54 protein-coding genes (2 of these 54 cut by a window edge) are annotated in these 55,749 nt (G+C 68.7%); 27 read left to right on the forward strand and 27 right to left on the reverse strand.

Features of this window, described 5'->3' with window-relative positions; all coding sequences use genetic code 11:
- Positions 1-198, forward strand: the 3' portion of a protein-coding gene (locus BCEP18194_RS19585; RefSeq protein ID WP_011352991.1) for an SDR family NAD(P)-dependent oxidoreductase. Its footprint begins 561 nt before the window's first position; the window shows 198 of its 759 coding nt (coding positions 562-759); the start codon falls outside the window, past its left edge; the stop codon is at positions 196-198.
- A 63-nt stretch (positions 199-261) separates the two neighbouring features.
- On the opposite strand, the gene BCEP18194_RS19590 is transcribed toward BCEP18194_RS19585, so the two are convergent.
- Both BCEP18194_RS19590 and murJ read right to left on the reverse strand, forming a co-directional pair.
- A complete protein-coding gene (locus tag BCEP18194_RS19590; protein WP_011352992.1) occupies positions 262-1,104 on the reverse strand; it encodes a SirB1 family protein in 843 nt (280 codons plus the stop codon).
- Positions 1,105-1,112: 8 nt separating this feature from the next.
- Positions 1,113-2,663, reverse strand: a complete 1,551-nt coding sequence (gene murJ, locus BCEP18194_RS19595; protein WP_011352993.1) for a murein biosynthesis integral membrane protein MurJ — start codon at positions 2,661-2,663, stop codon at positions 1,113-1,115.
- Positions 2,664-2,967: 304 nt separating this feature from the next.
- Between murJ and rpsT the strand changes: the two genes are divergently transcribed.
- Complete coding sequence (gene rpsT, locus BCEP18194_RS19600) at positions 2,968-3,240, forward strand: 30S ribosomal protein S20 (protein WP_011352994.1); 273 nt, start codon at positions 2,968-2,970, stop codon at positions 3,238-3,240.
- 153 nt (positions 3,241-3,393) lie between these two features.
- On the opposite strand, the gene BCEP18194_RS19605 is transcribed toward rpsT, so the two are convergent.
- Entirely contained in the window at positions 3,394-3,714 is a 321-nt protein-coding gene (locus BCEP18194_RS19605) for a DUF3579 domain-containing protein (RefSeq protein ID WP_011352995.1), read from the reverse strand.
- A 413-nt stretch (positions 3,715-4,127) separates the two neighbouring features.
- On the opposite strand from BCEP18194_RS19605, the gene argF reads away from it, so the two are divergent.
- Positions 4,128-5,057 carry an ornithine carbamoyltransferase gene (argF, locus tag BCEP18194_RS19610; RefSeq protein ID WP_011352996.1) on the forward strand — a complete coding sequence of 310 codons (930 nt, stop codon included), beginning with the start codon at positions 4,128-4,130 and terminating at the stop codon, positions 5,055-5,057.
- A 90-nt stretch (positions 5,058-5,147) separates the two neighbouring features.
- On the opposite strand, the gene murB is transcribed toward argF, so the two are convergent.
- Positions 5,148-6,197 (reverse strand): UDP-N-acetylmuramate dehydrogenase, encoded by a 1,050-nt coding sequence (gene murB, locus BCEP18194_RS19615; protein ID WP_011352997.1) that lies wholly within the window; start codon positions 6,195-6,197, stop codon positions 5,148-5,150.
- Positions 6,198-6,334: 137 nt separating this feature from the next.
- Between murB and BCEP18194_RS19620 the strand changes: the two genes are divergently transcribed.
- Positions 6,335-6,820, forward strand: a complete 486-nt coding sequence (locus tag BCEP18194_RS19620) for a YajQ family cyclic di-GMP-binding protein (protein WP_011352998.1) — start codon at positions 6,335-6,337, stop codon at positions 6,818-6,820.
- Positions 6,821-6,900: 80 nt separating this feature from the next.
- Here BCEP18194_RS19620 and plsY read toward each other — a convergent pair whose 3' ends face one another.
- Both plsY and ybaK read right to left on the reverse strand, forming a co-directional pair.
- On the reverse strand, positions 6,901-7,539 hold the full coding sequence (gene plsY / locus BCEP18194_RS19625) for a glycerol-3-phosphate 1-O-acyltransferase PlsY (protein ID WP_011352999.1): 639 nt from the start codon (positions 7,537-7,539) through the stop codon (positions 6,901-6,903).
- A 108-nt stretch (positions 7,540-7,647) separates the two neighbouring features.
- Positions 7,648-8,139 carry a Cys-tRNA(Pro) deacylase gene (gene ybaK / locus BCEP18194_RS19630; RefSeq protein WP_011353000.1) on the reverse strand — a complete coding sequence of 164 codons (492 nt, stop codon included), beginning with the start codon at positions 8,137-8,139 and terminating at the stop codon, positions 7,648-7,650.
- 248 nt (positions 8,140-8,387) lie between these two features.
- On the opposite strand from ybaK, the gene BCEP18194_RS19635 reads away from it, so the two are divergent.
- Positions 8,388-9,950, forward strand: a complete 1,563-nt coding sequence (locus BCEP18194_RS19635; RefSeq protein ID WP_011353001.1) for a class I adenylate-forming enzyme family protein — start codon at positions 8,388-8,390, stop codon at positions 9,948-9,950.
- Positions 9,951-9,997: 47 nt separating this feature from the next.
- On the opposite strand, the gene xerD is transcribed toward BCEP18194_RS19635, so the two are convergent.
- The 3 genes from xerD to queG all read right to left on the reverse strand — a co-directional run bounded on the left by xerD (position 9,998) and on the right by queG (position 12,715).
- Complete coding sequence (gene xerD, locus BCEP18194_RS19640) at positions 9,998-10,948, reverse strand: site-specific tyrosine recombinase XerD (RefSeq protein WP_011353002.1); 951 nt, start codon at positions 10,946-10,948, stop codon at positions 9,998-10,000.
- Entirely contained in the window at positions 10,948-11,415 is a 468-nt protein-coding gene (locus BCEP18194_RS19645; protein ID WP_034190552.1) for a methylated-DNA--[protein]-cysteine S-methyltransferase, read from the reverse strand. Before BCEP18194_RS19645 ends, xerD begins: the two co-directional genes overlap by 1 nt.
- Before the next feature lie 64 nt (positions 11,416-11,479).
- Positions 11,480-12,715, reverse strand: a complete 1,236-nt coding sequence (queG, locus tag BCEP18194_RS19650; protein WP_041492933.1) for a tRNA epoxyqueuosine(34) reductase QueG — start codon at positions 12,713-12,715, stop codon at positions 11,480-11,482.
- A 17-nt stretch (positions 12,716-12,732) separates the two neighbouring features.
- Between queG and BCEP18194_RS19655 the strand changes: the two genes are divergently transcribed.
- Positions 12,733-13,287: a bifunctional tRNA (adenosine(37)-N6)-threonylcarbamoyltransferase complex ATPase subunit type 1 TsaE/phosphotransferase gene (locus tag BCEP18194_RS19655; protein ID WP_011353005.1), complete on the forward strand. Its 555-nt coding sequence runs from the start codon at positions 12,733-12,735 to the stop codon at positions 13,285-13,287.
- Positions 13,269-14,795, forward strand: a complete 1,527-nt coding sequence (locus tag BCEP18194_RS19660) for an N-acetylmuramoyl-L-alanine amidase (protein WP_011353006.1) — start codon at positions 13,269-13,271, stop codon at positions 14,793-14,795. Before BCEP18194_RS19655 ends, BCEP18194_RS19660 begins: the two co-directional genes overlap by 19 nt.
- 54 nt (positions 14,796-14,849) lie before the next feature.
- On the opposite strand, the gene BCEP18194_RS19665 is transcribed toward BCEP18194_RS19660, so the two are convergent.
- Positions 14,850-15,728 (reverse strand): EamA family transporter, encoded by an 879-nt coding sequence (locus BCEP18194_RS19665; RefSeq protein ID WP_208860714.1) that lies wholly within the window; start codon positions 15,726-15,728, stop codon positions 14,850-14,852.
- 244 nt (positions 15,729-15,972) lie between these two features.
- On the opposite strand from BCEP18194_RS19665, the gene BCEP18194_RS19670 reads away from it, so the two are divergent.
- Together BCEP18194_RS19670 and trxA are read left to right on the forward strand one after the other, a co-directional pair.
- On the forward strand, positions 15,973-16,854 hold the full coding sequence (locus BCEP18194_RS19670) for a pirin family protein (protein WP_011353008.1): 882 nt from the start codon (positions 15,973-15,975) through the stop codon (positions 16,852-16,854).
- 52 nt (positions 16,855-16,906) lie between these two features.
- Positions 16,907-17,755, forward strand: a complete 849-nt coding sequence (trxA, locus tag BCEP18194_RS19675; protein ID WP_011353009.1) for a thioredoxin — start codon at positions 16,907-16,909, stop codon at positions 17,753-17,755.
- Positions 17,756-17,870: 115 nt separating this feature from the next.
- On the opposite strand, the gene tcdA is transcribed toward trxA, so the two are convergent.
- On the reverse strand, positions 17,871-18,728 hold the full coding sequence (gene tcdA, locus BCEP18194_RS19680) for a tRNA cyclic N6-threonylcarbamoyladenosine(37) synthase TcdA (protein ID WP_011353010.1): 858 nt from the start codon (positions 18,726-18,728) through the stop codon (positions 17,871-17,873).
- A gap of 128 nt (positions 18,729-18,856) precedes the next feature.
- On the opposite strand from tcdA, the gene pdxH reads away from it, so the two are divergent.
- The 3 genes from pdxH (at position 18,857) to BCEP18194_RS19695 (ending at position 22,162) form a co-directional block, all read left to right on the forward strand.
- Complete coding sequence (pdxH, locus tag BCEP18194_RS19685; protein ID WP_011353011.1) at positions 18,857-19,501, forward strand: pyridoxamine 5'-phosphate oxidase; 645 nt, start codon at positions 18,857-18,859, stop codon at positions 19,499-19,501.
- A gap of 121 nt (positions 19,502-19,622) precedes the next feature.
- Positions 19,623-20,843 (forward strand): SAM-dependent methyltransferase, encoded by a 1,221-nt coding sequence (locus BCEP18194_RS19690; protein ID WP_011353012.1) that lies wholly within the window; start codon positions 19,623-19,625, stop codon positions 20,841-20,843.
- A 23-nt stretch (positions 20,844-20,866) separates the two neighbouring features.
- Positions 20,867-22,162 carry a DUF72 domain-containing protein gene (locus BCEP18194_RS19695; protein ID WP_011353013.1) on the forward strand — a complete coding sequence of 432 codons (1,296 nt, stop codon included), beginning with the start codon at positions 20,867-20,869 and terminating at the stop codon, positions 22,160-22,162.
- A 39-nt stretch (positions 22,163-22,201) separates the two neighbouring features.
- Here BCEP18194_RS19695 and msrA read toward each other — a convergent pair whose 3' ends face one another.
- Entirely contained in the window at positions 22,202-22,762 is a 561-nt protein-coding gene (gene msrA, locus BCEP18194_RS19700; protein ID WP_041492935.1) for a peptide-methionine (S)-S-oxide reductase MsrA, read from the reverse strand.
- Between the two features lie 580 nt (positions 22,763-23,342).
- Here msrA and BCEP18194_RS19705 point away from each other — a divergent pair.
- From BCEP18194_RS19705 to BCEP18194_RS19715, 3 genes are all read left to right on the forward strand, one after another.
- Positions 23,343-24,749, forward strand: a complete 1,407-nt coding sequence (locus BCEP18194_RS19705; protein WP_011353015.1) for a selenium-binding protein SBP56-related protein — start codon at positions 23,343-23,345, stop codon at positions 24,747-24,749.
- A complete protein-coding gene (locus BCEP18194_RS19710; RefSeq protein WP_011353016.1) occupies positions 24,746-25,411 on the forward strand; it encodes a hypothetical protein in 666 nt (221 codons plus the stop codon). The genes BCEP18194_RS19705 and BCEP18194_RS19710 overlap by 4 nt, the downstream gene beginning before the upstream one ends.
- 286 nt (positions 25,412-25,697) lie before the next feature.
- Positions 25,698-26,207, forward strand: a complete 510-nt coding sequence (locus BCEP18194_RS19715) for a flavin reductase family protein (protein ID WP_011353017.1) — start codon at positions 25,698-25,700, stop codon at positions 26,205-26,207.
- Here BCEP18194_RS19715 and BCEP18194_RS19720 read toward each other — a convergent pair.
- Positions 26,194-26,694, reverse strand: a complete 501-nt coding sequence (locus BCEP18194_RS19720) for an Lrp/AsnC family transcriptional regulator (RefSeq protein ID WP_006477992.1) — start codon at positions 26,692-26,694, stop codon at positions 26,194-26,196. The genes BCEP18194_RS19715 and BCEP18194_RS19720 overlap by 14 nt on opposite strands.
- A 130-nt stretch (positions 26,695-26,824) precedes the next feature.
- Between BCEP18194_RS19720 and kynB the strand changes: the two genes are divergently transcribed.
- The 3 genes from kynB to kynA all read left to right on the forward strand — a co-directional run bounded on the left by kynB (position 26,825) and on the right by kynA (position 29,756).
- A complete protein-coding gene (gene kynB / locus BCEP18194_RS19725) occupies positions 26,825-27,466 on the forward strand; it encodes an arylformamidase (protein WP_011353018.1) in 642 nt (213 codons plus the stop codon).
- A 25-nt stretch (positions 27,467-27,491) separates the two neighbouring features.
- Positions 27,492-28,745, forward strand: a complete 1,254-nt coding sequence (gene kynU / locus BCEP18194_RS19730; RefSeq protein WP_011353019.1) for a kynureninase — start codon at positions 27,492-27,494, stop codon at positions 28,743-28,745.
- A 78-nt stretch (positions 28,746-28,823) separates the two neighbouring features.
- Complete coding sequence (gene kynA / locus BCEP18194_RS19735) at positions 28,824-29,756, forward strand: tryptophan 2,3-dioxygenase (protein WP_011353020.1); 933 nt, start codon at positions 28,824-28,826, stop codon at positions 29,754-29,756.
- Positions 29,757-29,786: 30 nt separating this feature from the next.
- Here the strand turns inward: kynA and BCEP18194_RS19740 are convergent, their stop codons facing one another.
- The 4 genes from BCEP18194_RS19740 to mdlC all read right to left on the reverse strand — a co-directional run bounded on the left by BCEP18194_RS19740 (position 29,787) and on the right by mdlC (position 35,516).
- On the reverse strand, positions 29,787-31,184 hold the full coding sequence (locus BCEP18194_RS19740) for an MFS transporter (protein WP_041492936.1): 1,398 nt from the start codon (positions 31,182-31,184) through the stop codon (positions 29,787-29,789).
- Between the two features lie 275 nt (positions 31,185-31,459).
- Positions 31,460-32,404 carry a ketopantoate reductase family protein gene (locus tag BCEP18194_RS19745; protein ID WP_011353022.1) on the reverse strand — a complete coding sequence of 315 codons (945 nt, stop codon included), beginning with the start codon at positions 32,402-32,404 and terminating at the stop codon, positions 31,460-31,462.
- A gap of 14 nt (positions 32,405-32,418) precedes the next feature.
- Positions 32,419-33,870: an aldehyde dehydrogenase gene (locus tag BCEP18194_RS19750; RefSeq protein ID WP_011353023.1), complete on the reverse strand. Its 1,452-nt coding sequence runs from the start codon at positions 33,868-33,870 to the stop codon at positions 32,419-32,421.
- A 38-nt stretch (positions 33,871-33,908) separates the two neighbouring features.
- Positions 33,909-35,516 carry a benzoylformate decarboxylase gene (gene mdlC, locus BCEP18194_RS19755; protein WP_011353024.1) on the reverse strand — a complete coding sequence of 536 codons (1,608 nt, stop codon included), beginning with the start codon at positions 35,514-35,516 and terminating at the stop codon, positions 33,909-33,911.
- A 97-nt stretch (positions 35,517-35,613) separates the two neighbouring features.
- Between mdlC and BCEP18194_RS19760 the strand changes: the two genes are divergently transcribed.
- From BCEP18194_RS19760 to BCEP18194_RS19775, 4 genes are all read left to right on the forward strand, one after another.
- Positions 35,614-36,525, forward strand: coding sequence for a LysR family transcriptional regulator (locus BCEP18194_RS19760; protein WP_011353025.1), 912 nt, complete (start codon positions 35,614-35,616; stop codon positions 36,523-36,525).
- Positions 36,526-36,711: 186 nt separating this feature from the next.
- Positions 36,712-38,106, forward strand: a complete 1,395-nt coding sequence (dalD, locus tag BCEP18194_RS19765) for a D-arabinitol 4-dehydrogenase (RefSeq protein WP_011353026.1) — start codon at positions 36,712-36,714, stop codon at positions 38,104-38,106.
- 83 nt (positions 38,107-38,189) lie between these two features.
- Positions 38,190-39,671, forward strand: coding sequence for a xylulokinase (gene xylB / locus BCEP18194_RS19770; protein WP_011353027.1), 1,482 nt, complete (start codon positions 38,190-38,192; stop codon positions 39,669-39,671).
- Between the two features lie 65 nt (positions 39,672-39,736).
- On the forward strand, positions 39,737-40,750 hold the full coding sequence (locus tag BCEP18194_RS19775) for a sugar-binding transcriptional regulator (RefSeq protein ID WP_011353028.1): 1,014 nt from the start codon (positions 39,737-39,739) through the stop codon (positions 40,748-40,750).
- 36 nt (positions 40,751-40,786) lie between these two features.
- On the opposite strand, the gene BCEP18194_RS19780 is transcribed toward BCEP18194_RS19775, so the two are convergent.
- Positions 40,787-41,998 carry an MFS transporter gene (locus tag BCEP18194_RS19780; RefSeq protein WP_011353029.1) on the reverse strand — a complete coding sequence of 404 codons (1,212 nt, stop codon included), beginning with the start codon at positions 41,996-41,998 and terminating at the stop codon, positions 40,787-40,789.
- Complete coding sequence (locus tag BCEP18194_RS19785) at positions 41,995-43,191, reverse strand: serine hydrolase domain-containing protein (protein ID WP_011353030.1); 1,197 nt, start codon at positions 43,189-43,191, stop codon at positions 41,995-41,997. The genes BCEP18194_RS19780 and BCEP18194_RS19785 overlap by 4 nt, the downstream gene beginning before the upstream one ends.
- A 113-nt stretch (positions 43,192-43,304) precedes the next feature.
- On the opposite strand from BCEP18194_RS19785, the gene BCEP18194_RS19790 reads away from it, so the two are divergent.
- A complete protein-coding gene (locus tag BCEP18194_RS19790; protein WP_011353031.1) occupies positions 43,305-44,189 on the forward strand; it encodes a LysR family transcriptional regulator in 885 nt (294 codons plus the stop codon).
- Positions 44,190-44,202: 13 nt separating this feature from the next.
- Here the strand turns inward: BCEP18194_RS19790 and BCEP18194_RS19795 are convergent, their stop codons facing one another.
- The 8 genes from BCEP18194_RS19795 to BCEP18194_RS19830 form a co-directional block, all read right to left on the reverse strand.
- Positions 44,203-45,312 (reverse strand): ABC transporter ATP-binding protein, encoded by a 1,110-nt coding sequence (locus BCEP18194_RS19795; protein WP_011353032.1) that lies wholly within the window; start codon positions 45,310-45,312, stop codon positions 44,203-44,205.
- Positions 45,313-45,377: 65 nt separating this feature from the next.
- On the reverse strand, positions 45,378-46,064 hold the full coding sequence (locus BCEP18194_RS19800; protein WP_011353033.1) for an HAD family hydrolase: 687 nt from the start codon (positions 46,062-46,064) through the stop codon (positions 45,378-45,380).
- The gene (locus BCEP18194_RS19805; RefSeq protein ID WP_011353034.1) at positions 46,061-46,912 is read right to left on the reverse strand and encodes a carbohydrate ABC transporter permease; all 852 of its coding nucleotides are present in this window, start codon (positions 46,910-46,912) and stop codon (positions 46,061-46,063) included. The genes BCEP18194_RS19800 and BCEP18194_RS19805 overlap by 4 nt, the downstream gene beginning before the upstream one ends.
- Complete coding sequence (locus tag BCEP18194_RS19810) at positions 46,909-47,862, reverse strand: carbohydrate ABC transporter permease (protein ID WP_011353035.1); 954 nt, start codon at positions 47,860-47,862, stop codon at positions 46,909-46,911. The genes BCEP18194_RS19805 and BCEP18194_RS19810 overlap by 4 nt, the downstream gene beginning before the upstream one ends.
- Positions 47,863-47,961: 99 nt before the next feature.
- The gene (locus BCEP18194_RS19815; RefSeq protein WP_011353036.1) at positions 47,962-49,287 is read right to left on the reverse strand and encodes an ABC transporter substrate-binding protein; all 1,326 of its coding nucleotides are present in this window, start codon (positions 49,285-49,287) and stop codon (positions 47,962-47,964) included.
- Between the two features lie 58 nt (positions 49,288-49,345).
- Complete coding sequence (locus BCEP18194_RS19820; protein ID WP_011353037.1) at positions 49,346-50,698, reverse strand: D-tagatose-bisphosphate aldolase, class II, non-catalytic subunit; 1,353 nt, start codon at positions 50,696-50,698, stop codon at positions 49,346-49,348.
- Positions 50,686-51,642: a sugar kinase gene (locus BCEP18194_RS19825; RefSeq protein ID WP_011353038.1), complete on the reverse strand. Its 957-nt coding sequence runs from the start codon at positions 51,640-51,642 to the stop codon at positions 50,686-50,688. The genes BCEP18194_RS19820 and BCEP18194_RS19825 overlap by 13 nt, the downstream gene beginning before the upstream one ends.
- Before the next feature lie 96 nt (positions 51,643-51,738).
- Positions 51,739-52,515: an L-iditol 2-dehydrogenase gene (locus tag BCEP18194_RS19830; RefSeq protein WP_011353039.1), complete on the reverse strand. Its 777-nt coding sequence runs from the start codon at positions 52,513-52,515 to the stop codon at positions 51,739-51,741.
- A 328-nt stretch (positions 52,516-52,843) separates the two neighbouring features.
- Here BCEP18194_RS19830 and BCEP18194_RS19835 point away from each other — a divergent pair, with 328 nt between their 5' ends.
- The 4 genes in view from BCEP18194_RS19835 to BCEP18194_RS19850 are tightly spaced (at most 46 nt apart) and all read left to right on the forward strand, a layout consistent with a single transcriptional unit that may run on beyond the window.
- Positions 52,844-53,305: a Fur family transcriptional regulator gene (locus BCEP18194_RS19835; protein ID WP_011353040.1), complete on the forward strand. Its 462-nt coding sequence runs from the start codon at positions 52,844-52,846 to the stop codon at positions 53,303-53,305.
- 46 nt (positions 53,306-53,351) lie between these two features.
- Positions 53,352-54,266 (forward strand): metal ABC transporter solute-binding protein, Zn/Mn family, encoded by a 915-nt coding sequence (locus BCEP18194_RS19840; protein WP_011353041.1) that lies wholly within the window; start codon positions 53,352-53,354, stop codon positions 54,264-54,266.
- Positions 54,267-54,280: 14 nt separating this feature from the next.
- A complete protein-coding gene (locus tag BCEP18194_RS19845; RefSeq protein ID WP_011353042.1) occupies positions 54,281-55,171 on the forward strand; it encodes an ABC transporter ATP-binding protein in 891 nt (296 codons plus the stop codon).
- On the forward strand, positions 55,164-55,749 hold the 5' portion of the coding sequence (locus BCEP18194_RS19850) for a metal ABC transporter permease (RefSeq protein WP_011353043.1). Its footprint extends 197 nt past the window's final position; the window shows 586 of its 783 coding nt (coding positions 1-586); the start codon lies at positions 55,164-55,166; its stop codon lies beyond the right edge, outside the window. Before BCEP18194_RS19845 ends, BCEP18194_RS19850 begins: the two co-directional genes overlap by 8 nt.

The raw sequence follows: 55,749 nt of genomic DNA on the forward strand, positions 1-55,749 counted from the left end.
CCCGGCCTGTTCGAGACGCCGATGCTGCTCGGCATGCCGCAGGACGTGCAGGACGCGCTCGGCGCGATGGTGCCGTTCCCGCCGCGACTCGGCAAGCCGGCCGAATACGCGCTGCTGGTGCGCCAGATCGTCGAGAATCCGATGCTCAACGGCGAAGTGATCCGCCTCGACGGCGCAATCCGGATGCAGCCGAAATAGGCATAAAAAACGCCCGCGATGCGGGCGTTTTTTCGTTCCGGGTTCCGGCAGCGTGGCCGCGGCTCAGTCCTCGCCGTCGCGCTGCATCCGCTGCCGCAATTCGATCACCTGCGACTCGACGACGGTGGCATCGTCAGCCTCCGGCCGCTCGCCGAGATACTGCTCGAGATCCTCGAGCGCGGGGCGCAGGTAATCGAGCCGCGCATACGCGAAACCGCGGTCGCGGACTTCGTCGAGGTGCTCGGGCAGCAGGATCACGAGCCGCTGCTGCACCGCGAGCAGCCGCTGCCAGCGTTCCGTCTGAAGATAGATCGTCTTCAGGTTGCGCAGCATCCGCGCGATGATCTCGCGGCTCGTCGCCGGCTGCAGCAGCGCGCGCAACGCGCTGTCGACCGCCCCGGCCGCACGCGCGACGTACGGCTCGAGCATCTCGACCATCTCGGCTTCGGACAGCGAATGGCCGTTGGCCGGATCGATGATCAGGTCGCCGTCCGGCAGCGTGACGCGCAGCAGGAAATGACCGGGAAACGACACGCCGCGCGCCGGTACGCCGATCTGCTCGGCGAGCTCCAGGTACAGCACCGACAGCGAGATCGGGATCCCGCGCCGCCGCTTCAGCACGGCGTTCAGGTGGCTGTTATCGGGGTCGTAGTAGTCGTTGTGATTGCACGCGAAGCCGAGCTCGCGGAAGAAGAAATCGTTCAGTGCGGCGACGCGGCCCTTCAGGTCCGCATCGTCTGTGAACCGCCGGCGCAGCCGCGCGGCGAGCATGTCGAGTTCGGCCAGCGTGCCCTGCAGGTCGAGGTCGGGATACGCGTCCTGCGCCAGCGACAGCGCCGCTTCCGTGACGGGCAGGCTGTCGTCGTCTGCCACGAGCGTGCTGAAGTAGTCGAGGACGCGGGTCATTGCGGTCGTCACTTGGCGCGCCTTCTGAAATAAGCGTATTTGAAGCCCATCACCCACAACATACCGAAATATAGTGCAGCGAACACCACGAGGCACGCGGCCATCAGCGCAATGCGATCGAGCGGCTGCGCACGCATCCCGGTCCAGTCGAAGCTGATCGACAGCCAGTGCATCAGGCCGGCGAGCACCAGCGCCGCGCCGATCAGCTGCACGAAGAAGCGCAGCCAGCCTGGCGACGGCTGGTAGATGCCGCGCTTGCGCAGCCCGATGAACAGCAGCAGCGAGTTCAGGCACGCGCCGACGCCGATGCTCAGCGTCAGGCCCGCGTGGCCGATCAGCGGCACGAACACGTAGTTCGAGATCTGCGTGACGATCAGCACGCCGATCGCGATCTTCACCGGCGTCTTGATGTCCTGCTTCGCATAGAAGCCCGGCGCGAGGATCTTGATCAGGATGATGCCGACGAGGCCGATCCCGTAGGTCGCCAGCGCGCGCGCGACCATCGTGACGGTATGCGCGTCGAACTTGCCGTAGTTGAACAGGGTCGCGGTGAGCGGCGTCGCAAAGAAGAACAGCGCGAGCGCGCTCGGTGCCGCGAGCAGGAACGTGACGCGCAGCCCCCAGTCGAGCAGCGCCGAATACTCGTGCGAATCGGCATCGACGTGCGCCTTCGACAGGCTCGGCAGCAGGATCGTGCCGAGCGCGACGCCGAGCAGCGCCGTCGGGAATTCCATCAGGCGGTCGGCGTAGTTGATCCACGACACCGCGCCCTGCCCGAGCCGCGACGCGATGTTGGTGTTGATGATCAGCGACAGTTGCGCGACCGACACCGCGAACGTCGCGGGCACCATCTTCGCGAGCACGCGCTTCACGCCCGGGTGGCGCAGCGCGCGCAGCGGGTTGAGGCCGATCAGCGGCACCATGTCGATCTTCTTCAGGCCCGGCAGCTGCACGAGGAACTGCAGCACGCCGCCGACGATGACGGCCCACGCGAGCGCGAACACCGGCACCTTCAGGTGCGGCGCGACGAACACGGCCGCGGCGATGAACGCGACGTTGAGCAGCACCGGCGCGAACGCAGGCAGCGAGAAGCTCTTGTACGTGTTCAGCACGCCGGAGGCGAGCGTCGTCAGCGAGATGAACACGATGTACGGGAACATGATCCGCGTCATCGTGACCGCGAGCGGGAACGCCTGCCCGTCGGTGTGCAGGCCGGACGCGACCGCGAACACGACCCACGACGCGCCGACGATCCCGAAGACCGACAGCACGGCAAGCGCCCACGCGAGCACGGTGGACATCGCGTCGACGAGCGCTTTCGTCGCGTCGTGCCCCTGCTGGTTCTTGAACTCGGCGAGGATCGGCACGAACGCCTGCGAGAACGCGCCTTCGGCAGACAGGCGGCGCAGCAGGTTCGGGATACGGAAGGCGACGTAGAACGCGTCGGTGTATTGACTGGCACCGAACGCACGGGCGATCAGTGTCTCGCGGGCCAGTCCGGTCACGCGCGACAGCAGCGTGAAGCCGCTGACCGTCAGCAGGGCTCGGAATAGATTCATGGGGCGCTTATTATACGGACGTTGCGTGGCCCGGCCAGCGGCCGATGCCGAAAAGCGCGCACGCCGATGGCGCCCGGTCCGGCAGATGTCACGTTGATGTTGCCACTCGCTTGATTTTGTTGCTATAATCGCCGGTTTCTGGGCTCGTACATGCACGGCAACTGCCGTTTTCATGTCCCGGCCTCGGTTAAAATCACCGTTTTTTATGCGCCCCTGGGCAATCGCTCTCAGGGGACGGATCGAAAAGCAGCGCTTGGCCGTCTAGGCTCCAAGCTCTGGAAACAGGACAGGATAAGGAACCGTCATGGCTAACTCCGCACAAGCACGCAAGCGCGCCCGCCAGGCCGCGAAGGCAAATTCGCACAACTCGGCGCTGCGCTCGAAATTCCGTACCGCGATCAAGGCTGTTCGCAAGGCTGTCGACGCCGGCGATCAAGCAAAGGCTGCCGATCTGTTCAAGGCTGCCGTGAAGACGATCGACACGATCGCTGACAAGAAGATCGTTCACAAGAACAAGGCCGCTCGCAGCAAGAGCCGCCTCGCCGCGGCCGTCAAAGGCCTGCAGGCAGCAGCGTAAATCCGGCGCGCCCGCTTCCGCGGGCGTTCCTGTTTCCTGCGATCGCAAAAAAGCCCGCCTAGGCGGGCTTTTTTGCCTGTGTCGCCGAGATCGGCAACGATGCAGGCGAACAGCCGGGGCCTGGCGCTGCGCACGCCCCCGCCCGTCCGCTTCTTACTTCTTCTCGCCGTAGTCCGGCAGTTCGCACGCCTCGGTGACGACGAGGTTGTTGTCCTTCGCGAAATTCAGCACGAAATCGAACGCCATCGGCTCGACGTCGCGCAGCCGGGAATCGAGGATCACGCATTTCAGGTCGCCGAGCATCGTCGGACGCACGTAGAGCGAATACTGGAGACGCGCGTTCCGTCCGCTCGCCCCCGGCCCGAAGCAGGCCATCACACCGGCCAGACGTTCCGACCAGTCGCTCGGGCGAAACTTTTTCCCGTCTTTCGTGATGCCCTGGATGAAGAATTCGGTCGGAGGGGTTTCAGCCATGTGGTTACCCAAGTGACGGCCCGGCGATAGCCAGGCAACGGCGCCTGGATACGCGAACACAAAGCTGAAACGGACGGCGGCACAAGCATTCCGGTATCCCGAAAACGGGACGTCGGCGCGCGCCGCCGGTGGACTGCACCGGATTTGTGCAGCGCACGGCTTGTGTCCGGCAGAGCGCGAGGAGGCTTGCCTGCCGGGCTGGAGAAAACTTTCGAATTATACCGCAGCGCGCCATCGCGCGCCGTCCCGACGCCCCTCCTCCTGTACCGCTTGCCACCCGCGGCGATCGTGCCCCGCTTCTCTCCGCGGCTCGTCAAAGCACAGAAAATCCTTTATGCTGCTTTGAGTTATCCACACCCGACGGCGGCGCCGTCCGGCCCTGCTGCCGGGTGCAACCTGCCGCATCTCGCTTCATGACCGCCAAAACCATTCGTCACTACCTGCAGTTCACGGATTTCTCGCTGGAAGACTACGAGTACGTGCTCGAACGCACGGGTATCCTGAAGCGCAAGTTCAAGAACTACGAGACCTATCACCCGCTGCATGACCGCACGCTCGCGATGATCTTCGAGAAGAGCTCGACGCGCACGCGCCTGTCGTTCGAAGCCGGGATCTTCCAGCTCGGCGGCCACGCCGTCTTCATGAGCACGCGCGACACGCAGCTCGGCCGCGGCGAACCCGTCGAGGATTCCGCGCAGGTCATCTCGCGAATGGTCGACATCATCATGATCCGTACGTTCGAGCAGGAGGTCATCAAGCGCTTCGCGGACAATTCCCGCGTGCCGGTGATCAACGGCCTGACGAACGAGTACCACCCGTGCCAGGTGCTCGCCGACATCTTCACGTACTACGAGCACCGCGGCCCGATCGCCGGCAAGACCGTCGCATGGGTCGGCGATGCGAACAACATGCTCTACACGTGGATCGAGGCGGCGCAGATCCTCGGCTTCAAGCTGCGCCTGTCCACGCCGCCCGGCTACGCGCTCGACATGAAGCTCGTGTCGCCCGACAGCGCACCGTTCTACGAAGTGTTCGAGGATCCGAACGAAGCGTGCAAGGGCGCCGACCTCGTCACCACCGACGTGTGGACGAGCATGGGCTTCGAGGCCGAGAACGAGGCCCGCATGCAGGCATTCGCCGACTGGTGCGTCGACGAGGAAATGATGGGCCACGCGAACCCGGACGCCCTCTTCATGCACTGCCTGCCCGCGCACCGCGGCGAGGAAGTGACGGCCGGCGTGATCGACGGCCCGCAGAGCGTCGTGTGGGACGAAGCGGAAAACCGCCTGCACGTGCAGAAGGCCCTGATGGAGTTCCTGCTGCTCGGCCGCCTCAAGCACTGACGCGCCGGCACCGGGCCATCCATGAAAAAAGCGCCGATCGACGATCGGCGCTTTTTGTTTGAGCGCGGGAAAAGCTGCGCTGGGCCCGCGTTACAGGCAGACCGGTTCGGCTTCGAGCTCGACGCCGAATTGCGTCTGCACGTCGGCCTGGATCGCCCGTGCCAGCGCGAGCACATCGGCGCCCGTCGCGCCGCCGCGATTGACGAGCACGAGCGCCTGGCGGTCGTGCACGGCCGCCGCACCCAGCGCGCGCCCCTTCCAGCCGCAGCGGTCGATCAGCCAGCCGGCCGCGAGCTTGACCTGCCCGTCCGGCTGCGGATATGACACGACTTCCGGTGCGCGGGCGCGCAGCGCATCGAACTGCGCCGCATCGATCACCGGATTCTTGAAGAAACTGCCCGCGTTGCCGAGGACGAGCGGATCGGGCAGCTTCGCGCGGCGGATCGCGACGACCGCGTCGAACACGTCGCGCGCCGTGGCCGCATCGGGTGCAATGCCTCGGGCGTCGAGTTCGCGCGTGACATCCGCGTAGCCGAGCCGCGGCACCCATTGCTTCGGCAGCCGGAACGTCACCGACACGATCGCAAACCGGCCGCGCCCTTCCCGCTTGAAGAAGCTGTCGCGATAGCCGAACGCGCAGCGCGCGGCGTCGAAGCGCTCGCTGCACCCCGTCGCCAGCTCGACCGCAACCAGCGAGTCAAAATACGCCTTCATCTCGAGGCCGTACGCACCGATGTTCTGGATCGGCGCCGCGCCGACCGTGCCCGGAATCAGCGCGAGGTTCTCGAGGCCCGCCATCCCGTGCTCGAGCGTCCATGCGACGAATGCGTGCCAGTTCTCGCCGCCGCCAGCCTCGACGTACCACGCGTCGTCATCCTCGCGCACGACGCGGCGGCCCGCGATCTCGTCGAGCAGCACGACGCCGTCGAAATCGCGCGTGAACACGACGTTGCTGCCGCCGCCGAGCACCAACTGCGGCAGGTGCGCGACGCGCGGGTCGCGATGGAGCGCCTCGAACTGCGACGCATGCGTGATGCGCGCGGCGAAGCGCGCGGTCGCGGCGATGCCGAACGTGTTGTGCGCGGCGAGCGGATGGTCGGGAAGCAGCGACAGGGTGGAATCGTCAAGAGGCATCGGCATTCGCGGTCACGTCCGCCCGGGTGGCACATGGCCGGCCTTGGGCAAACGGAGGGGCATCGGTAAAATGGCAAACAGTCCGCAATTATAGCGAGTGCCCGCGCGCGAGCCGGGTGCCCGCATCTCAAGGGAGGAATGCCATGCCATCGTTCGACGTCGTTTCCGAAGCGAACATGATCGAAGTAAAGAACGCCATCGAGCAGTCGAACAAGGAAATTTCGACGCGCTTCGACTTCAAGGGCTCCGACGCGCGCGTCGAGCAGAAGGAACGCGAGCTGACGCTGTTCGCCGATGACGATTTCAAGCTCGGCCAGGTCAAGGACGTGCTGATCGGCAAGCTGGCCAAGCGCAACGTCGACGTGCGCTTCCTCGACTACGGCAAGGTCGAGAAGATCGGCGGCGACAAGCTCAAGCAGATCGTCACCGTGAAGAAGGGCGTGACGGGCGACCTCGCGAAGAAGATCGTGCGCCTCGTGAAGGACAGCAAGATCAAGGTGCAGGCGAGCATCCAGGGCGACGCGGTGCGCGTGAACGGCACGAAGCGCGACGACCTGCAGAGCGTGATCGCGATGCTGCGCAAGGACGTAACCGACACGCCGCTCGACTTCAACAACTTCCGCGACTGATCGCCGGACGATCCGTCACGTCATCCTGCCGGGCCCCGCACACGCGGCGCGCCCGGCGCGCGGCCAAACGCCGCACCTCCTCAGGCTTTCCCGCCGTCCTGCGCGCCGCCGTCAGCGGCCGCCTTCTTCTTGTCGCCGATCCGGCTCTCCTGCCCCGCCAGCAGCTTCGAAATGTTGCCGCGGTGACGCCACACGAGCAGCACGCTCATCGCGAGCACGGCCCACGCGACCGGGTTGTGGCCCGTGCCGAACAGGAACACGTCGAACACCGGCGCGAACACGGCCGCCACCAGCGCCGCGAGCGACGAATAGCGGAAGAAGAACGCGACGATCAGCCAGGTCAGCGCGGTCGCAAGCCCGAGCACCGGGTGCACCGCGAGCAGCACGCCGGCCGCGGTCGCGACGCCCTTGCCGCCCTGGAAGCGGAAGAACACCGGATACAGGTGGCCGAGGAACACGGCGATCGCGACCCATGCGACCGCGACGTCGGGCAGCCCGAGGTGCCGGGCGAGCCAGACGGCGATCCAGCCCTTGAATGCGTCGCCGACCAGCGTCAGGATCGCGGCCTTCTTGTTGCCGCTGCGCAGCACGTTGGTCGCGCCGGGATTCTTCGACCCGTATGAACGCGGGTCGGCCAGGCCCATCGCGCCACTGACGACGACGGCGAACGACACCGAACCGATCAGGTAGGCAACGAGGGCGGCGAGCAGGATCTGCATGCGGAGGACTCTTCTTTCAACGTATCGGTAAAGGGACGGCTGCGCGCGGCACGCCGAAACGGCGCCCATTCTACCGAACGCGCGCGGCCTGCCACGAAGGTGAAACCCTCAGTCAACACTGGCGCACTGTACGGGCTGTGCGCCGAGCAGCGACGTGAGCACGGCCGGCGCGAGGCTGACGAGGTAGCCGCGACGGCCGCCGTTCAGGTAGATCGTCGGCAGTTCGAGGATCGTCGCCTCGACGTAGACGGGCATCGCCTTGCGCGTGCCGAACGGTGACGTGCCGCCGACGAGATAGCCCGAATGGCGGTTCGCGACCTCGGGCTTGCACGGCTCGACGCGCTTCGCGCCGATCTGCCGCGCGAGGTTCTTCGTCGATACGGTGCGATCGCCGTGCATCAGCACGATCAGCGGCTTCGCGTGCTCGTCTTCCATCACGAGCGTCTTCACGACGCTGTGCTCGTCGACGCCGAGCTGGCGCGCCGATTCACCGGTGCCGCCGTGCTCGACGTAGTCGTACGGGTGCTCGCCGAACGCGACGCCGTGGCGGCGCAGCAACTGGGTCGCGGGGGTTTCGGACACATGCCTGGATTTGCTCATGGCGGCATTTTAATGGTGAACGACCGGCGAGCGCGCAATGGCGCGCTCGCCGGTCGTGCCGGCGGTATACTCGCGGCCCGTTTTTCACCGGGCGGCCCGCTGCGTCGCCGCGGCGATTCCGGCCATCATCATTGCTTCCATCGCGAAGTGCTATTGCCCGAATGGCCGATTGTGGCGCGCGCGCCGTCATGGCACGATCGTTCGCAAACTTCAACGCGCCGCCACCCGGCCCCTTTTCTGGAGACGCCATGACCTCGCCCTCCCGCTCATTCGAGCCGCTCGACGTCGACGCACTGCTCGCCGCGCTGCCTCGCCGCATCGCCGACGTGCCCGCGCGCTGGGCCGCGCAGACACCCGCGCACCCGGCGCTGATCGAGGACGCGCGCCGCTTGTCGTACGGCGACCTGTCGCAGGCCGTCGATGCTACAGCCTCGCTGCTCACCAGCCTCGGCGTGCAAGGCGGCGACCGCGTGATGATCGTCGCCGAAAACTGCGTCGCGCAGATCGTGCTGCTGTTCGCGGTCGCGCGTCTCGACGCATGGGCGCTCGTGTCGAACGCGCGCTTGTCCGCCAGCGAACTCGATGCGATCGCCGCACACGCGCGCCCGAAGCTGATCGCGTTCACCACCGACGCATCGCCCGACGCGCGCGCGCATGCCGAGCGGCACGGCGCGACGCCTGCCGGCGTGCTGCCGGTCGACATCGGTGCGTGGTCGTATCGCGTCGACGCGAGCGCGCCGGGCGAACCGGTCGCCGCCGACGGTGCCGCGCAATGTGCGGCGCTGATCTATACGACCGGCACGACCGGCACGCCGAAAGGCGTGATGCTGTCGCATCGCAACCTGCTGTTCATCGCGGCGACGTCGAGCACGCTGCGCCGCGTGTCGCCCGACGACGTCGTCTACACGGTGCTGCCCGTGTCGCATGTGTACGGGCTCGCGTCGGTCTGCCTCGGCAGCCTGTACGCGGGCGCGACGCTGCGGCTCGTGCCGCGCTTCTCGCCGGAAGCCGTGCGCGTCGCACTCGCCGACGAAGGCGTCACGATCTTCCAGGGCGTGCCCGCGATGCACGCGAAGCTGCTCGAACACCTGCACACGCACGGCCACGCGTGGCGCGCACCGCGCCTGCGCTTCGCGTATTCGGGCGGCTCGCCGCTCGACGCGAACCTGAAGGCGCGCGTCGAGCGCCTGTACGGCGTGCCGCTGCACAACGGCTACGGGATGACCGAAAGCAGCCCGACGATCACGCAGACGCCGCTCGACGCGCCGCGCACCGACAGCTCGGTCGGTGTGCCGATTCCCGGTGTGGAGATGCGGATCGTCGCGCCGGACGGCACCGACGTGCCGCCGGGTGAAGTCGGCGAGATCCGCGTGCGCGGGCCGAACGTGATGCTCGGTTACTACCGCAATGCGGACGCGACACACGCGGCCGTGTCGCCGGACGGCTGGCTGAGCACCGGCGATCTCGCACGGCAGGAGGCGGACGGCGCCGTGACGATCGCGGGCCGCAGCAAGGAGCTGATCATCCGGTCGGGCTTCAACGTCTATCCGGTCGAAGTCGAGCAGGTGCTGAACGCGCATCCGGACGTCGTGCAGGCGGCCGTCATCGGCCGCGCGGTCGAAGGCAACGAGGAAGTGCTCGCGTTCGTCGAGCTGGTGCCCGGCGCGACGGCGGACGAAGCGGTGTTGCACGCGTGGTGTGCGGAGCGGCTCGCGCCTTACAAACGCCCCGCGCACATCCGGGCGCTCGACGCGCTGCCGGCCGCGTCGACGGGCAAGGTGCTGAAGCACAAGCTGCGCGAACTGGTCTGACCTGGGCCGGCTCGGCGCGTGACACAGCGCGCGCCACGCTGGATGCGCTAACCGCGCGGATGGTGTTGCGCGTGCAGCGTCTTCAAGCGCTCGCGTGCAACGTGCGTATAGATCTGCGTGGTCGAGATGTCGCTGTGGCCGAGCAGCAACTGCACGACGCGCAGGTCGGCGCCATGATTCAGCAGGTGCGTCGCGAACGCGTGCCGCAGCGTATGCGGCGACAGGTGCGCGCGCACTTCCGCGTGCTGCGCGTGGCGCTTGATGATGTTCCAGAACTGCTGGCGCGTCATCCCGTCGCCGCGCGCGGTCACGAACAGCGCGTCGGCCGCGCGCGCGCCGAGCAGCGCCGGCCGCGCGTCGCGCAGGTAGCGCTCGATCCAGCCGTGCGCGACTTCGCCGAACGGCACGAGCCGCTCTTTCGACCCCTTGCCCATCACGCGCACGACGCCCTCGTTGAGCCCGACCTCGACGGTCTTCAGCATCACGAGCTCGCTCACGCGCAACCCGCTCGCATACATCAGCTCGAGCATCGTGCGATCGCGCAGGCCGAGCGGCGTGCCGATGTCGGGCGCGCCGAGCAGCGCCTCGACCTGCGCCTCCGACAGCGTCGACGGAAACCGGGCGGCCTGTTTCGCGGACGTGATCCGCAGCGTCGGGTCGGCGCTCACACGATGCTCGCGCACGGCCCAGCCGTAATAGCGCCGGAACACGGACAGCCGCCGGTTCGACGACGTCGCCTTGCCGTCGCTGCGCGCGGCGATGTAGCCCGTCACCATCGCTTCGTCGACCGAATCGAGCGGCGCGTCGTGCGTCTCCGCCAGCCATTGGGAAAACAGCACCAGATCGCGCCGGTATGCGTCGAGCGTGTTGCGCGCGAGCCCGTGCTCGAGCCACAGCGCATCGCAAAACACGTCGATCGACGCACGGCTCGCGAGCAGCGCGGGTGACGCCGCGGCGGCATCGCCGTCGGCTTCGGGAGAAATCAGCGATTCACTCATCAGTACGGCACGCCTTCGTGCGCCAGCAGCCAGCGCTTCACTTTCTGGTAATAACCGTTGTCGTCGTGGTTCGCGAAGCCGCCGAGGCCGCCCGCCGCGACGACGCGATGGCATGGAATCACGAGCGGGAAGTAGTTCGCGCCGCACGCCTGGCCGACCGCGCGCGGCGCGCTGCCGATCCGCTTCGCGACCTGCCCGTAGGTCAGCACCGTGCCGGGCGGGATATCGCTGATCACGTCCCACACGCGGTGCTGGAACGCGCTGCCGACTTCGGCGAGCGGCAGGTCGAAGCGCGCCGATGCGCGCTCGAAATAACGTTCGATCTGCTTGACCGCGCGCTTCGCGAGCGGCGAATCCGGATCGACCGACTTCACCGATTCGGGCAGATAGACGATCTCGCGCACCACCGCGGCGTCCGTGCGGATGCCGACTTTGCCGAACGGCGCGTCGATGACTGCATTGAACATGGCCCTCTCCTGACCGATGGATGCGCGCGGCACCACCGCGCGCCGACGACACTTTACGCCGCCTTCACACGGCACGCAGCGCCCATTCGACATGCTCGCGCACGACCGGCGACGGATCGTCGGCCCGCGCGCGCAACGCAGCGACGATCGCCTCGCGCGCCTGCGGCGTGAGCCGGCCCGCGTCCGCGCGCAGCGCATTGCCGAGCCCGACCGCGAGATTGCGCAGCCAGCTTTCGTAGCCGATGCGTCGGATCGCACTGCCCTGCATGCGCGTATCGAACGTGTCCGCATCCCACGCAAACAGCTCGACGAGCGTCGCGCGGTCGAGGCCGTGCCGTACGTCGAAATCGGCGACGGGCGCGGCCTGCGCGAACTTGTTCCACGGGCACACGAGCTGGCAGTCGTCGCAGCCGTACACGCGATTGCCGATCATCGGCCGCAGCGGCTCGGGGATGCTGCCTTTCAGTTCGATCGTCAGGTACGAGATGCAGCGGCGCGCGTCGACGCGGTACGGCTCGACGATCGCGCCGGTCGGGCAGGCGCCGATGCAGCGCGTGCAGCTGCCGCAGTGCGCGCCGGGCGTTTCGGGCGCGGTGTCGGGGGACGTGTGCGCGTCGGTCGGCAGCGGGACGTCGACGTAGATTTCGCCGAGGAAGAACAGCGAGCCCGCATCGCGCTGCAGCAGCAGCGTGTGCTTGCCGCGCCAGCCGACGCCGGCCTTCTGCGCGAGCTCGACCTCGAGCACGGGCGCCGAATCGGTGAACACGCGGTAGCCGAACGCGCCGATCTCCTGCTCGATGCGCTCCGCGAGTGTCTGCAGGCGGTTGCGCAGCACCTTGTGATAGTCGCGGCCGCGTGCGTAGATCGACACGACGGCCGCCTGCGGATCGTCGAGCCGGGCCCGTTCGCGCGCACGCCAGTCGTGCAGCGCGAGCGTGCCTGGCTCGCTTTCAGGTGCGTCGGCGGCCAGCGTTTCGGCCGGCAGATAGGCGAGTCGCGCGGAGATCACGCGTCGCGTACCGGCCACAAGTTCGGCCGGACGCGCGCGTTTCATCCCATGTTTCGCCATATAATCCATTTCGCCGTGGTATCCGGCTTCCAGCCAGGCGGCGAGGCCTGCTTCGGCATCCGAGAGATCGGTATCGCTGATGCCGATCGCCCCGAAACCCAATTCGCGCCCCCACGCCCTGATGCGCGCGGCGAGCGCAGTCAACGCCGCATCGTCGAGCGCGCACGGTGCCGCGCCTTCGGCACAAGTCGAAGGCCTGTCGGATGCGGCGAGTTCCGGTAATCGGTTCATCGCACTATTTTACGAGAATGTCAGCCACGTCCAGCCACTCGCCTCATGCCGTCACGTTGCCCGCCCCGCTCGAGCAGCGCGTGATCGCGCTCGCCGACGAAGCGGCGACCGAGGCCTTCGGCACCCGCTTCGCGCACGCACTCGACGCGGCACGCGTCGAACTCGCCCGCGCGCATGCGTTCGACGGGCTGCAGATCCAGCTGGTCGGTGATCTCGGCGCGGGCAAGACGTCCCTGGTACGCGCGATCCTGCGCGGCCTCGGCCACGCGGGGCGCGTGCGCAGCCCGACCTATACGCTCGTCGAGCCGTACGCGCTCGAACGCGACGATGGGGAACTCGAGGTCTATCACTTCGATCTGTATCGTTTCAACGATCCGGCCGAATGGTCCGACGCAGGCTTTCGCGAATATTTCAATTCCAGCGCGATCTGCCTCGTCGAATGGCCACAACAGGCGGGCACGCTGCTCGGCGTACCCGATCTGGTTTTCTCGCTCGACGTGGATGGCGACGGCCGCGCCCTCACCGTCCGGGCGTACAGCGCTTCAGGAAAGGCATGTCTCGAAAGATGTTGATCAAACCGTTCCGCTCGATCGAATCGGCGGCCACCGCGACGCACAACTGGCGGCGCCGCCAGATCCTGTGCGCGGGCGCGTCGACGCTGGTGCTCGGTCTCGTCGCACCGCGGCTCGCGCACGCATCGTCGGTGCTTGGCGTGCGCGTGTGGCCCGCACGCGATTACACGCGCGTCACGATCGAATCCGACCAGCCGCTGCAGAATAGCCAACAGCTGCTGCAGGGTCCCGACCGTCTCGTCGTCGACCTGACCGGCCTCGACCTCGACCAGGCGCTGCGCGACCTCGTGTCGAAGATCGCGCCGAACGATCCGCAGATCCAGTCGGTGCGCGTCGGCCAGTATCAGCCGCACGTCGTACGGATGGTGTTCGACCTGAAAGGCTCGGTGAAGCCGCAGGTGTTCACGCTGCCGCCGGTCGGCACCTACAAGTACCGGCTCGTGTTCGACCTGTATCCGGCCGTCGCACCCGATCCGCTGTCCGACCTGATCGCACAGACGGAACGCAAGGAGCAGGCGCTCAACGACACGACGCGCGCGCAGCAGATGCAGCCGCCGACCGCGCTGGCCGGCCCGGGTACGCCCCTGCCGCCGCCTGCCGCGGGCGACAACAGCGACGCGTTCTTCCAGCGCTTCGCGCAGAACACGCCGGCCACGCCGCACACGCCGCCCGCCACCCCGTCGACGCCCGCGAAGCCGGCCGTCAAGCCGCCGCCCGTCATCGCGCGCCGCGACGACAGCGACGATGACGGCGACACCTACAAGTTCACGGCGCCGAAATCCGGCAAGGGCGGCACCGTGCGCCTGCTGACGGTGGCGATCGATCCGGGCCACGGCGGCGAGGATCCGGGCGCGATCGGCGGCGGTGGCACGTACGAGAAGCACATTGCGCTCGACATCGCAAAGAAGCTGCGCGCGAAGATCGACGGCGCACCGAACATGCGCGCGATGATGACGCGCGACGCCGACTTCTTCGTGCCGCTGAACGTGCGCGTGCAGAAGGCTCGCCGCGTGGGCGCCGACCTGTTCGTGTCGATCCACGCCGATGCGTTCACGACGCCGTCCGCGCGCGGCTCGTCGGTGTTCGCGCTCTCCGACCACGGCGCGACGAGCGCCGCGGCGCGCTGGATGGCGAACAAGGAAAATTCGTCCGACCTGATCGGCGGCATCAATATCAAGACGGCGGACGCGACCGTGAACCGCGCGCTGTTCGACATGTCGACGACCGCGCAGATCCGCGATTCGCTGCGCTACGGCAACTACGTGCTGAAGGAAGTGGGCGGCATCAACAAGCTGCACAAGGGCTCGGTCGAGCAGGCCGGGTTCGCGGTGCTGAAGGCGCCCGACATTCCGTCGATCCTCGTCGAGACGGCCTTCATCAGCAACCCGGAAGAAGAGAGCCGCCTGAACGACGACAGCTATCGCGATCAGATGGCCGACGCGATCTTCCGCGGCATCAAGCGCTATTTCGCCGCGAATCCGCCGCTCGCGAAGAGCCGGATGGCCTGACGGCCGCACCCGGCCACCCCGCCCCGCCGCCGGCACGCAGTGCGTGCCGGCGCGTCACGATGCCGCGAAGCGGCGCATCAGTTTCCCGCCGAACACGTTCACCGCGAGCCCGCCCATCACGAGCGCCGTGCCGATCAGTTGCGTGCGCGTCAGATGCTCGTCGAGCAGCAGCGCCGACGACGCGAGGCCGACGACCGGCACCAGCAGCGAGAACTGCGCGACCTGCGCGGCCGGATAGCGCGACAGCAGGCGGCTCCACAGCCCGTAGCCGAGCAGCGTCGCGACGAACGCGAGATAGACGACCGCGAAGATCGACGCGCCGTTCAGCCCGGCGAGCGCGGTCGCGATCCGCTGCGGCCCTTCGAACCACAGCGACAGCAGGAAGAACGGCACGGGCGGCACGAGGCTGGCCCACACGACGAGCGACACGAGGTTCGCCTTGCCGACCTTCTTCGTGACGATGTTGCCGAACGCCCACATCGCAGCCGAGCAGATCGTCAGCAGGAAACCCGCGAGCGTCATCGCGCGGCCGCCCTGCGCCGCGATCACGACGAGCCCGCCCGCGGCGATCGCGAGCCCGATCAGGTTCTGCACGCGCAGCCGTTCGCCGAGGAACAGCATCGCGAACACGAGCGTGAAGAACGCCTGCGACTGCAGCACGAGCGACGCGAGGCCGGCCGGCATGCCGACGTACATGCCGGTGAACAGGAACACGAACTGGCCAAGCTGGATCGTCGCGCCGTACAGCACCAGCAGGCGCCACGGAATCTGCGGCCGGCGCACGAAGAACACCGCGGGCACGGCCGCGAGCGTGAAGCGCAGCGCGCCGAGCAGCATCGGCGGCATCCCGTGCAGGCCGACCTTGATCACGACGAAGTTCACGCCCCACGCCAGGATCACGACCAGCGCAAGCAGCAAGTCCTTCGGGGCCATCATCGGCGTCTCCTCGATTGTCGAATTGTTGTGCAAGGTGCTCTCGGGCCCAGTCGCTCTGCGCCGGGCGCCCCGAGAGAGCTTCATTTGGGGCGAAAAACCGGGGCGGCCCGGCGTTTTCCCGAGAAGCCGGTCAGTCTACCGGGTTTCAGCGCCCGGCCCGATACCCGCGCCGCACGCATGGAATCGGCGGCGGACGGCCAGTACAATGACCGGCATCCCCCGCCGCCCCACAGGATCCGCCATGACCGCTCCGATCAAAGCCCTGCTGAAGCCGCACGTGCGCGACATCGGCAACCTGCAGGTGCGCCGCACGCTGCCCGCCCTCGCCGCACGCCTCGTCGGCCCGTTCATCTTCTTCGATCACATGGGCCCCGCCACGCTGCCGCCCGGCACGGGGCTCGACGTGCGCCCGCACCCGCATATCGGCCTCGCCACCGTCACCTACCTGTTCGACGGCGCGATCCTGCACCGCGACAACCTCGGTTCGCTGCAGGAAATCGTGCCGGGCGACGTGAACTGGATGACGGCCGGCCGCGGGATCGTCCACTCCGAACGCACGCCCGACGCGCAGCGCGAAAACGGCCACACCGTGCACGGGATCCAGACCTGGGTCGCGCTGCCGCGCGCGCACGAGACGACCGAGCCGTCGTTCGAGCACCATGCGGCCGACACGCTGCCGAAGCGCAACGAGGGCGGCGTGTCGCTGACGGTGATCGCCGGCGACGCGTTCGGGCTGCGCTCGCCGGTCACGACGTTCTCGCGCACGCTGTACGTCGCGGCCGAATTCGCGGCCGGCGGCCGCATCGAACTCGACGCGTCGCACGAGGAGCGCGCGGTCTATGTGGTCGACGGCGAGCTCGCGATCGACGGCACGCCGGTGCCGGCCGAGCAGATGGCCGTGCTCGCGCCCGACGCCGCGGTCACGCTGACGAGCGGCAGCGGCGCGCGTGCGATGCTGCTCGGCGGCGACAAGATCGACGGCGAGCGCTTCATCGAATGGAATTTCGTCGCCAGCAGCCGCGAAGCGATCGAACGCGCGAAAGAAGCCTGGACGCGCCAGGAAATGGGCAAGGTGCCGGGCGAGACCGAGTGGATTCCGCTGCCCGAGTCGAAGCCGCGTTGAAAAAGGGGCGCACCGCCCCCATCCTGACGACATTCGAACCGAAGAGAACGACATGGACACCACGCTTGCCACATTCGAGAAAGACGTCATCGAGGCGTCGCTGGACGCACCCGTGCTGGTCGACTTCTGGGCGCCGTGGTGCGGCCCCTGCAAGACGCTCGGCCCGCTGCTGGAAAAGCTCGAAGGCGACTACGAAGGCCGCTGGAAGCTCGTGAAGGTCAACGTCGACGAGAACCAGGAACTCGCCGCGCACTTCCAGACGCGCAGCATCCCGCACGTGATCGCGTTTGCCGACGGGCGCCCGGTCGACCAGTTCGTCGGCGTGCTCCCCGAAGGCCAGCTGCGCGCCTTCCTCGACCGGCTGCTGCCGGCGCCCGAGGAAGCCGAACGGCGTGCCGCGCAGTACGCGATGGCCGAGGAGCGCTACGACGACGCGCTCACGCACCTCGAGGCGGCGCTCGCGCTGAACCCCGGCTTCGACGACGCGCGCCTCGATTTGATCGAACTGCTGCTCGCGAGCAACCAGGTCGACGCCGCGCGCGCCGAGACCGAACGCCTGTCGCCGCAGACCCTGCAGAACGGCGACCCGCGCTACCAGGCGATCAAAACCCGTTTCGACGCACTCGAAGCCACGGCCGACCTGCCGCCGACCGATGCGCTCGAAGCGCGCATCGCGGCGAACCCGGCCGATCTCGACGCGCGTTTCGATCTCGCGCAGAGCCTGATCGCGCGGCGCGCGTACGAAGGCGCGGTGGAGCAGTTGCTGGAAATCGTCACGCGCGATCGCGCGTACGGCGACGATCTCGGCCGCCGCACGCTGATCTCGGTATTCGAGCTGGCCGGCGATCGCCCCGACCTCGTCGCCGGGTGGCGACGCAAGCTGAGCATGGCGCTCAACTGAACTTGATGTGTGACCGCCGGGCCGCAACGGCCCGGCTGCGGGATCGCCCCGCATGCCATACGACGGCGCGTGTCACGCGCCGCAGCATTCCTTAACGACCGCGATTCACGGCGGCTCAGCCGGCGGCTTGCGCCGCGATCGCGCGCAGCGCATGCGCGGCGGCCGCGAAGCCGAAACTCGCGGTCACGCACACGCTCGAACCGAATCCCGCACAGTTGAGCCCCGCGACGTGCGCGGCCGCGGACGGCTCGGCGCCGTCCTCGAGGTCGCACGCGGCCGCTTCCGGATAGATCAGCGGCTCGTCCGAATACACGGCGCTGACCTTGAACCGCGCTTTCGGCCCGCGCGGAAAGCCGTGCTGCTTGCGCAACTGCGCGCGCACCTTCGACAGCAGCGGATCCTGGATCGTCAGCGCGAGATCGTCGATCCGGATGCGCGTCGGGTCGAGTTGCCCGCCCGCGCCGCCGACCACGACGAGCGGCTGGCGTTTCGCGACGCACCACGCGATCAGCGCAACCTTCGTGCGCACGCTGTCGATCGCGTCGATCACATAGTCGAAACCGCCGCCGAGCAGCGCATCGAAGTTGTCGGGCTCGACGAAATCCTCGATCCGGTTCACGCGGCACGCGGGATCGATCAGCGCGATCCGCTCGGCCATCGCGTCGACCTTCGGCTTGCCGAAATTGCCGTCGAGCGCATGGATCTGCCGGTTCGTATTGCTTTCGGCGACGTTGTCGAGATCGATCAGCGTCAGCGTGCCGACTGCGTTGCGCGCGAGCGCCTCGGCCACCCACGACCCGACGCCGCCGATCCCGATCACCGCGACGTGCGCGCGCTCGAACGCGGCAGCGGCCGGCGCGCCGTACAGGCGCGCGACGCCGCCGAAACGCCGCGCTCGATCCACGTCAAGCTGGATTTCCGGGGTCGGGGTAAGATCAGAAGAACTGGGCGGGGCAGCGTCGGCGACGGACATGGCAGCAAGGAAAACGTAAGTCGTGCAGCCCTCTATTTTGCCTGAACTCCCCGCTCGCACGCGCCACTGTGCACGCACGTTTCTCGCGCGTTGGCTACAATGGTTCCAGATTGAAGCGTTTGCATAACATGACGACTCTCGCCGATCTCCGCATCAATTACTCACGGGCTTCGCTCGACGAAGCCGATGTCGCCCACGACCCCTTCGCCCAGTTCGATCGCTGGTTCAAGGAGGCGCTCGCCGCCAAGCTGCCCGAGCCGAACACGATGACGCTCGCGACCGTCGGCGACGATGGCCGGCCGTCGGCACGCATCGTGCTCATCAAGGGCGTCGACGAACGCGGGTTCGTCTTCTTCACCAATTACGAAAGCCGCAAGGGGCGCGATCTCGCCGCGCATCCGCAGGCCGCGCTGCTGTTCTACTGGATCGAGCTCGAGCGCCAGGTGCGCATCGAAGGCCGGATCGAGAAAACCAGCGCAGAAGAAAGCGACCGCTATTTCGCGTCGCGCCCGCTCGGCTCGCGCATCGGCGCATGGGCATCGGAGCAGAGCGCGGTGATCGACAGCCGCGCAACGCTCGAAGCGCAGGAACAGGCCGTCAGCGAACGCTACGGCGACAACCCGCCGCGCCCGCCGCACTGGGGCGGCTACCGCCTCGTGCCCGACTCGATCGAGTTCTGGCAGGGCCGCCCGTCGCGGCTGCACGACCGCCTGCTCTATACGCGCGACGCCGACACGTCGCCGAGCTGGTCGATTTCGCGCCTGTCGCCTTAAGCGCGGCGCCGGCACCCGCCGGTCGTGTCTCGTGTTGCATTCGGGCGCCCGCCTCGCAAGCGGCGGGCGCCGGTCAAGATACTTGGCTGTATTCGATTCAACGAACAAACGGAGAATCCAAATGTTCTGGGAAAAGAAGCTGGCACAGTGGGCGGACGAAGTACGGGCGAAAGCGAACATACCGGCGCGCCTCGTGCTGTGGAACGGCGATCAACTCGATTTCGGCACTTTCAGCGCGCCGCAGGTCACGCTGAAAGTGAACAGCGCGTCGGCGTTGCCGCTCCTGCTCGAACCGAGCCTCGACAATCTCGGCGAGGCGTACGTGAAGGGCAAGATCGACATCGAAGGCAAGCTGTCGGACATCATCAACATCGGCTACTCGCTCGCGCGCAGCACCGTGACGAGCGCGAGCAAGCTGGCGCGCGTGAAGCGCTACTTCAATCACTCGAAGAGCACCGACAAGAAGGCGATCCAGTATCACTACGACGTCTCGAACGAGTTCTACCAGCTGTGGCTCGACGAGAACATGGTGTACTCGTGTGCGTACTTCGAGAACGGTGACGAGGATCTCGCCACCGCGCAGATCAAGAAAATCGACCACATCCTGACGAAGATCCGGCTCCAGCCCGGCCAGCGCCTGCTCGACATTGGCTGCGGCTGGGGGGCGCTCGTGCTGCGCGCCGCGCAGAAATTCGGCGCGCAGTGCCTCGGCGTCACGCTGTCGCAGAACCAGTTCGACCTCGCGACCGCGCGCGTGAAGGCTGCCGGTCTGGAGGACAAAATCGAGATCCGGCTGCAGGACTATCGCGAGATCGACGGGCAGTTCGACCGCATCACGAGCGTCGGGATGTTCGAGCACGTCGGGCGCAAGAACCTGCCGCTCTATTTCTCGCGGGTCCATGACCTGCTCGCCGACGACGGCATCGCGATGAACCACGGGATCACGTCGACCGACGCGGAAAGCGGCGAGACGGCGCTCGGCGGCGGCGAGTTCATCGACCGCTACGTGTTCCCGGACGGCGAACTGCCGCACATCAGCCTCGCGCTGGAAGCCGCGCAGCGCGGCGGGCTCGAAGCGATTGACGTCGAAAGCCTGCGACGGCACTATGCGCGCACGCTCGACATCTGGACGGAAAACTTCGAGGCGAAGGCGGACGCTGCGCGACAACTCGTCGACGACGAAAAATTCCGCATCTGGCGCGTGTATCTCGCCGGCTGCGCGTATGCGTTCGAGCACGACGACGTGTCGATCTTCCAGATCGTGTGCCGCAAGGCCGGGCAGAGCGCAAAAACGCTGCCGTGGTCGCGGCGCTATATGTACGAACACGCGCTGCCGCGCTAGGCGGCGCTTCACGCTGGGCATGCATGGGTGACGGCAGGACGCGGCGCAAGGCGCCGCCGGAACGACAACAGCACGACGACGCCAACGCGCCGCACGCCGACGGGCAATTCGACCTGTTCGGCGTGCCGGCCGACGCTGCACGCGCGTCGCCCGGGAACGACGGCCCGCCTGCCGACACCGACGAACACGTGACACCGGACGCATCTGACGACGCGCAACCGGCACCGCGTACCCGCACCCACTCCCGTTCTTCAGACGAAACGCCGCCCGACGCTTCCGGCCTGCTGTGGGATGAACCGTCCCCGCCCGCCGCGCCGCCGAAGAAAGGCCGGCGCCGGCGCGGCGTGCTGCCCGCGCCGATCGCGCCGGATGTGGCCGACGCAGCGGCCGGCCTGCCGCCGAACGTCCGGCTCGGCACGTCGTCGTGGACCTTCCCCGGCTGGGACGGCATCGTCTACGACGGCGACTTCGCACAGACCAAGCTGTCGCGCGAAGGGCTCGAAGCGTATGGCGCACATCCGTTGCTGAAAAGCGTGAGCCTCGACCGGTCGTTCTACGGCCCGCTTTCGGTGGCCGACTACCTGCGCTACGCACAGCAGGTGCCCGACGATTTCCGCTTCGTGGTGAAGGCGCCCGCCTCCGTGACCGATGCGGTGATCCGCGGCCGGCGCGGCGAGCCGTCGGGGCCGAACCCGACCTTCCTCGACGCGGATCTCGCCACCCGGGAATTCGTGCAGCCGTGCCTCGACGGGCTCGGCCGGAAGGCCGGCGTACTCGTGTTCCAGTTCTCGCCGCTGCCCGATCAGTTGCTCGCCCAGCCGGCCGAACTGATCGACCGGCTCGCCGCGTTCTTCGCGGCGTTGCCGCCGCTGCCGCCGGAAGCCGACGGCACCCGCTATGCGATCGAGATTCGCGACGCGAGCCTGCTCACGCCGCGCTTCATCCGCGCGCTCGCCGCACTCGGCGTGCGCTACTGCGTCGGCCTGCACGCGCGGATGCCCGACCCGCTGCGCCAGGCCGCCGCGCTCGCGCTGCTCGACGGCGACGCGCCGGGCCCGCTGATCGTGCGCTGGAGCCTGCACGGAGGCTTCAAGTACGAACAGGCGAAAGCGAAGTACGAGCCGTTCGACAAGCTCGTCGACGAGGATCCGGCCACGCGTTCAGCGCTCGCCGAACTGGCCGCGCGCTATGCGCTGGCCGGGCAGCCGGTGATCATCACGATCAACAACAAGGCGGAAGGCTCCGCGCCGCTGTCGTGCATCGCGCTTGCGCGCGAGATCGCCGCCGCGTGCGCGCAGTGGCGCAACGAGGCGGCTTGATCCCGACTGGATACCGGCTTGCGCCGGTCGCGGTCACATTTACGCGCCGCGCAGCGACTTCAGCCGGTGCGAGAACTTCTGCCGGAATTTCGCGAGCTTCGGCCCGATCACGACCGAGCAGTAGCCCTGCCCCGGATTCCGCGCGTAATAGTTCTGGTGATAATCCTCGGCCGGCCAGTAGTTGCCGTCGAGCGGCACCACCTGCGTGACGATCGGCTGCCCGAACACCTGCTCGCGCTCCAGTTCGCGGATCACGTCGAGCGCCGTGTCGCGCTGCGCGTCCGAATGGGTGAACACGACCGACCGGTACTGCGTGCCGACGTCGTTGCCCTGCCGGTTCAACTGGGTCGGATCGTGCGTCGCGAAGAAGATCTCGAGGATCTCGCGATAGCCGATGCGCGCCGGATCGAACGTCACGTTGACGACTTCCGCGTGGCCCGTATCGCCTTCGCAAATGTCGCGATAGCCGGGGTTGCGCGTATGGCCGCCCGCGTAGCCCGACTGGACGGCCGTCACGCCGTCGACATCGAGAAACACCGCCTCCGTGCACCAGAAACACCCGCCTCCCAATGTCGCGGTTTCAAGCATCTCGTTCACCATGAAATCAGTCCCTCGTTGATGTCGGCAACCGGCACGCATGCGCCGGCGCCACCGTTCCGTCTCGCCGCTGCCCACCCGCGTGCGGGTCGCAACGGCACTTCGGCAAGTATCTCACTCGCGCGCGAACCTGACAGAGTGCACAGGTGCCGCGCGCGACCGGCCGTCCGTTTTCTCGTCTACACTTAGGCACGCGCGAGCGCGGCGGCAAACCCGCCGTCTCGCGCCAAGCACCCGATGCATGCCCGACCCTGATGCAAACATCATCTGCCGGAACATCGCTATGCATGCCTTAACAGACATCGCCCGCGTCACTCGCCCGGCCGTCGCCGCGTCGTGGGCTGCCGCTTTCCCTGCACCACCCGCTTGCCGCGCATCCGTCCCGCCCCGCGTGCGGCGATCCGGCACACCGCCTTTATCCGCTTTCACGATCTGATGCACGGCGCTGCACGCGCGCCGACGCGTGCATCCGCCTGCCGATCGCTCCCGCCGGCGTGTCGTACGCCGCGCGGCAACCCCGACCCGTACGCCCGCAACGAACGGCCGTGCGACCACGATCCGACACCATCGAGAGGGCATCACCATGAGCATGCGGCCTGACCCGACGTTTCATGCTTCGCCGGAACTTGCGATGCAGGCGCCGCCGGAAGAATTTGCCTATACGTTGTTGCTGAGCCCCGATTTTTCCAGACCCGACGCGCTTGCCGTGATCGACGTGAAGCCCGGCTCGTCGACCTACGGAAAAATCGTGCACACGGTGACGATGCCGACCACCGGCGACGAGTTTCACCACTTCGGCTGGAATGCGTGCTCGTCGTCGCTGTCGCCGCTGACCGGCCATGCGTTCCTCGAGCGCCGCTTCCTCATCATCCCGGGCCTGCGCTCGTCGCGCATCTACGTGATCGACACGAAGCCGCATCCGACGCAGGCGCGCATCCACAAGATCATCGAGCCCGACGAAATCTTCTCGAAGACCGGCTATTCGCGGCCGCATACCGTTCACTGCGGGCCCGAAGGCATCTACGTGAGCACGCTCGGCGGCGCGGGCGAGGACGGCACCGACGGCGCGCCCGGCATCTTCATCATGGATTGCGAAACCTTCGACGTGCTCGGCCGTTGGGAAATCGATCGCGGCCCGCAGGACAAGCATTACGACTTCTGGTGGAACCTGCCGCGCGACTACATGGTGTCGAGCGAATGGGCGCTGCCGCCGCAATTCGAGAACGGGATCGTGCCCGAGGACCTGCTCGCGAACAAATACGGGCACCGGCTGCATTTCTGGGACCTGCGCGCGCGCCGCAACGTGCAGACGATCGATCTCGGCGCGCAGCACCAGATGGCGCTCGAGGTGCGGCCCGCGCACGACCCGGCGCGCGAATACGGGTTCGTCGGCGTCGTGGTCGACACGACGAATCTCGAAGGCTCGATCTGGACCTGGTGGCGCGAAGGCGGCAAGTTCCATGTGAAGAAGACCGCGACGATCCCGGCCGAGCCGGCCGCGGCCGACGAACTGCCGCCGCTGCTCAAGGGATTCGGCGCGGTGCCGCCGCTCGTGACCGACATCGACCTGTCGCTCGACGACCGCTTCCTCTACGTGTCGTGCTGGGGCACCGGCGAGATGCGCCAGTACGACGTGTCGGACCCGCACCACCCGGTGCTCGCGGGGTCGGTCCGGATCGGCGGCATCGTGCGCCGCGCACCGCACTCGAACGGCCGCACGTTCGCGGGCGGCCCGCAGATGGTCGAGATCAGCCGCGACGGGAAGCGCGTGTACTGGACCAACTCGCTGTATTCGACGTGGGACGACCAGTTCTATCCGGACGGCGTGCCGGGCGCGCAGGTGCTCGCGCATGTGGGGCCGGAAGGCGGACTGAAGCTCGCCGACGATTACTGGGTCGAGTTCCCCGACGGCTATCGCGCGCACCAGATCCGGCTCGAAGGCGGCGACTGCTCGACCGACTCGTTCTGCTATCCGTCGGTCAAGCGTTGAACGCCAGCGTTCACGCCCAGTTCGCGCTGTGGGCGGCCGTGCTCGCGAGCGGCGTGTATCACGGGCTCAATCCCGCGATGGGCTGGCCGCTCGCGGTGTCGAACGCGCTGATGACGCGCCGCGGCGGCGCGCTCGTCGCGGCGCTCGGCTATCTCGCGCTCGGGCATGCGCTCGCGGTCTTCGCGGTGATGCTGCCGTTCGGGCTGCTCGCCGCGCTGCTCGCGTGGCAAACGGCGATCCGGATCGGCGCGAGCGCGCTCGTGATCGGCTTCGGCGCCGTGCTGCTGATCCGGCGCCGGCATCCGCGGGCGCTCGCGCGGATTCCGCCCGCGCGGCTCGGCCTGTGGTCGTTCGCGGTCGCGATCGCGCATGGCGCGGGGCTGATGCTGGTGCCGATCTATCTCGGGCTGTGCGGGCTCGACCAGGACGCCGGCCACCGGGCGGCGGCCACGCTCGTCGATGCACATCTCGGGATGGCGCTCGTCGTCGCGGCCGTGCACGCGATCGCAATGATCGGCGCCGGCGGCGGGCTTGCATGGCTCGTGTACCGCTATCTCGGGCTGAAGTTCGTGTCGCGGAGCTGGTTCAATCTCGACGCGGTGTGGGCGTCGAGCCTGATCGTGACGGGCGCGTTGTCGCTCGGACTGGCGGCGGCGCGATAGCGCGGGGATCAGCGGCGGATGTGGCAGAGCGGCACTACCGCAGAGAAACGCGACAGAACGGCGATGCCCGACGCGTGCAATTGCGCATCCGGCAGCGCGTCGCAGTGTTCGCTACGTCACCCTGCCCCCGCAATGCACCGCCTGGCCGGGCCCGACGGCCCCGATTCCGCTAAAATCGGGCCATGCGCACCCCTTCCCCCTCGACCGCCTTGTCGCCTTTCGTCCGCCGTGCCCGCCCCGCCCGCGTCGCGCCGCGCCCGCCCGTCTCGTTCCGGATGGCCGCGCGATGAGCCACGCCAATCCTCCGGATTTCGACGCGGCCGCGTTCCGGCAAGCCCTCGGCCAGTTCGCCACGGGCGTGACGGTGATCACGACGCGCGCGCCGTCCGGCCAGCTGATCGGCATCACCGCCAGTTCGTTCAACTCGGTGTCGCTCGATCCGCCGCTCGTGCTGTGGAGCCTCGCGCACAAATCGGCGTCGACGCCCGTGTTCCGCGGCAACAGCCATTACGTGGTGAACGTGCTCGCGGCGTCGCAGCTCGACCTGTGCAAGCGCTTCTCGACCTACAAGGGCGACCGCTTCGAAGGCATCGCGCATGCGGCCGGCAACTCGGGGATGCCCGTGCTCGACGGCGCGCTCGCGTGGTTCGAATGCCACAACCGCAGCCGCTACGATGAAGGCGACCACGTGATCTTCGTCGGCGAAGTGGAGCGCTGCGGCGTGCGCGCGGTATCGGACACGGCACCGCCGCTCGTGTTCCACGGCGGCGGCTTCCACGGCCTTACACCGCTTTGATCGCTCCCGTGCGCGCCAGCCCGACCGGCGCGCCGGCTTCATCCTTCAGCGTCTGCAGCACGATGTTGGAACGGATGTCCATCACGCCCGGCGCCTTGTAGAGCCGGTTCAGCACGAAATCGGAATAGTGCTTGAGGTTGTGCGCGAGCACGCGCAGCAGATAGTGGCTCTCGCCCGTCACGACGAACGCGCCGACGACCTCCGGCCATTCGCGCAGCGCTTCCGCGAAGCGCTCGTGCCATTGATTTTCTTCGTTGCGCATCGACACCTGAACGAACGCCTCGAGCTCGAAGCCGAGCTTCTCGCGGCTCAGGCACGCGCGATAGTGCTCGATCACGCCCTGCTCCTCGAGCAGGCGCATGCGGCGCAGACAGGCGGACGGCGAAAGCGAAATTCGTTCCGCCAGATCGAGATTGCTGATTCTGCCCTCTTCCTGCAGGACCGCCAGAATCCGGCAGTCGGTGGCATCGAGCGTGATCGCGTGCATTTTTGGTCCCCGTTTTCCCTCTGAGTCGAATTATCTGCCAATCCGGCGGATTGTCCATGTTTATTTCGCAAGCACTTTCTGCGAGCGTCCACCTATCATTCGAAGGATCGACTCACCGAATCGTCATGCCATGGACACCCTCTGGGACATCTCGCCGCCTGTCAGCCCCGCCACCCCCGTGTGGCCGGGCGATACGCCGGTTTCCGTCGAACGCGTGTGGCGGATGGAGGCCGGCTCGCCGGTCAACGTCGCGCGCCTGACGCTGTCGCCGCACACGGGCGCGCACTGCGACGCGCCGCTGCACTACGACGCCGACGGCGCGCCGATCGGCGCCGTGCCGCTCGACACCTACCTCGGCCCGTGCCGCGTGATCCATTGCATCGGCGCATCGCCGGTCGTGCAGCCGGTCGATGTCGCGGCCGCGCTCGACGGCGTACCGCCGCGCGTGCTGCTGCGCACCTATGCGCGCGCCAGCGTCGAACAGTGGGACAGCCACTTCTGCGCGGTCGCGCCCGAGACCGTCGACCTGCTCGCCGCGCATGGCGTGAAGCTGATCGGCATCGATACGCCGTCGCTCGACCCGCAGGAATCGAAGACGATGGATGCGCATCACCGCGTGCGTGCGCATCGAATGGCGATCCTCGAAGGCATCGTGCTCGACGACGTGCCGCCCGGCGACTACGAACTGATCGCACTGCCGCTGAAATTCGCGACGCTCGACGCAAGCCCCGTGCGTGCGGTGCTGCGCGCGCTGCCCGCGCGTGCCTCCTGATTACCCCGACTGACGACCCCACATCATGATCAAGACCCGTGAAGACGCGCTCGCGCTCGACCGCGACGATCCGCTCGCCCCGCTGCGCGACCAGTTCTCCCTGCCTGACGGCGTGATTTACCTCGACGGCAACTCGCTCGGCGCGCAGCCGCGCGCGTCCGCCGCCCGCGCGCAGCAGGTGATCGGCGCCGAATGGGGCGAAGGCCTGATCCGCAGCTGGAACACGGCCGGCTGGTTCGCGCTGCCGCGCCGTCTCGGCGACAAGCTCGCGACGCTGATCGGCGGCGCACCCGGCGAAACGGTCGTGACCGATACGATCTCGATCAACCTGTTCAAGCTGCTGTCGGCGATGGTGCGCCACCAGGCCGAGCGCGCGCCCGAGCGCCGCGTGATCGTGTCGGAACGCTCGAACTTCCCGACCGACCTGTATATCGCGCAGGGGCTGATCGAACAGCTCGGCGGCGACTACGAACTGCGCCTGATCGACGACCCGGCCGACCTGCCCGGCGCGCTCGGCGCGGACACGGCCGTCGCGATGATCACGCACGTGAACTACCGCACCGGCTACATGCACGACATGCCGGCCGTCACGCAGCTCGTGCACGACGCGGGTGGCCTGATGCTGTGGGATCTCGCGCACTCGGCCGGCGCGGTGCCGGTCGACCTGAACGGCGCGCGCGCGGACGGCGCGGTCGGCTGCACGTACAAGTACCTGAACGGCGGCCCCGGTTCGCCCGCCTTCGTGTGGGTGCCGCAGCGCCATCACGCGCACTTCTCGCAGCCGCTGTCCGGCTGGTGGGGCCACCGCGCACCGTTCGCGATGCAGCCGGGTTTCGCGCCCGATCCGGGCATCGCTCGCTTCCTGTGCGGCACGCAGCCGATCGTGTCGATGTCGATGGTCGAATGCGGGCTCGACGTGTTCCTGCAGACCGACATGCACGCGATCCGCCGCAAGTCGCTTGCGCTGACCGATACGTTCATCGCGCTCGTCGAAGCGCGCTGCGCGGGCCTGTCGCTGAAGCTCGTCACGCCGCGCGCGCATCACCAGCGCGGCTCGCAGGCGAGCTTCGAGCATCCGCACGGCTACGAAGTGATGCAGGCGCTGATCGCGCGCGGCGTGATCGGCGACTACCGCGAGCCGTACGTGCTGCGCTTCGGCTTCACGCCGCTCTATACGCGCTTCGCCGACGTGTGGGATGCCGTCGAGACGCTGCGCGACATCCTCGCCACCGATGCGTGGAAGGCACCCGAGTTCGCCGAACGCGGCGCGGTGACCTGACCCGCTTCGCGCGGCGCACGCATGATGCGCGCCGCGCCCCGTCATTCAAATCTGGAGAGAGTCGTGAATTCTGGTCATATGCAGCCACCCGGCGAAGACGCGCCGGCGGGCTGCCCGTTCTCGGGCGCACGCGCCGCGCATTCGGCACCCGCGGCCCCGGCCGCGCACGAAGCGTCGCACGTGCCCGGCGATGCCGGCTGGCACAACGCGCAGCTCGATTTCTCGAAGTCGATGAGCTACGGCGACTACCTGTCGCTGAATTCGATCCTCGACGCGCAGCATCCGCTGTCGCCCGATCACAACGAGATGCTGTTCATCATCCAGCATCAGACGAGCGAGCTGTGGATGAAGCTCGCGCTGTTCGAGCTGCGCGGCGCCCTCGATGCGGTGCGCACCGACGCGTTGCCGCCCGCATTCAAGATGCTCGCGCGCGTGTCGCGGATTCTCGAGCAGCTCGTGCAGGCGTGGAGCGTGCTGTCGACGATGACGCCGTCCGAATATTCGGCGATGCGCCCGTATCTCGGGCAGTCGTCGGGCTTCCAGTCGTACCAGTACCGGCAACTCGAATTCCTGCTCGGCAACAAGAACGTGCAGATGCTGCAGCCGCACGCGCACCGGCCCGACATCCTCGAACAGGTGCGTGCGACGCTCGAAGCGCCGTCGTTCTACGACGAAGTCGTGCGCCTGCTCGCGCGGCGCGGCTTCCCGATCGCAGCGGAGCGGCTCGAGCGCGACTGGACGCAGCCGACCCGGCATGACGAGACGGTCGAAGCCGCGTGGCTCGAGGTGTACCGTCACCCGCAGCAGCACTGGGAGCTCTACGAAATGGCCGAGGAACTCGTCGATCTCGAGGATGCGTTCCGCCAGTGGCGCTTCCGTCACGTGACGACCGTCGAGCGCATCATCGGCTTCAAGCAGGGCACGGGCGGCACCAGCGGCGCGCCGTACCTGCGCAAGATGCTCGACGTCGTGCTGTTCCCCGAGCTCTGGCACGTGCGCACCACGCTGTAACGCGCGACGCGCCCCCTGGCCTGCCCGCCGTCACGACGACGTGCGGGCCAGTTCCTCCCCTTCGCGCGGCTGCACCGCCGCGCGCGACAGTCGCGGAATGTGCCGTCGCACGACGAGCAGCGCGACGCAGACCACCCCCATCGCAATCGCCAGCATCGTCAGATAAGCCGTGGCACCGCCCGTGGTGATCACGATCGCGCCCGCGAACGCGCTGAGGATCGCGCCGAGCCGGCCGAACGCGAGCGCGCTTGCCGTGCCCGTCGCGCGCACGGCCGTCGGGTAGATGTACGCGCAGAGCGCATACATCGTCGACTGCACCGCGTTGACGAACAGCCCGTGCAGGCCGAGCCCGACGATCAGCCAGCCCGTGTGGCGGCTCGCATCGACACCCATCAGCCATACCGCACTCGCCGCGCCGCCGATGCTGCACAACACGAGCGGCCAGCGCGACCCGGCATGCGCGATCGTCCACGCGCACAACAGCGCACCGATCACGCCACCGAGGTTGTATGCGGTGAGCCCCGTCCCCGCGACCGACACGCTCAGCCCGCTCGCCGCCAGCATCGTCGGCAGCCAGCTGAACGCCGCATACACGGCGAGCAGGCACATGAAGAACGCGCACCACAGCGCGATCGTGTCGCGCGCCTGACCGCTCTCGAACAACGCGCCGAAGCCGCCACGGCCGCCCGCCGCGCGCGCGTCCCGCATGTCGGTGAAGGCAGTGCCCGGCGCGACGGGCCGCTCCATCCGCGCGAGCAGCGCGCCGAGTTCCGGCCAGCGCGCGGGGCGCCGCGCAAGATAGCGCGGCGATTCGGGCAGCGCACGCACGAGCACGAAGCCGAGCACGAGCGGCAATGCGCCGCCCGCGAAGAACAGCCCGCGCCAGCCGTAGCGCGGCAGCACCTCGTGCGCGAACAGGCCGGCCAGCATCCCGCCGAGCGGCACGCAGACGATCGTCGCGGTCACCATCATCGTGCGACGCCGCGCGGGCGTGTATTCGGCCGTCATCGTCGTGGCCGTCGGCAACGCGCCGCCGATCCCGAGGCCTGCGACGAAGCGCAGCGCCGCGATCGCCGTGACGTCCGGTGCGAAGCCGATCGCGCAGGTCGCAATGCCGAACAGGAACACGCTGCCGATCACGGCCTGGCGGCGGCCGAAGCGGTCCGCGACGATCCCCGCGCACGCGCTGCCGATGCCCATCCCGATCAGCCCGGCCGCCACCGCCGGCGCGAACGCGCCACGCGTGATGCCCCATTCGCGGATCAGCACCGGAATCGCGAAGCCGATCAGCTGGCCGTCGAAGCCGTCGAGCACGATCGCGAGCGCGGCGAGCAGCACCACGCAGCGCTGCATCGTCGTGAACGGCCCGTCGTCGAGCGTCGCGCCGATGTCGACGGACGGAGGCTGCAATCCGTCGCGCGTGCTCATGCGACCTCCCGTGTACCGCGCCCAGGCGGCAACGTGCGCGCGCGGCGCGCGGCAAGACAACGGCATTCGATGGCGTTCATGGCGTTCATGGCGTCTCCGGTTGCCCGGGCTGGCGCGGTGGCGCGTGCCCGGATCTCGTGCTGCGCAGTCGGCCGGTGTCGACGCATCGGCGCCGGCTCCGGTGTCTCGTCCAACCCGTCCCGATCCGGCGTCGTCGCCTGCGCGCGGCGTGCTCGTCTCGTCGTGCGGCGCAAGCCGCGCCGCCGGCCTGATGCTCAGTTCATCCGTGCGTCGATCAGCCGGACCAGCGCGAGCAGCGTTTCCGCATGCGGCACCGCCACGCCCGCTTCGCGCGCGGCCGCGACGACCTTGCCGCTGATCGCGTCGATTTCCGTGCGACGGCCCGCAAGTACGTCCTGCAGCATCGACGGACGATGGCCGCGATGCTCGTGGATCGCATGCTCGACGTTGCGCGCGATACGTTCGCCGTCGACCGCGATGCCCTTCGCGCGGGCGACGGCGGCCACCTCGGCCGCGATCGCGAGCGCGAGCCGCGGCCCGTCGTGATGATTGCCGAGCTGGTCGACCGTGCAGCCCGTCGCCGCGCACAGCGTGTTGAGCGCCGCGTTGAACGCGACCTTCTCCCAGATCGCGGCCCACACGTCGGCGTCGAGCGTGCAAGCGAGCCCCGCGCGCGACAGCGTATCGGCCACCGTCGCCGCGAACGGGCGCGCCGCGCCGTCGGCCGTCATCATGCGGATCGTGCCCGCGCCGTGCGAGCGCACGTGTGCCGGCCCCGCCGCGTCGGCCGGCCACGTCGTCACGCCGACCAGGATGCGTTCGAGCGGCACGAACGCATTCAGCGTCTCGACGTTGCCGAGCCCGTTCTGCAGCGTCAGCACATGCGCGTCTCGCTTGAGCAATGCACGCACGCCGTCGAGTGCGGTACGCGTATGCAGCGACTTCGTGAAAACGATCAGCAGGTCGAACGGTGTATCGGACGCTGCGGCCGCATCCGCTTGCGCGGTTTCCGGCCGCACGACCTGCAGCGTACGGATGCGTCGTTCGCCCCGATCATCATCGATGCATAGGCCGTCGCGGCGAATCGCATCGAGATGCGCATCGTTCACGTCGATCAGCGTGACGGCCTCGCCGCTTTCGGCCAGCCGCCCGCCGAACAGCGAGCCCATTGCGCCCGCGCCCAGAATGGCAATCCTCATCGTCGGCGGCCTCGTCAGAACGGATAGTGGCGCGGTGCCGTCTGCACCGTGATCCAGCGCAGGTCCGTGAACGCCGCGATGCCGGCCTTGCCGCCGAAGTGGCCGAAGCCGCTGTCCTTCACGCCGCCGAACGGCATCTGCGCCTCGTCGTGCACGGTCGGACCGTTCACGTGGCAGATGCCCGATTCGATGCGCGCCGCGACGCGCATCGCTCGCGCGACGTCGCGGCTGAACACGGCCGACGACAGCCCGAACGCGTTGTCGTTCGCGCAGCGGATCGCGGCCTCCTCGCCGTCGACACGCACGATGCCCTTCACCGGGCCGAACGACTCCTCGGCATAGATGCGCATCGCGGGCGTCACGTGGTCGAGCAGCGTGGCCGGGAACAGCGTGCTGTCGGCCTTGCCGCCGCACACGAGCGTCGCGCCATGCGCGAGCGCATCGTCGATCAGCGCATTGCAGCGCTCGACGGCCTTCATGTCGATCAGCGAACCGAGTACGACGGGCCCGTTGCGCGGATCGCCGAGCGGCAGCGACGCGGCCTTGTCGGCGAGCTTCGCGACGAACGCATCGGCGATCGACGCGTCGACGACGATGCGCTCGGTCGACATGCAGATCTGCCCGGAATTCGCGAACGCGCCGAACGCGGCTGCCGCGACCGCGGCATCGAGATCGGCATCGTCGAGCACGACGAACGGCGCCTTGCCGCCGAGTTCCAGCACCGATGGTTTCAGATGGCGCGCGCACGCTTCGGCGACGATCCAGCCGACGCGCGTCGAGCCGGTGAAATTCACGCGGCGCACGGCCGGATGCGCGATCAACGCATCGACGATGGCACCCGCGTCCTCGGGCGCGTTCGTCACGAAATTGACGACACCCGGCGGCAGCCCGGCTTCCTGCAGCGCCTCGACGATCAGCCCGTGCGTGACGGGACACAGCTCCGAACCCTTCAGCACGACCGTGTTGCCGCACGCAAGCGGCAGCGCGAGCGCGCGCGTCGCGAGGATCACCGGCGCATTCCACGGTGCGATGCCGAGCACGACGCCGGCCGGTTGCCGCACGCCCATCGCGAGCGACCCCGGCACGTCGGACGGAATCAGCTCGCCGCCGACCTGCGTGGTCAGCGACGCAGCCTCGACGAGCCCGCTCGCGGCAAGATGCACGTTGAAGCCGGCCCACAGCGCGGACGCGCCCGTCTCGGCCGCCATCGCGGCGACGAACTGGTCGTGCTTCGCTTCGAGCGCGGCGGCCGCCTTCAGCAGCAACGCGCGGCGCGCGCCGGGGCCGAGCGCGGCCCAGTCGGGAAACGCGCGGGCGGCCGCGTCGGCCGCTGCGCGCGCATCGTCGACGGTGCCCGCGGGCGCTTCGGACGCGACTTCGCCATCGAGCGGGTTGCGGCGCACGAAGGTCGCGCCGCTGGATGAGTGACGGCGTTCGCCGCCGATCAGCATCGATACGGTTTGCATGGAATCTCCGGAAGGACGCGCATTGCGCATCACATCATTCAGGCAATCTCGACTTCAACGACGACCGGCGTTGCAGCGCGCAGCGCCTCGGTCAGCGTGTCGCGCAGGTGTGCGGCATCGGTCACGCGCACGCCTCGGCAGCCCATCCCTTGCGCGAGCGCGACGAAATCCAGGTTCGGCAGATCGGTGCCTTGCACGGGATCGTCCGGGCCGAAGCCGAACACCGGCGCGAAATCCTGCAGCGCCGCGTAGCGACGATTGTTCAGGATCACGAACGTGATCGGCAACTTCAGTTGCGCGGCGCTCCACAAGGCCTGGATCGAATACAGGCTCGACCCGTCGCCGATCAGCCCGATCACGCGCCGGCCCGGGTGCGCGAGCGCGACGCCGACGGCGGCCGGCATCCCGTAGCCGAGCCCGCCGCTGTCCATCGTGTAGAACGTGCCGCTATGCGTGAACGGCAGGTGTTCCTGCATCACGGCCCGTGCGCTCGGCGCTTCTTCGACGACGATGTCATGCGCGTCGCGCACGTCGGCGAGCGTCTGCAGCGCGAACGCGACCGACATACGTTCGCCGGCGGCCGGCGGTTCGACACGCGCGCGCGGCGGCCGCGGCGCGGGCATCGGCCGCTCGGGCGGCGCCGGGCGCGCGAGCAGGTCGCGCGCGGCGAGCCGCAGGTTGCCGACGACCGCATCGCCCGACGGCGTCCACGCGGCGATGCCCGGATCGTCGACGAGCTGCACGAGCGTCGCGCCCGGCGGCACGTGCGGGCCGAAGCCCTCGATGTGATAGGTGAACGCGGGCGCGCCGAACGCAAACACGAGGTCGTGCCCGTCGAGCCGCGCGACGATCTTCTCGCGGATCGCGGGCAGGAAGCCGGCGAACAGCGGATGGTCCTCGGGGAAACTGCAGCGCCCAGACATCGGCGCGACGTACACGCGCGCACGGTGCCGCTCTGCGAGCCGCACGACGTCGTCCCACGCACCGGCGCGATCGACGGCCGCGCCGACCACGAACGCCGGACGCCGCGCGGCGTCGAGCGTGTCGCCGAGCCGCGCGAGCGCGTCCGGGTCGGGCCGCACGACGCTGCTGACGTCGCGGCGCGGCAGCAGTTCGGCCGGCTGATCCCAGTCGTCGACCGGGATCGACACGAACACCGGCCCACGCGGTTCCTGCATCGCGATGCGGTATGCACGCGCGATCGCGGCCGGCACATCCTGCGCGCGCGCAGGCTCGATGCTCCATTTCACGTACGGCTTCGGCAGCTCGGCGGCCTGCGTCGCGCCGAGGAACGGGTCGAACGGCAGGATCGCGCGCGCCTGCTGGCCCGCGGTGACGATCAGCGGTGTGCGGTTCTTGAAGGCGGTGAAAAGATTGCCCATCGCGTTACCGACGCCTGCCGCCGAATGCAGGTTGACGACCGCCGCGTTGCCGGTGGCCTGCGCGTGGCCGTCGGCCATGCCGACCACGACGGCTTCATGCAAGCCGAGCACGTAGCGGAAATCGTCCGGGAAGTCGCGGAACATCGGCAGCTCGGTCGAGCCGGGATTGCCGAACACGCGGTCGATGCCGAACTGGCGAAGCAGGTCGATCACCGCATCGCGAACGGTGATCGGTGCGGCGGAAGGGGGCTGGTAGCCGGACATGCTTGGCGCTCCTCGGTGGCTTGGCGGTTTCCACAGTATCGAAGCGCAAGCCATTCACCGATACTGTATTTTTTGCGAAAAGCCATACCGTTCCGACATGACTTTCGATCTCCGACAATTGCGCGCCTTCACGACGATCGTCGCGTGCGGCAGCCTCGGCCGCGCGGCCGACGCGCTGCATGTGACGCAGCCGGCGCTGAGCCGGATCCTGAAGCGGCTCGAGGAACAGGTCGGTGCGCCCTTGTTCGAGCGCCACTCGAAGGGCGTGCAGCTCACCGCGTTCGGCGACGCGTTGCTGCCGCATGCGACGCTGCTGCAGCACGAGGCCGAGCACGCGCGTGAGGAGCTCGACGCGATGCGCGGGTTCGCGAAGGGCACGATCAAGGTCGGCACGGTGGGCAGCATCGCGAGCCTCGTGCTGCCGGTCGCGGTGGGCCGCGTGCTCGACCGCTGGCCGAACCTGCGCGTCGAGATCATCGAAGGCGTGTGGGACCGGCTCGCGGAAGGGCTGAACAAGCACGAGATCGATCTCGCGCTGTCCGCGCACGGGCCCGACACAGATGAAATCGTCGCGATTCCCGAGTGCCGCTGGGAAGATCGCAGCCATATCGTTGCGGCGCCGCACCATCCGCTGCGCGCGCTCGGCCGCGCGCCGACGCTCGCCGATACGCTGCACGCGCGCTGGGCGATTCCGCCGCGCGGCACTGCGCCGTTCGACCACATGCGCGCGACCTTCGACGCGCACGGGCTCGCGCTGCCCGACATTGCGGTCGAGACGCGCTCCGTCACCACGCTGAAGAGCCTCGTCGCGCATGCCGGCTTCCTGAGCTGGATGGCCGAGCCGATGTACGGCGCCGAGCAGCGCGCCGGCACGATCGACACACTGCCGGTGCGCGAGGTCGTCGCGGTGCGCACGCTCACCGCGTTCCGGCGCCGCCACGGCATCCTGCCGGGACCGGCCGGCAAGCTGCTCGAGGAACTCGTCGCGTTGACGCGCGAAGGACGCTGACGGCGCCTTTCGCACCGGCCGCCCGTTCGCGCCCTCCCCGTCCTGCCCGCACGCGCCGCCGCAGCGCACCATTGAAATGCCGTTTCCCCGCCTTGACTTTCGCTCGCCCGAATACGATCATTCGCTCACACAAAGAGCAAATGATCGTATTCGACAGGACAGTCAGGCACGAACAGGAGACCCCGGATGAGCGCATCGCCCTCCGCCCGCACGCCCGTGCTGCTGCACATCGGCGCGGGCTCGTTTCACCGCGCGCACCAAGCGTGGTATCTGCATCGCGTGAACGCGGCCGTCCCGGCCGACGAGCGCTGGTCGCTGACCGTCGGCAACATCCGCGACGACATGCACGCGACGATGGACGCGCTCGCCGCGCAGCACGGCGCCTACACGCTCGAAACCGTCACGCCGCAAGGCGAGCGCGCGTACGAGACGATCCGCGCGATCACGCGCGTGCTGCCGTGGTCGATCGACCTCGCCGCGCTGATCGATGCCGGCGCCGATCCGGACTGCCGGATCGTGTCGTTCACCGTCACGGAAGGCGGCTACTACCTCGACGAACACAACCGGCTCGACCTCGCGAACGCCGATCTCGCGGCCGACCTGCAGGGCGCGCGCACGACGCTGTACGGCGCGCTCGCGGCGCTGCTCGCCGAACGCGTGACCCGCGGCGCGGGCCCGCTCACGCTGCAGAGCTGCGACAACCTGCGCAACAACGGCGCGCGCTTTCGTGCGGGAATGCGTGAATTCCTCGAACGGCGCGGACAGGCCGACCTGCTCGCATGGTTCGATGCGAACGTTGCGACACCCAGCGCGATGGTCGACCGCATCACGCCGCGCCCGACCGCCGACGTGCGCGAGCGCGTGCTGGCGGCCACCGGCGTCGACGACGCGTGCCCGGTAATGGGCGAATCGTTCATCCAGTGGGTGATCGAAGACCGCTTTGCGGCCGGCCGGCCGCGCTGGGAGCTGGCCGGCGCCGAACTCGTCGACGACGTGCACCCGTACGAGGAAGCGAAGATCCGCATCCTCAACGCGACGCACAGCTGCATCGCGTGGGCCGGCACGCTCGCGGGCCACACGTATATCCACGAAGGCACGCACGACGCGGCGATCCGCCGCTTCGCGCACGACTACGTGACGCAGGACGTGATCCCCTGCCTCACGCCGAGCCCGCTCGATCTCGCGCGCTACCGCGACGTCGTGCTCGAACGCTTCGGCAACCCGTACGTGCTGGACACGAACCAGCGCGTCGCGGCCGACGGCTTCTCGAAGATCCCCGGCTTCATCGCGCCGACGCTCGCCGAATCGTTCGCACGCGGCGCATCGCCGATCGCGACCGCCGTGCTGCCCGCGCTGTTCCTGCGCTTTCTCGAACGCTGGGCGCGCGGCGCGCTGCCGTATGCGTACCAGGACGGCGTGATGGACGAAAGCGCTGCACGGGCGATCGTCGGCGCCACCGACCCCGTCGTCGCGCTGTGCGCGAACCGGCAGCTGTGGGGCTCGCTCGCCGGCAACGCGGCGCTGTTCGAGGCCATCCGCGGCGGACTCTGGCGCGTCGACGCATGGCTCGCGGCACGCTGACGCGCATCCGGGCGAACCTGCCTTGGCACGGGCGCGGCCGCGCGGCTAAAGTAGCGACTCCCCACTGACGGAACGGATCGCTCATGTATCTCGGCATCGACCTCGGCACCTCGGAAGTGAAGGTGCTGCTGCTCGCCCCGGACGGCACGGTCGTCGGCACCGCCGGCTCGCCGTTCAGCGTGTCGCGGCCGCACCCGCGCTGGGCCGAGCAGCATCCGGACGACTGGTGGCAAGGCACGCTCGCCGCGCTCGCGACCCTGCGCGAGCGGCACCGCGAGGCGTTCGCGGCCGTGCGCGGCATCGGCCTGTCGGGCCAGATGCACGGCGCCGTGCTGCTCGGGCGCGACGATCGCGTGCTGCGCCCCGCGATCCTGTGGAACGACATGCGCAGCGCCGACGAATGTGCGCTGCTCACCGACCGCGCGCCCGATCTCCACGCACTGGCCGGCAATCTCGCGATGCCGGGCTTCACCGCGCCGAAACTGCTGTGGGTCGCGAAGCACGAGCCCGACGTGTTCGCGGCGACCGCGTGCGTGTTGATGCCGAAGGATTACCTGCGGTTCCGGCTGACCGGCGCGAAGGTGTCCGATCCGTCGGACGCGGCCGGCACGCTGTGGCTCGACGTCGCACGCCGCGACTGGTCCGACGCGCTGCTCGCCGCATGCGGAATGACACGTGACCAGATGCCGCGCATCGTCGAAGGCAATGCGCCGTCCGGCACGCTGCGCGCGGACATCGCACGCGAACTCGGGCTGTCGGAAGCCGTCGTGGTGGCCGGCGGCGGCGGCGACAACGCGACGAGCGCGCTCGGCATCGGCGCGATCCATGCAGGCGACGGCTTCGTATCGCTCGGCACGTCCGGCGTGCTGAGCGTGGTCGGCGATCGCTTCATGCCGAACCCTTCATCGGCCGTGCATGCGTTCTGCCACGCGATTCCCGATCGCTGGCAATTGATGAGCGTCGTGCTGTCGGCCGCGAGCTGCCTGCGCTGGGTCTGCAAGCTGACCGGTACCGACGAGCCCGCGCTGCTCGCCGAAGTCGAGGCGCTCGACGCCGACGCGCTCGCGACGGCGCCGCTGTTCCTGCCCTACCTGTCCGGCGAGCGCACGCCGCACAACGATCCGTACGCGCAGGGCGTGTTCTTCGGAATGACGCATGCGACCGAACGCGCACACCTCGGCTACGCGGTGCTCGAAGGCGTGACGCTCGGCCTCGCCGACGGTCTCGACGCGCTGCATGCGGCCGGTGTCGAAACCGATCAGCTGTCGCTGATCGGCGGCGGCGCGCGCAGCGCGTTCTGGGCGCAACTGATCGCCGATGCGCTGAACGTGCGCACGCGCCAGCACGGCGGCGGCGAAACGGGCGCGGCGCTCGGCGCGGCCCGGCTTGGCTGGCTGGCCGTCGGCGGCGATCCGCATGCGGTGCTGACCAAGCCGCCGGTGCGCGCCGAGTACGCGCCGGATGCCGCCCGCCATGCGCTGCTGCGCGAACGCCTCGACGCGTTCCGCGCGCTGTACCGTCACGTGCAGCCGCTGTACGAACCGTCGCGCGCGCGGCTCGCGTAAGCGCCGCACGTCACGCGTGGCGGCCGCCGGCCGCGCGCGCGACATGCGGTACAGTGGATGCCGTCATGCGGCCCGCCGGCCGGCCCGCGGGGCGGCCCCCAGATCCGAATCGAATCGCTATCGTGTCCAAGTCCTCAGAAAAACTCGATCTCGCCACGCGTGCCGCGTGGCTCTACTACGTCGCGGGCGACACGCAGAACGAAATCGCGGAAAAGCTGCAGGTGTCGCGCCCGGTCGCGCAGCGCCTCGTCGCGTTCGCGGTCGAGAAGAACCTGATCCGCGTGCGCGTCGACCACCAGCTCGCCGACTGTCTCGATCTCGGCGCGCAGCTCTCGAAACGCTACGGCCTCGCGATGTGCGAAGTCGTACCCGTCGATGCCGACGCGCCCGACGCGATCGACCGCAAGCTCGCGGTCGCCGGCGCGCAGGTGATGGAGCGCTACCTGAACGAAACGCGGCCGATGGTGATCGCGGTCAGCAGCGGCCGGACGCTGAAGGCCGCGGTCGCGCAGATCGCGCAGATCGACCGGCCGCAGCACCGGCTCGTGTCGATGGTCGGCGCGATCGCCGCCGACGGTTCGTCGAACCGCTACGACGTCGCGCAGTACATCTCCGAAAAAACCGGCAGCAAGCACTTCCTGCTGCCCGCGCCGCTGTTCGCCGACAGCGATGCCGAGCGCGCGCAGTGGTGCAATCACCGGCTGTACCGGATCGTCGAGGCGCTGTCGGGCAAGGCCGACGTCGCGTTCGTCGGGATCGGCAACATCGGCCCGCACTGCCCGCTCTACGAAGACGGCTTCATCACCGAACAGGAGCGCGACGAGATGACCGCGCTCGGCGCGGTGGCCGAACTGCTCGGCGTGCCGATCGACGCGCAGGGTACGCAGATCGCCGTGTCGACGAGCGCGCGCGTGACGAGCGTGTCGCTCGCCACGCCGCCGAAGCGCCCGACGATCGCGTTCGCCGGCGGCCCGAAGAAGCGCGATGCGGTGATCGCCGCGCTGCGTGGCGGCTGGCTGTCGGGCCTCGTCACCGACGAAACCTGCGCGCGCGCCGCGCTCGACGCGAAGGCGGCCTGACGCCGAAGCCGCGCACCGCGCGCGGCAGTCGAACGCTCAAGCCGCGTGCGGTGCCGGAAACGCATGCCAGCGCGCACGCCACGCGCCGACCCAGGCCGCCGCCAGCAGCGCGACGAGCACCCACGGAATCGCACCGGCGCCCGTTGCGCCGAGCAGCATCCCGCCCGCGATGCCGCCGCCCGCGATCGCGAGATTCCACACCGTCACAAGCATCGACTGCGCGACGTCGGCCGCCTCCCCTGCCGCGTTCGCGGTGGCCGTCTGGAACAGCGTCGGCGCGCCGCCGAACGCGAGCCCCCACAGCGCGACGCCCGCATAGACGATCGCCATTCCGGAACCGGCGCCAAGCATCGCCGCCGCGATCGCGAACAGCGCGATGCTGACGAGCGTCAGACGTCGCTGCGCAGCGCCGATCCAGGCACCCGTCAGCGCGATGCCGACCAGCGACGCGATACCGAACACGAGCAGCACCGCATCGACCTGCGCGCCCATCCGCACGCCCGCGAGAAACGGCGCGACGTAGGTGTACAGCATGTTGTGCGCGAGCACGTACGCAAACATCACGGTCAGCACCGGCCGCACGCCGGGCAGCGTCATCACGCCGAGCACCGGCTCGCGCGCGCCGGCCTGTTGCCCCGGATAGTCGGGCACGCGCCAGCGGATCCAGCCGATCAGCACGAGCGCCGCGAGCGTGATGCCCGCGAACGCGATGCGCCATCCGAATGCCGCCCCTAACGCGGTGCCGGCCGGAATGCCGATCGACATCGCGACCGGCGCGCCGAGCATCGCGACCGCGATCGCGCGTCCACGCAGCGACGCATCGACCATCCGGCTCGCATAGCCGGCCAGCAGCGCCCACAGCAGCCCGGCCGCCATCCCCGCGACGAAACGCGCGGCAAGCGTGAGCGCGTAGTACGGCGACACCGCCGTCAGCGCATTCGACACGACGAAGCCGGCCAGCGCCGCGAGCAGCAGGCTGCGCCGGCGCATCGCGCGCGTCGCGGCGACGAGCGGAATCGCCGCGACGATCGAGCCGAGTGCATACACGGTCACGAGCTGGCCGATCAGCGCCTCGGTCACGCGCAGGTCGACGCTCATCAGCGGCAGCAGGCCGGCCGGCAACGCTTCGGTGAGGATCGTGATGAAACCGGCCGTCGCGAGCGCCAGCAGGTTCGCGACCGGCAGGCGCGTGCCGGCCTGCACCGGTCGCACGGCCAGTTCGTCATCGATCGACGTGCAATCGCTCATGCCGCGCTCCCGGTTCCGACGCCGTAGACCGCATCGCGCACACAGGTCACGATCCGCCCATTGAGGCCCTCGTACAGCGTGTTGGACAGCGCGACGACCGTCAGCCCGGCCGCGCGGTCGACGAACCACGTATGCCCGTATGCGCCGCCGCCGCGCCAGGTGCCGACCGACTCCGGCGACTGCGCGGCCACCGGGTCGCGCAGCACCGAAAAGCCGAGCCCGAAGCCGAAACCCGGCGCATCCCGCAGGTCGTGCGCACCCGGCTGCGCGCGCGCCATCTCGTCGGTCCATGCGCGCCCAAGCCAACCGTCACGGCCCGTGCGCAGCGTGTCGAGCAGCGTCACGCAGTCGCGCGCGGTACCGACCATCCCCGCGCCGCCCGACGGCCACGCATCGACATCGAACGCGCGCGCCGGCTCGAAGCGGATGCCGATCGTGCCGTCGAACACCGGCACGAGATCGACGTCCGCCATCCGGCGCGGGGCGCCCGGCGTGCTCACGTACGGCGTCGCGAAGCGCGTGGCGTCGGGCGCGACGAACGCGGTGTCGGTCATCCCGAGCGGTGTCGTGACGAGTGCGGCCACCGCGTCGGCGAGCGGCCGCCCGTCGACCGCCTCGATCAGCGCGCCGACCACGTCGATCGCGAGCGAATAGCCCCACGACGTGCCCGGCGCGAACTGCAGCGGCACGCCGGCGATGCGCCGCAGGTTCTCGGCGAGCGACAGACCCGAGCGATCCATCCCGTCGGACACGCTGGCGCGCGCATACGGGCCGTCGCCGTCCGCTTCGAGGAAGCGGTAGCCGAGGCCGGCCGTATGCGATAGCAGATGACGCAACGTGATGACGGCAGGCGTGCCGTCTGGCAACGCCGGACGGAACCCGGGCAACCAGCGCGTGACCGGATCGTCGAGCGCGATGCTGCCTGCCGCGACCAGCCGCATCGCGGCGGCCGCCACGACCGGCTTCGTGACCGACGACAGACGGAACAGCGCGTCTTCCCGCATCGGCGTGCCGGCTTCGCGATCGGCAAGCCCGACGGCGCGCGCATAGCGCAGCTCGCCGTCCCGCGCGACCAGCACGACCGCACCGACCATGCGCGCGTCGGCAAGCGCGCGATCGAGCGCATCGTCGAGCCGGTGGCGCAGCGCGGCGTCCGGTTCCGCGCGCACAGCGGAGACAGGCAGGGATGACATGGCGTGACCTCATACAGTGAACGAGCGCTCATCGTAGGGAGCCGACGCAAGAAGAAAAACCCGGGTAGAGTTCCGGACAATCCGGACGCCGGCGTCCGCAATCGGAAACTCGCATGGAAAACCTCGGCGGCTTCGTCGTGTTCGTTCAGGTCGCGGAAACGCGCAGTTTCGTCGCGGCCGGGCGCGCGCTCGGGCTGTCGGCATCGGCGATCGGCAAGCGCATCGCGCGGCTGGAGGCACGCCTGAACGTGCGGCTCTTTCACCGCAGCACGCGCAGCATCACGCTGACGGCCGAAGGCACGCGCTTTCTCGAACGGTGCCGGCGCGTGCTCGCCGAGCTCGACGCGGCCGAGCAGGAACTGACGCACAGCGCCGAAGCGCCGCGCGGGCGCCTGCGCGTGAGCCTGCCGACGATCGGCACGCTGCTGCTGCCGGTGCTCGCCGATTTCATGGCCGCGTATCCGGAGATCGAGCTCGACATCGATTTCAGCGACCGGCTCGTCGACGTCGTCGACGAAGGCTTCGACGCGGTGCTACGCACCGGCCAGCCGTCGGATTCGCGGCTGTCGTCGCGGCTGCTCGGCCACTTCCGCCAGCACCTCGTCGCGTCGCCCGACTATCTCGACCGGCACGGTACGCCGCGCACGCCGGCCGATCTCACGCAGCACCGCTGCCTGCACTACCGTTTCCCGACCAGCGGCAAGCTCGAAACCTGGCCGCTGCGCGTACCGCGCGCGGGCACGCTGCCCGAGGTGCCGGTCGCGATGGTCAGCAACAGCGCGGAAGCGCGCTTGTGCTTCGCGCTGCGCGGGCTCGGCATCGCGTGCCTGCCCATCTTCTTCGTGCGCGACGCGCTCGAAGACGGCACGCTGCGCGCGGTGCTCGACGAGCACATCGCGAGCTGCACGCCGATCTACGTGCTGTGGCCGTCAGGGCGCCACCCGACGCCGAAGCTGCGCGCGTTCGTCGATTACATGGCCGCGCACCTGCCGGTGTGAGCGCGGCCGGCCGTCATGCGGCCTTCGCGTGCACGCTCAGCCGGCGGAACGCCTGCCCGTGCTCGTCGAACAGGTGGCAATGCTCGGCTTCCGCGTGCACGTGCAGTGCCTCGCCGGTGCGGTACGTATCGAGCGGCGGAATCCGCGCGATCAGCCCGTCCGGCGCGACGGCCGATTCCGCATACAGGTACGCGGCATCGCCGAGCGATTCGACGGCCATCGTCTTCGCGGCGACGCCGGTCGCCGCGGCTTCGACTTTCAGGTGCTCGGGCCGCACGCCGACCGTCACCGCCGCACCGCGCTGCAGCCCTGTCGCTTCGACCGCGACGCGCTGCGTCTCGCCGCTGTCGAAACGCACGAGCACACCACCGGCATCGACCGATTCGACGGTGCCCTTCAGGAAGTTCATCTTCGGCGAGCCGATGAAGCCCGCGACGAACTGGTTCGCCGGCGCGTGATACAGCTCGTTCGGCGTACCGACCTGCTGCACCGCGCCGCCCGACAGCACAACGATCTTGTCCGCGAGCGTCATCGCCTCGACCTGGTCGTGCGTCACGTAGATCATCGTTGTCTTCAGCTCGTCGTGCAGCCGCGCGAACTCCAGCCGCATCTTCACGCGCAACGCCGCGTCGAGGTTCGACAGCGGCTCGTCGAACAGGAACACCTTCGGCTTGCGCGTGATCGCACGGCCGATCGCGACGCGCTGCCGCTGGCCGCCCGACAGCTGCTTCGGCTTGCGATCGAGCAGATGGTCGATGTGCAGGATCTTCGCGGCCTGCTTCACGGCCTGGTCGATCTCCGGCTTCTTCGCGCCCGCGAGCTTCAGCCCGAACGCCATGTTGTCGTACAGCGTCATGTGCGGGTACAGCGCATACGACTGGAACACCATCGCGATGCCGCGCTTCGCGCTCGGCACGTCGTTGACCTTCGCGCCGTCGATCAGCAGGTCGCCGCTCGAAATATCCTCGAGACCGGCGATCATCCGCATCAGCGTGGATTTGCCGCAGCCGCTCGGGCCGACGAACACGACGAATTCGCCGTCGGCGATGTCGAGGTTCACGTTGCGCAGCACTTCGGTGTCGTCGTAGCGCTTCGCGATATTGCGCAGGAGCACGCTTGCCATGATCTGTCTCCGTTCGTTCGTGATGCGCCGCGTCGAGCGCGGCGCCTTGGCGTTGCCAGTGATTGTCAGTTCGGCAGTACCGCGCCGGTCGCCTGCCAGCGCGCGACGTAGCCGGGTAGCTCGTGCATGTCGTCGAATACGTGACGCGCGCCGATTCCGCGCAGCGCGTCGATCTGCGCGGCCGACGCGTGCCCGCCGCCGACGAAGCCGAGCACGGTCATGCCGGCCGCGGCCGCCGCGGTGATGCCGGTCACGCTATCCTCGACCACGAGGCACTGGGCCGGCGCGACGCCGAGCGTGCGCGCAGCGGCGAGATACACGTCGGGCGCCGGCTTCGGCCGCGCGACGGCATCCGCGCAGAACAGCCGGTTACCGAAGAAGCGCGCGAGGCCCGTGCGCGCCAGCGCCGCCTCGACGTACGCGCGGTAGCTGTTGCTCGCGCAGGCCGTCGTCAGTTGAATCGCGGCCAACGCCGCATCGATGCCGTCGACCATCGGCGCATTGACGGCCGCCGCCTCGACCGCGGCGCGGATTTCGACGACATCGTCGTTCGACAGCGTGCGGCCGACGGCCTCGCCCGCGCCGGCCAGCACGCGTTCGATCCGCAGCCCGAGCAGCGGCATCACGGCGGGCCGCGCATCGACACCCGGCCAGCGGGCATCGAGTTCGCGCACGATCACGTCGGCCGCCACCGCTTCGCTGTCGATCAGCACGCCGTCGCAATCGCAGATCAGGACGTTCATCGCGGTCATTTGACGGCTCCGAACGTGAGCCCGCGCACGAGCTGCTTCTGCGACAGCCAGCCGACGATCAGGATCGGTGCGACGGCCAGCAACGAAGCCGCGGACAGCTTCGCCCAGAACAGCCCCTCGGGGCTCGAGTACGACGCGATGAACACGGTCAGCGGCGCCGCGTTCGAGCTCGACAGGTTGATGCTCCAGAACGCCTCGTTCCACGACAGGATCACGAGCAGCAGCGCGGTGGACGCGAGCCCCGGCAGCGCCATCGGCATCAGCAGGTAGACGATCTCCTGCCACGTCGACGCGCCGTCGATGCGCCCCGCTTCGAGGATGTCCTTCGGGATCTCGTTGAAGTACGTGAAGGTCATCCACACCGCGATCGGCAGGTTGATCAGCGTGTAGACGATCACGAGGCCCGACACGGTATCGAGCAGCCCCGCGTTCTTCCACAGCAGGTAGATCGGCACGAGCACGCCGACCGACGGCATCATCTTGGTCGACAGCATCCACAGCAGCACCTTCTGCGTGCGGTGGTTCGGGAAGAACGCCATCGCGTACGCGGCCGGCACCGCGAACAGCAGCGAGATCACCGTGACGCCCGCCGAGATCAGCACCGAATTCCACGCGAACGCGAAGTAGTTGCTGCGCGCGAATACCTCGCGGAAGCTGTCGAGCGTCGGGATGAAGAACAGCGTCGACGCATACGCCTGCTGCTCGGTCTTGAACGCGGTGATCGCCATCCAGAAGATCGGAAAGAACAGCAGCAGCGCGATCAGCCATGCGAGCGTGCCGGGCAGCGCGCGCCGCACGAGGTCGAACACGGCCGGCACGCGCCGGCCTTCGAAGGTCAGGTCGCTCATTTCTCGTACTCTCCCTTCAGGTTGCGCGCGAGCATCCGCACGAGGAAGAACGACACGACGTTCGCAACCACCACGGCGATGATGCCGCCGGCGGACGCGAGGCCGACGTCGAACTGCTGCAGGCCGAGCGCATAGATCAGGTACGACAGGTTGGTCGTCGCGTCGCCGGGGCCGCCGCCGGTCGTCGTATAGATTTCCGCGAAAATCGACAGCAGGAAGATCGTCTCCATCATCACGACCACGGCGATCGCGCGCTTCAGGTGCGGCAGCGTGATGTAGAAGAACATCGCGATCGGGCCCGCGCCGTCGATGCGTGCGGCTTCCTTCTGCTCCTGGTCGAGCGACTGGATCGCGGTGAACAGGATAAGGAACGCGAACGGCAGCCACTGCCACGCGACGATGATGATCACCGCGGTGAGCGGGTAATCGGCGAACCAGTCGATCGGCGTCATCCCGAGCGCACGCATCGCGTTCGCGACGAGCCCGTACACCGGATGCAGGATCATGTTCTTCCAGATCAGCGCGGACACGGTCGGCATCACGAAGAACGGCGCGATCGCGAGCAGGCGGGCGACGCCCTGCCCGTAGAACTTGCGGTCGAACAGCACGGACATCAGCACGCCGCCGATCACCGTGATCGCGAGCACCGCGCCGATCAGCACGAGCGTGTGCCAGATCGCGGGCAGGAACGACGGATCGGTCGCGAGGAAGCGGTAGTTGTCGAGCCCGGCGAAACCCTTCACGTCCGGGTTCAGCAGGTTGTAGCGCGAGAACGAATACCAGATCGTCATCGCGAGCGGAATCGACATCCACAGCAGCAGCACCGCGACGGACGGCGAGACGAGCCAGCTCGCACCGCCGCGCGTGCGGCGCGGCGCGCCGGGCGGCGACGACGCGTCGCCGACCGACGGCGCGTGAGCATGGCTCAGGGGAAGACGCAGGTGACGCATGATCGGAGTCCCTCCGGTTGATGCGCGGGCGCGAAGGCTTGCCCGCCTGTCAGCTTCGACGACGCGCACCGTGCGCCAGCGCGCACGGTGCGGGCCGCGTTACTTCTTGTAGCCGGCCTGCCGCACTGCGCGGTCGGCGGCGGCCTGCCCGGCGGCAAGCGCCTGGTCGACCGTCATCTGGCCGGCCACCGCACCGGCGATCGACTGGCCGACCACCGTGCCGAACGACTGGAATTCAGGAATCCCGACGTACTGCACGCCCGTGTACGGCACCTTCTTCAGCGACGGATCGTTCGGGTCGGCCGTCTCGATCGCCTTCAGCACGAAGTCCGAGAACGGCGCGGCGGCCTTGTACTCGGGGCGCTGATACGTCGACGTGCGCGTGCCCGGCGGCACCGACGCCCAGCCTTCATCCTTGCCGACCATCTCGATGTACTGCTTCGACGTCGCCCACGCGATGAACTTGCGTGCGGCGTCCTGCTGCTTCGACGTCTTCGGCACGGCCAGCGCCCACGCCCACAGCCAGTGCGAGCCCTTCGGCGTGGCCGCGACCGGCGCGGCCGCGAAGCCGATCTTGTCGGCGACCTGCGACTGCTGTTTGTTATAGAGCATGCCGGCCGCGACCGTCGCATCGATCCACATCGCGCACTTGCCCGATGCGGTCAGGGTCAGGTTCTCGTTGAAGCCGTTCGAGCTCGCTCCCGGCGGGCCGTCTTTCTTCAGCAGGTTCACGTAGAACGTGATCGCCTTCTTCCATTCCGGCGACGTGAGCTGCGCATTCCAGTTCTCGTCGAACCAGCGCCCGCCGAACGTGTTCACGACCGTCGACACGTACGCCATGTTCTCGCCCCAGCCGGCCTTGCCGCGCAGGCAGATCCCGTAGGTGCCCTTCGCCTTGTCGGTGAGCTTGTCCGCGAATTCGGCGATCTGGTCGTAGGTCGGCTGGTCGGGCATCTTCAGCCCCTTCGCCGCGAACAGGTCCTTGCGGTAGAACGTCATCGAGCTCTCGACGTAGAACGGCAGCGCGTACAGCTGGCCGTTGTACGACAGGCTGTCGCGCGCGGTCTTCACGATGTCGTTCAGGTCGTAGTCGGCGGGCAGGCCCGTCATCGGCGCGAGCCAGCCGCGCTTGCCCCACTGCGGCGTCTCGTAGGTGCCGATCGCCATCACGTCGAACTGGCCGCTGCCGGTCGTGATGTCGGTCGTCGCGCGCTGGCGCAGCACGTTCTCCTCGAGGATCACCCAGTTCAGCTTGATGTCCGGGTTCGCCTTCTCGAACGCCGGCGACAGCTTCTTCAGCTCGATCATGTCGGGATTGTTCAGCGTCGCGATCGTCAGCGTGCCGGCGGACGCGGCGCTGGCCGCCGTCGCGAGCGCGGCTCCGGCGAAGCAGCGCGCGGCGGCGTCGAGCATCTTTCGTTGCATGGCATGTCTCCTGTGTTTGTTCGAAGTGTCGTCGGTACTGCGTTTCCTTCGCGGCCCGTCACGCCGGCCGCTGCATTCCGCACGCGCGCGCATAGTGCGCGATCACGTCGCGTATCCGGTGGCGCACCCAGGCGCGCGGCTCTTTTGCGAGGCCGCCCGCGCGGCAAGCCGCGTACACGTCCGGCAACCACTGCGCGACGAGCGTTTCCGGCACCGGCTGCCGCGCGAGGTTGTCGAAGAGTTGCTCGACCGCGGCCGCGACGGCCGGCTGCAGCCAGTAGTAGCGGATCCGGTCGCTGTAGCTGAACTGGCGCGCGAGCCGCTGCTCGGTTTCGTCGCCACGGTAGTACGGTGCCCAGTGCTCGGGCTGCGCACGCATCGCGGCGTCGACGACGTCGCGCAACCGCGAGCGCTGCGCGAGCTCGCCAATCAGCGCGTCCTCGATGAAGGTCAGCGCGAACAGCGCCTCGCGCAGCGCGAACGTCAGCGCCGGGCCGACCTTCAGCACCGCGAAGTGGTCGCGCACGAGCGCGGCGAGTGCGCCCTCGGTCTGGTAGTCGGTCGAATGCGCTTCGAACACGAGACGCGGTGTCTGCAGGATACTCGCGCCGAGCGACGCGGCCCTGGCGCTGTCGTAGTCGAGCACGTGGCGATCGTCGAAGTCGACACCCGGCTGCGCGACGATCGCCACGACACGCGTCCATGCATCGTCGAGCCCGGCCGCCGCGAACGCGTGGCGGTGCGCATCGAGCGTCGCCGCGATGCTGTCGCTGCGCGTGACCGCGATCTGCGCGATCGCCGCATCGTCGCCGCTGCCGCTGACTTCGCCGCCCGGTGTCGGCACCTCGGTGCCGATCACGTAGACGGGCGCCATGCCGGCGCGCGCAGCCGCGTCTTCCGCCGCGCGGCACAGTTCGGCCGCGCGTGCGGCGATCGTGCGATCGTCGAGCCGCACCGGATCGTCCGCGCACGCCATGCTCGCATCGAGGTGGATCTTTTCGAAGCCGGCTTCGACGTACGCGGCGACCATCGCGCCCGCTTCGCGCATTGCGTCGGCTGCGCGCCGATGCCGCCACGGATTCGGGCCGAGGTGGTCGCCGCCGAGCACGAGCGCCGACGGCGCAAGCCCGCAACGTTGCGCAATCGCGTCGACGTCGCGGCGGAAATCGGCGGGCGTCATGCCCGTATAGCCGCCGAGATGGTTCACCTGGTTGCAGGTCGCCTCGATCAGCAGAGGCGAACCGTCCGCGCGCGCCGCTTCGCATGCGGCCTCCAGCACGAGCCGGTGCGCGCTGCAGATCGAATAGATGCCGCGCTGCGCGTCCGCGCGGTTCGCGTCGAAGATCATCCGCAGCACCGCGTCCGCATGCGCGGTGCGCGAGCGTTCGGCGAAGGTCGTCAGGCCGGACATGCAATACCTCGTTCGGTCAGGAAGCGGTCGATTTCGGCCGCGCTGCTGTTACCTTCCATCGGGCCGCGCCGCGTGACCGCGATCGCCCCGGCCGCGTTCGCGCGGCGCAGTGCGACCTCGATCGGCATGCCGGCGACGAGGCTCGCGACCAGCGTGCCGCCGAAGCAGTCGCCGGCTCCGGTCGGGTCGAGTTCATCGACCTGAAACGCCGGAGCCTCCGCCCGGTTCGCGCGATCGAACGCGACGCTGCCTTGCGCGCCGCGTTTCAGCACGACACGTTCGAGCAGCGGATGCGTCGCGAGCAGGCCCGCGATCGCGCGCTCGGCCGGCTGCGGCCCGCAGAAGAACGGCAGATCGGCTTCGCTCGGCAGGAACAGGTGGCATGCGTCGAGCATCACGTCGAGTGCCGCGCGCATCGGGCGAAAGCTCAGCATTTCGGGCCGCACGTTCGGATCGAACGACACTTTCGCGCCGGCGCGCGCCGCCTCGATCACGCCGCGCTGCACGGCCGCGATCGCCGATTCGCTCGTCAGCGACGAGCCCATCACGTGGAAATAGCGGCAGCCGTCGAACATCGCGGTATCGACATCGGGCGCATCGACGCACGCGGCCGCGCTGGTGGACAGCGTATAGACGAAGCTGCGCGAGCCGTCTTCGCGATACGCGACGAACGCGGTGCCGGTCGGGCGCGCGACGCGACGGATGCGCGCGACGTCGACGCCATCGCGTTCGAGCCGCGCGACGATCGCGTCGCCGAATGCATCGCGACCGACGCAGCCCGCATACGCGACGCGTGCGCCGAGCCGCGCGGCCTGGTCGGCGAAGATTGCCGGCGCACCGCTCGGAAACGGCCCTTCGAACAGGCCCGGCGCATCGAAACCCTGGCCGCGCTCGGCGGCGACGAATTCGGCGAGCAGTTCGCCGGCAACGACGATCTCGGCCATCAGGCGGCCCCTCCTCGTTCGACGGCGGCCGCGGCGTGCGGCGACACCGCTGCGTCGCGAGCCGGCCGGCAAATGGCGCGTGCGAGCGGCACCATATCAGCTCATCCAGTTGCCGCCGTCGACGTTCAGCGTCTGGGCGGTAACGTAGTCGGCGTCGGACGACGCGAGGAACAGCGCCGCGCCGGTCAGGTCGCCCGGCACGCCCATGCGGCCGAGCGGCACGGCTTCGCCGACGAGCCGCTTCTTCTCGCCGAGCGGCCGGTTCTCGTAGCGCGCGAACAGCGCATCGACCTGCTCCCACATCGGCGTGTCGACGACGCCCGGCGCGATGCCGTTCACGTTGATCCGGTGCGGCGCGAGCGCGAGCGCGGCCGACTGCGTATAGCTGATCACCGCGGCCTTGGTCGCGCAGTAGTGCGAAACGAGTGCCTCGCCACGACGCCCGGCCTGCGACGACATGTTGACGATCTTGCCGCCGCGCCCCTGCTCGACCATCCGCTGCGCGACGGCCTGCATCAGGAAGAACAGCCCTTTCACGTTGACCGAGAACAGCCGGTCGAACACGTCCCACGATTCGTCGAGGATCGGGCGCATGTCGAACAGCGCCGCGTTGTTGAACAGGATGTCGACGCCGCCGAAGCGCTCGACCGTCGTCGCGACGATCCGCTCGATGTCGTCGCGGCGCGTGACGTCCGCGGTGACGGCCACCGCGCGGCCGGGGTTCGCCTCGATGAGCCGCGCGAGCGAGCCGCCTGCCGGCTTCAGGTCGACGAGCACGCAGCGTGCGCCCTCGTCCAGATAGCGTTGCGCGACCGCCTCGCCGATGCCGCTTGCGGCGCCCGTCAGGATCGCGACCTTGTCTTCCAGTCTCACTGGCTGTCTCCGGTTCGTTCTGCTTCACGACGGCCGCGAGGTGAGCGAACGCTCGCCAACCGATCAATTGCTCTGTTAGTGATCGAATGATCGGATACGCGATTCGCGCTGTCAAGGCGACGTGACGGCTTTCTATGACGCGCTGCGGCACGACGGCGCACCGCGGCAACCCGCCGCGCACGCCCGGCAAGGCACAGCGCGCACGGTGCGGCGCGGTCGGATCGGCGATGAAGGGGACGGAGCGAGGACGAAAAGGGGAATTCGCGCTGCACGGCACGGCGATACGTTATATCATCGCCATACTTTGTTTCACGCCCTGCTTCACGCCATGGCTACCTCATCGTCCATTGACGCCCGGCTGTCCCGGGCCGACGCATTCGCCGCCGAGCACGGGCTCGCGTGGACGCCGCTGCGCCGCCAGGTCTACGAACGCGTGCTGGCTGCGCAGCGCCCGATCGGCGCGTACGACCTGCTCGCCGAACTCGAGCCGCAGCGCGGCCGCGTGCCGCCCACGACCGTCTATCGCGCGCTGGATTTCCTCGTCGAGCACGGCTTCATCCACCGGATCGAATCGAAGAACGCGTTCTTCGCATGCTGCGAGATCGGCGTGCCGCACGAAGGCCAGTTCCTGATCTGCGATTCGTGCGGCGACACCGTCGAGATTCCCGGCGGCGACCTCGCGAAGCAGTTGTCCGCGAGCGAGCCCGCACACGGTTTCGAAGTCCACCACCAGGTCGTCGAGCTGAGCGGCCTGTGCGGGCACTGCAAGCACAAGCCGGTGCAACGCTGACGCGCATCGCGCGGCGCACGCGCCGCCCCTTCCAACGAGGAGTTCCATGTCCATTGCCCTGAAGCGCGCGCCGCGGCGTGCCCTGTCGCCTGTCCGCTGGCTCGCCGCCGCCGTCGCCGCGCTGTCGCTCGCGGCGCCCGCATTCGCGCAGGCCGCGACCGTCAACGTCGTGGCCGCCGAGAATTTCTACGGCGATGTCGCGACGCAAATCGGCGGCAGCCACGTCGCGGTCACGAGCATCCTCAGCAATCCGGACCAGGATCCGCACCTGTTCGAAGCGAGCCCGAAAACGGCCCGCGCGCTCCAGCACGCGCAGGTCGTGATCTACAACGGCGCCAACTACGACCCGTGGATGAGCAAGCTGCTCGGCGCGTCCAAGCAGGCGAAGCGCGCGACGATCGTCGTCGCCGATCTGGTCGGCAAGAAGGCCGGCGACAACCCGCACCTGTGGTACGACCCGGCGACGATGCCGGCCGCCGCGCGCGCGATCGCGGCCGAGCTCGGCCGCGCCGACCCGGCGAACAAGGCCGAATACGACGCGAACCTGCAGAAGTTCGTCGCGTCGCTGAAGCCCGTCGACGACAAGGTCGCCGCGCTGCGCGCGCAGTACAAGGGCGTGCCGGTCACGGCCACCGAGCCCGTGTTCGGCTACATGTCCGACGCGATCGGCCTCGACATGCGCAACCAGCGCTTCCAGCTCGCGACGATGAACGACACCGAGGCGAGCGCGCAGGACGTCGCCGCATTCGAGAACGACCTGCGCAAGAAGCAGGTGCGCGTGCTGATCTACAACAGCCAGGCTGAAGAACCGATGACCAAGCGCATGCTGAAGATCGCGCGCGACGGCGGCGTGCCGACCGTCAGCGTCACCGAGACGCAGCCGGCCGGCAAGACCTTCCAGCAATGGATGGCCGGCCAGCTCGACGCGCTCTCGGCCGCGCTGGCAGCCGGCAAGCAATAAACCACCGTAACGACATGACCGTCACTCCTCACGCACTCGCCGTCGATCGCGTCACGCTCGAACTGGGCGGACGCACGATCCTGCGCGACGTCAGCTTCTCGATCGAACCCGGCGAATTCGTCGGCGTGCTCGGGCCGAACGGCGCGGGCAAGACGACGCTGATGCGCGCGGTGCTCGGCCTCGTGCCCGTGTCGGCCGGCACGCTGTCCGTCGGCGGCGTGCCGGTCGTGCGCGGCAATGCGTCGATCGGCTACATGCCGCAGATCCGCAGCGGCCTCGCAAACCGCCGGATGCGCGGCTACGACTTCGTTGCGATGGCCGCCGACGGCCACCGCTGGGGGCTGCCGCACACGAACGCGGCGACGCGCCGCGACGTCGACCGCGTGCTCGATCTCGTCGGCGGCCCGACGCTTGCGCGCCGGCCGCTGTCGGAGCTGTCCGGCGGCGAGCGGCAGCGCCTGCTGCTCGCGCAATGCCTGCTCGGCAGCCCGAAGCTGCTGCTGCTCGACGAGCCGCTGATCAGCCTCGACCCGAACCACCAGCGCGGCGTCGTCGAGCTCGTGCGCAACGTGCAGCGCGAGCTCGGCATCACCGTGCTGTTCTCCGCGCACGAACTGAACCCGCTGCTGAACGCGCTCGATCGCGTGCTGTATCTCGGCAACGGCGTCGCCGCGCTCGGCACCGTCGACGAGGTGATCACGAAGCCGGTGCTGTCGCGGCTCTACGGTTCGCCGATCGACGTGATGCGCGTGAACGGCAAGATCTTCGTGATGTCGGGCGACGTCGAGATCGAGAAGCACGACCACGAACACGAGGACGACGACGGCCACTCGCACGGCGGTGGCGGCGGCCACGGCCATCACCACCACGGACACGCTCATCCCGGGCATTCGCACGATGTTTGAATACGACTTCATGATCAACGCCTTCGCGGCGTCGGGGATCGTCGCGGTGCTCGCGGGCATCGTCGGCTACTTCCTGGTGCTGCGCGGGCAGACCTTCGCCGGCCATGCGCTGTCGCACGTCGGCTTCACCGGCGCGACGGGCGCGGTGCTGCTCGGCATCTCGCCGATCTGGGGGATGGTCGGCTTCACGCTCGCGGCCGGGATCGGGATGGGCGCGCTCGGCGAGAAGCTCGCGGGCCGCGACGTCGCGATCGGCGTGATCCTGTCCGGCGCGCTCGGCTTCGGCCTGCTGTTCCTGCATTTCTACACGTCGTTCGCCACGCAGGTCACCGCGCTGCTGTTCGGCAACGTGCTCGCGGTAAGCCACGACACGCTCGCGGTGCTCGCCGGCATCGGCGCCGTGAGCCTGCTCGCGCTCGCGCTGATCGCGCGGCCGCTGCTGTTCGCGTCGCTGCAGCCCGAACTGGCCGAAGCCAAGGGCGTGTCGTTGCGCACGGTGTCGATGCTGTTCCTCGCGGTGTGCGCGCTCGCGGTCGCCGCGGCGACGCAGATCGTCGGCGTGCTGCTGGTGTTCACGC

The sequence above is a fragment of the Burkholderia lata genome (genome assembly GCF_000012945.1).
GTDB lineage: Bacteria > Pseudomonadota > Gammaproteobacteria > Burkholderiales > Burkholderiaceae > Burkholderia > Burkholderia lata.

Coding starts and splice junctions, on each gene's coding strand:
- BCEP18194_RS19820 (WP_011353037.1), bottom strand. CDS start 50,698: ATGTCCGGCCTGACGACCTTCGCCGAACGCTCGCGCACCGCGCATGCG.
- BCEP18194_RS19780 (WP_011353029.1), bottom strand. CDS start 41,998: ATGAGCGATTGCACGTCGATCGATGACGAACTGGCCGTGCGACCGGTG.
- BCEP18194_RS19590 (WP_011352992.1), bottom strand. CDS start 1,104: ATGACCCGCGTCCTCGACTACTTCAGCACGCTCGTGGCAGACGACGAC.
- kynU (WP_011353019.1), top strand. CDS start 27,492: ATGATCAAGACCCGTGAAGACGCGCTCGCGCTCGACCGCGACGATCCG.
- BCEP18194_RS19745 (WP_011353022.1), bottom strand. CDS start 32,404: ATGAGGATTGCCATTCTGGGCGCGGGCGCAATGGGCTCGCTGTTCGGC.
- plsY (WP_011352999.1), bottom strand. CDS start 7,539: ATGCAGATCCTGCTCGCCGCCCTCGTTGCCTACCTGATCGGTTCGGTG.
- BCEP18194_RS19655 (WP_011353005.1), top strand. CDS start 12,733: ATGTCAGCCACGTCCAGCCACTCGCCTCATGCCGTCACGTTGCCCGCC.
- murB (WP_011352997.1), bottom strand. CDS start 6,197: ATGCCGATGCCTCTTGACGATTCCACCCTGTCGCTGCTTCCCGACCAT.
- BCEP18194_RS19785 (WP_011353030.1), bottom strand. CDS start 43,191: ATGTCATCCCTGCCTGTCTCCGCTGTGCGCGCGGAACCGGACGCCGCG.
- pdxH (WP_011353011.1), top strand. CDS start 18,857: ATGACGACTCTCGCCGATCTCCGCATCAATTACTCACGGGCTTCGCTC.
- BCEP18194_RS19670 (WP_011353008.1), top strand. CDS start 15,973: ATGACCGCTCCGATCAAAGCCCTGCTGAAGCCGCACGTGCGCGACATC.
- BCEP18194_RS19635 (WP_011353001.1), top strand. CDS start 8,388: ATGACCTCGCCCTCCCGCTCATTCGAGCCGCTCGACGTCGACGCACTG.
- BCEP18194_RS19750 (WP_011353023.1), bottom strand. CDS start 33,870: ATGCAAACCGTATCGATGCTGATCGGCGGCGAACGCCGTCACTCATCC.
- kynA (WP_011353020.1), top strand. CDS start 28,824: ATGCAGCCACCCGGCGAAGACGCGCCGGCGGGCTGCCCGTTCTCGGGC.
- BCEP18194_RS19720 (WP_006477992.1), bottom strand. CDS start 26,694: ATGCACGCGATCACGCTCGATGCCACCGACTGCCGGATTCTGGCGGTC.
- BCEP18194_RS19665 (WP_208860714.1), bottom strand. CDS start 15,728: ATGGCCCCGAAGGACTTGCTGCTTGCGCTGGTCGTGATCCTGGCGTGG.
- BCEP18194_RS19705 (WP_011353015.1), top strand. CDS start 23,343: ATGAGCATGCGGCCTGACCCGACGTTTCATGCTTCGCCGGAACTTGCG.
- BCEP18194_RS19660 (WP_011353006.1), top strand. CDS start 13,269: ATGTCTCGAAAGATGTTGATCAAACCGTTCCGCTCGATCGAATCGGCG.
- xylB (WP_011353027.1), top strand. CDS start 38,190: ATGTATCTCGGCATCGACCTCGGCACCTCGGAAGTGAAGGTGCTGCTG.
- BCEP18194_RS19695 (WP_011353013.1), top strand. CDS start 20,867: ATGGGTGACGGCAGGACGCGGCGCAAGGCGCCGCCGGAACGACAACAG.
- BCEP18194_RS19620 (WP_011352998.1), top strand. CDS start 6,335: ATGCCATCGTTCGACGTCGTTTCCGAAGCGAACATGATCGAAGTAAAG.
- BCEP18194_RS19760 (WP_011353025.1), top strand. CDS start 35,614: ATGACTTTCGATCTCCGACAATTGCGCGCCTTCACGACGATCGTCGCG.
- BCEP18194_RS19840 (WP_011353041.1), top strand. CDS start 53,352: ATGTCCATTGCCCTGAAGCGCGCGCCGCGGCGTGCCCTGTCGCCTGTC.
- BCEP18194_RS19775 (WP_011353028.1), top strand. CDS start 39,737: ATGCGGCCCGCCGGCCGGCCCGCGGGGCGGCCCCCAGATCCGAATCGA.
- BCEP18194_RS19825 (WP_011353038.1), bottom strand. CDS start 51,642: ATGGCCGAGATCGTCGTTGCCGGCGAACTGCTCGCCGAATTCGTCGCC.
- dalD (WP_011353026.1), top strand. CDS start 36,712: ATGAGCGCATCGCCCTCCGCCCGCACGCCCGTGCTGCTGCACATCGGC.
- BCEP18194_RS19805 (WP_011353034.1), bottom strand. CDS start 46,912: ATGAGCGACCTGACCTTCGAAGGCCGGCGCGTGCCGGCCGTGTTCGAC.
- BCEP18194_RS19815 (WP_011353036.1), bottom strand. CDS start 49,287: ATGCAACGAAAGATGCTCGACGCCGCCGCGCGCTGCTTCGCCGGAGCC.
- BCEP18194_RS19740 (WP_041492936.1), bottom strand. CDS start 31,184: ATGAGCACGCGCGACGGATTGCAGCCTCCGTCCGTCGACATCGGCGCG.
- BCEP18194_RS19795 (WP_011353032.1), bottom strand. CDS start 45,312: ATGGCAAGCGTGCTCCTGCGCAATATCGCGAAGCGCTACGACGACACC.
- msrA (WP_041492935.1), bottom strand. CDS start 22,762: ATGGTGAACGAGATGCTTGAAACCGCGACATTGGGAGGCGGGTGTTTC.
- murJ (WP_011352993.1), bottom strand. CDS start 2,663: ATGAATCTATTCCGAGCCCTGCTGACGGTCAGCGGCTTCACGCTGCTG.
- queG (WP_041492933.1), bottom strand. CDS start 12,715: ATGAACCGATTACCGGAACTCGCCGCATCCGACAGGCCTTCGACTTGT.
- BCEP18194_RS19645 (WP_034190552.1), bottom strand. CDS start 11,415: ATGTTCAATGCAGTCATCGACGCGCCGTTCGGCAAAGTCGGCATCCGC.
- argF (WP_011352996.1), top strand. CDS start 4,128: ATGACCGCCAAAACCATTCGTCACTACCTGCAGTTCACGGATTTCTCG.
- kynB (WP_011353018.1), top strand. CDS start 26,825: ATGGACACCCTCTGGGACATCTCGCCGCCTGTCAGCCCCGCCACCCCC.
- BCEP18194_RS19605 (WP_011352995.1), bottom strand. CDS start 3,714: ATGGCTGAAACCCCTCCGACCGAATTCTTCATCCAGGGCATCACGAAA.
- BCEP18194_RS19845 (WP_011353042.1), top strand. CDS start 54,281: ATGACCGTCACTCCTCACGCACTCGCCGTCGATCGCGTCACGCTCGAA.
- BCEP18194_RS19790 (WP_011353031.1), top strand. CDS start 43,305: ATGGAAAACCTCGGCGGCTTCGTCGTGTTCGTTCAGGTCGCGGAAACG.
- BCEP18194_RS19810 (WP_011353035.1), bottom strand. CDS start 47,862: ATGCGTCACCTGCGTCTTCCCCTGAGCCATGCTCACGCGCCGTCGGTC.
- mdlC (WP_011353024.1), bottom strand. CDS start 35,516: ATGTCCGGCTACCAGCCCCCTTCCGCCGCACCGATCACCGTTCGCGAT.
- BCEP18194_RS19800 (WP_011353033.1), bottom strand. CDS start 46,064: ATGACCGCGATGAACGTCCTGATCTGCGATTGCGACGGCGTGCTGATC.
- ybaK (WP_011353000.1), bottom strand. CDS start 8,139: ATGAGCAAATCCAGGCATGTGTCCGAAACCCCCGCGACCCAGTTGCTG.
- trxA (WP_011353009.1), top strand. CDS start 16,907: ATGGACACCACGCTTGCCACATTCGAGAAAGACGTCATCGAGGCGTCG.
- rpsT (WP_011352994.1), top strand. CDS start 2,968: ATGGCTAACTCCGCACAAGCACGCAAGCGCGCCCGCCAGGCCGCGAAG.
- tcdA (WP_011353010.1), bottom strand. CDS start 18,728: ATGTCCGTCGCCGACGCTGCCCCGCCCAGTTCTTCTGATCTTACCCCG.
- BCEP18194_RS19690 (WP_011353012.1), top strand. CDS start 19,623: ATGTTCTGGGAAAAGAAGCTGGCACAGTGGGCGGACGAAGTACGGGCG.
- xerD (WP_011353002.1), bottom strand. CDS start 10,948: ATGAGTGAATCGCTGATTTCTCCCGAAGCCGACGGCGATGCCGCCGCG.
- BCEP18194_RS19715 (WP_011353017.1), top strand. CDS start 25,698: ATGAGCCACGCCAATCCTCCGGATTTCGACGCGGCCGCGTTCCGGCAA.
- BCEP18194_RS19835 (WP_011353040.1), top strand. CDS start 52,844: ATGGCTACCTCATCGTCCATTGACGCCCGGCTGTCCCGGGCCGACGCA.